This is a genomic window from Pseudomonas petroselini, assembly GCF_045037875.1.
Taxonomy (GTDB): Bacteria; Pseudomonadota; Gammaproteobacteria; order Pseudomonadales; family Pseudomonadaceae; genus Aquipseudomonas; species Aquipseudomonas petroselini.
Window position 1 is genome coordinate 3,854,004 of record NZ_CP173614.1, and the last position, 57,671, is coordinate 3,911,674.

General features: G+C 55.0%; 49 protein-coding genes and 8 pseudogenes (2 of these 57 cut by a window edge). 31 read left to right on the forward strand and 26 right to left on the reverse strand.

All coding sequences use genetic code 11. The features are described from left to right. Together ACI512_RS17670 and ACI512_RS17675 are read left to right on the forward strand one after the other, a co-directional pair. Window positions 1–336: the 3' portion of a TetR family transcriptional regulator gene (locus tag ACI512_RS17670; protein WP_074845716.1), read on the forward strand. The gene continues 252 nt to the left of window position 1, outside the view; the window shows 336 of its 588 coding nt (coding positions 253–588); its start codon lies beyond the left edge, outside the window; its stop codon occupies window positions 334–336. Between the two features lie 203 nt (window positions 337–539). Further along, window positions 540–803 (forward strand): LysR family transcriptional regulator, encoded by a 264-nt coding sequence (locus tag ACI512_RS17675; RefSeq protein WP_231807657.1) that lies wholly within the window; start codon window positions 540–542, stop codon window positions 801–803. 79 nt (window positions 804–882) lie between these two features. Here ACI512_RS17675 and ACI512_RS17680 read toward each other — a convergent pair. Further along, window positions 883–981 (reverse strand): annotated as a pseudogene (locus ACI512_RS17680) (transposase); the annotation flags it as partial. A gap of 538 nt (window positions 982–1,519) precedes the next feature. Between ACI512_RS17680 and ACI512_RS17685 the strand changes: the two are divergent. The 5 genes and pseudogenes from ACI512_RS17685 to ACI512_RS17705 all read left to right on the forward strand — a co-directional run bounded on the left by ACI512_RS17685 (window position 1,520) and on the right by ACI512_RS17705 (window position 5,654). Beyond that, the gene (locus tag ACI512_RS17685; RefSeq protein ID WP_259469312.1) at window positions 1,520–1,690 is read left to right on the forward strand and encodes an alcohol dehydrogenase catalytic domain-containing protein; all 171 of its coding nucleotides are present in this window, start codon (window positions 1,520–1,522) and stop codon (window positions 1,688–1,690) included. After that, entirely contained in the window at window positions 1,691–2,389 is a 699-nt protein-coding gene (locus ACI512_RS17690; protein WP_231807656.1) for a zinc-binding dehydrogenase, read from the forward strand. It abuts the gene before it with no gap. 935 nt (window positions 2,390–3,324) lie between these two features. Next, window positions 3,325–4,056: pseudogene (locus tag ACI512_RS17695) on the forward strand (PAS domain-containing protein); the annotation flags it as partial. 69 nt (window positions 4,057–4,125) lie between these two features. Next, a pseudogene (locus tag ACI512_RS17700) lies at window positions 4,126–4,314 on the forward strand (methyl-accepting chemotaxis protein); the annotation flags it as partial. Between the two features lie 224 nt (window positions 4,315–4,538). Continuing rightward, window positions 4,539–5,654 (forward strand): alcohol dehydrogenase catalytic domain-containing protein, encoded by a 1,116-nt coding sequence (locus tag ACI512_RS17705; RefSeq protein ID WP_074845453.1) that lies wholly within the window; start codon window positions 4,539–4,541, stop codon window positions 5,652–5,654. Window positions 5,655–5,693: 39 nt separating this feature from the next. Here the strand turns inward: ACI512_RS17705 and ACI512_RS17710 are convergent, their stop codons facing one another. Beyond that, window positions 5,694–6,368 (reverse strand): TetR/AcrR family transcriptional regulator, encoded by a 675-nt coding sequence (locus ACI512_RS17710; protein ID WP_074845450.1) that lies wholly within the window; start codon window positions 6,366–6,368, stop codon window positions 5,694–5,696. A gap of 353 nt (window positions 6,369–6,721) precedes the next feature. On the opposite strand from ACI512_RS17710, the gene ACI512_RS17715 reads away from it, so the two are divergent. From ACI512_RS17715 to ACI512_RS17735, 5 genes are all read left to right on the forward strand, one after another. Continuing rightward, the gene (locus ACI512_RS17715) at window positions 6,722–7,336 is read left to right on the forward strand and encodes a hypothetical protein (protein WP_139273482.1); all 615 of its coding nucleotides are present in this window, start codon (window positions 6,722–6,724) and stop codon (window positions 7,334–7,336) included. Further along, window positions 7,337–7,996, forward strand: a complete 660-nt coding sequence (gene nth / locus ACI512_RS17720) for an endonuclease III (protein WP_074845445.1) — start codon at window positions 7,337–7,339, stop codon at window positions 7,994–7,996. 54 nt (window positions 7,997–8,050) lie between these two features. Then, a complete protein-coding gene (locus ACI512_RS17725) occupies window positions 8,051–8,482 on the forward strand; it encodes a LexA family transcriptional regulator (protein WP_074845442.1) in 432 nt (143 codons plus the stop codon). Then, window positions 8,469–9,749 (forward strand): translesion error-prone DNA polymerase V subunit UmuC, encoded by a 1,281-nt coding sequence (umuC, locus tag ACI512_RS17730; protein ID WP_074845439.1) that lies wholly within the window; start codon window positions 8,469–8,471, stop codon window positions 9,747–9,749. Before ACI512_RS17725 ends, umuC begins: the two co-directional genes overlap by 14 nt. A gap of 187 nt (window positions 9,750–9,936) precedes the next feature. Further along, window positions 9,937–10,590 carry a hypothetical protein gene (locus ACI512_RS17735; protein ID WP_231807654.1) on the forward strand — a complete coding sequence of 218 codons (654 nt, stop codon included), beginning with the start codon at window positions 9,937–9,939 and terminating at the stop codon, window positions 10,588–10,590. A 505-nt stretch (window positions 10,591–11,095) separates the two neighbouring features. Here the strand turns inward: ACI512_RS17735 and ACI512_RS17740 are convergent. The 4 genes from ACI512_RS17740 to ACI512_RS17755 all read right to left on the reverse strand — a co-directional run bounded on the left by ACI512_RS17740 (window position 11,096) and on the right by ACI512_RS17755 (window position 14,886). Next, window positions 11,096–11,911, reverse strand: coding sequence for a zinc-binding dehydrogenase (locus ACI512_RS17740; RefSeq protein ID WP_146048281.1), 816 nt, complete (start codon window positions 11,909–11,911; stop codon window positions 11,096–11,098). A gap of 69 nt (window positions 11,912–11,980) precedes the next feature. Next, the gene (locus tag ACI512_RS17745) at window positions 11,981–12,850 is read right to left on the reverse strand and encodes an alpha/beta fold hydrolase (protein WP_074845431.1); all 870 of its coding nucleotides are present in this window, start codon (window positions 12,848–12,850) and stop codon (window positions 11,981–11,983) included. A gap of 100 nt (window positions 12,851–12,950) precedes the next feature. Next, window positions 12,951–13,733: an SDR family oxidoreductase gene (locus ACI512_RS17750; protein WP_231807653.1), complete on the reverse strand. Its 783-nt coding sequence runs from the start codon at window positions 13,731–13,733 to the stop codon at window positions 12,951–12,953. Between the two features lie 52 nt (window positions 13,734–13,785). Then, window positions 13,786–14,886, reverse strand: coding sequence for an alkene reductase (locus ACI512_RS17755; RefSeq protein ID WP_074845427.1), 1,101 nt, complete (start codon window positions 14,884–14,886; stop codon window positions 13,786–13,788). A gap of 154 nt (window positions 14,887–15,040) precedes the next feature. On the opposite strand from ACI512_RS17755, the gene ACI512_RS17760 reads away from it, so the two are divergent. The 3 genes and pseudogenes from ACI512_RS17760 (at window position 15,041) to ACI512_RS17770 (ending at window position 18,181) form a co-directional block, all read left to right on the forward strand. Further along, window positions 15,041–15,607, forward strand: coding sequence for a TetR/AcrR family transcriptional regulator (locus ACI512_RS17760; RefSeq protein ID WP_074845425.1), 567 nt, complete (start codon window positions 15,041–15,043; stop codon window positions 15,605–15,607). 523 nt (window positions 15,608–16,130) lie between these two features. Next, a pseudogene (locus tag ACI512_RS17765) lies at window positions 16,131–16,666 on the forward strand (transposase); the annotation flags it as partial. 442 nt (window positions 16,667–17,108) lie between these two features. Then, window positions 17,109–18,181, forward strand: a pseudogene (locus ACI512_RS17770) (IS630 family transposase). A 129-nt stretch (window positions 18,182–18,310) separates the two neighbouring features. Here ACI512_RS17770 and ACI512_RS17775 read toward each other — a convergent pair. The 12 genes and pseudogenes from ACI512_RS17775 to ACI512_RS17830 all read right to left on the reverse strand — a co-directional run bounded on the left by ACI512_RS17775 (window position 18,311) and on the right by ACI512_RS17830 (window position 29,696). Next, the gene (locus ACI512_RS17775; RefSeq protein WP_074845422.1) at window positions 18,311–19,492 is read right to left on the reverse strand and encodes an acetyl-CoA C-acetyltransferase; all 1,182 of its coding nucleotides are present in this window, start codon (window positions 19,490–19,492) and stop codon (window positions 18,311–18,313) included. Between the two features lie 69 nt (window positions 19,493–19,561). Then, window positions 19,562–20,473 (reverse strand): hypothetical protein, encoded by a 912-nt coding sequence (locus ACI512_RS17780; protein WP_074845419.1) that lies wholly within the window; start codon window positions 20,471–20,473, stop codon window positions 19,562–19,564. A 16-nt stretch (window positions 20,474–20,489) separates the two neighbouring features. Then, window positions 20,490–21,275: an HpcH/HpaI aldolase/citrate lyase family protein gene (locus ACI512_RS17785; RefSeq protein WP_074845416.1), complete on the reverse strand. Its 786-nt coding sequence runs from the start codon at window positions 21,273–21,275 to the stop codon at window positions 20,490–20,492. A 78-nt stretch (window positions 21,276–21,353) separates the two neighbouring features. After that, on the reverse strand, window positions 21,354–22,055 hold the full coding sequence (locus ACI512_RS17790; protein WP_103392412.1) for an alpha/beta fold hydrolase: 702 nt from the start codon (window positions 22,053–22,055) through the stop codon (window positions 21,354–21,356). Between the two features lie 68 nt (window positions 22,056–22,123). Then, a complete protein-coding gene (folD, locus tag ACI512_RS17795) occupies window positions 22,124–23,020 on the reverse strand; it encodes a bifunctional methylenetetrahydrofolate dehydrogenase/methenyltetrahydrofolate cyclohydrolase FolD (RefSeq protein WP_074845413.1) in 897 nt (298 codons plus the stop codon). 109 nt (window positions 23,021–23,129) lie between these two features. Further along, window positions 23,130–24,014, reverse strand: coding sequence for a formyltetrahydrofolate deformylase (purU, locus tag ACI512_RS17800; protein WP_074845410.1), 885 nt, complete (start codon window positions 24,012–24,014; stop codon window positions 23,130–23,132). Between the two features lie 65 nt (window positions 24,015–24,079). Then, window positions 24,080–25,411, reverse strand: a complete 1,332-nt coding sequence (locus ACI512_RS17805) for a glycine cleavage T C-terminal barrel domain-containing protein (protein ID WP_103392411.1) — start codon at window positions 25,409–25,411, stop codon at window positions 24,080–24,082. A 45-nt stretch (window positions 25,412–25,456) separates the two neighbouring features. Then, window positions 25,457–26,389 (reverse strand): 3-keto-5-aminohexanoate cleavage protein, encoded by a 933-nt coding sequence (locus tag ACI512_RS17810; RefSeq protein ID WP_103392464.1) that lies wholly within the window; start codon window positions 26,387–26,389, stop codon window positions 25,457–25,459. Window positions 26,390–26,473: 84 nt separating this feature from the next. Beyond that, window positions 26,474–27,481 (reverse strand): 3-carboxyethylcatechol 2,3-dioxygenase, encoded by a 1,008-nt coding sequence (gene mhpB, locus ACI512_RS17815; protein WP_103392410.1) that lies wholly within the window; start codon window positions 27,479–27,481, stop codon window positions 26,474–26,476. A 21-nt stretch (window positions 27,482–27,502) separates the two neighbouring features. Beyond that, entirely contained in the window at window positions 27,503–27,955 is a 453-nt protein-coding gene (locus ACI512_RS17820; RefSeq protein WP_231807651.1) for a hypothetical protein, read from the reverse strand. 319 nt (window positions 27,956–28,274) lie between these two features. Next, a pseudogene (locus ACI512_RS17825) lies at window positions 28,275–28,520 on the reverse strand (winged helix-turn-helix transcriptional regulator); the annotation flags it as partial. A gap of 37 nt (window positions 28,521–28,557) precedes the next feature. Then, window positions 28,558–29,696 (reverse strand): IS3 family transposase gene (locus ACI512_RS17830; protein WP_103392408.1). Its coding sequence is split into 2 segments (ribosomal slippage): window positions 28,558–29,444 and window positions 29,444–29,696, totalling 1,140 coding nucleotides; the frame shifts between segments, so codons are not numbered across the junction. Between the two features lie 43 nt (window positions 29,697–29,739). On the opposite strand from ACI512_RS17830, the gene ACI512_RS17835 reads away from it, so the two are divergent. After that, window positions 29,740–30,633, forward strand: coding sequence for an IS3 family transposase (locus ACI512_RS17835; RefSeq protein WP_341869909.1), 894 nt, complete (start codon window positions 29,740–29,742; stop codon window positions 30,631–30,633). 1 nt (window position 30,634) lies between these two features. Here ACI512_RS17835 and ACI512_RS17840 read toward each other — a convergent pair. After that, a pseudogene (locus tag ACI512_RS17840) lies at window positions 30,635–30,715 on the reverse strand (winged helix-turn-helix transcriptional regulator); the annotation flags it as partial. A gap of 319 nt (window positions 30,716–31,034) precedes the next feature. On the opposite strand from ACI512_RS17840, the gene ACI512_RS17845 reads away from it, so the two are divergent. Continuing rightward, window positions 31,035–31,322 carry a hypothetical protein gene (locus ACI512_RS17845; protein WP_074846602.1) on the forward strand — a complete coding sequence of 96 codons (288 nt, stop codon included), beginning with the start codon at window positions 31,035–31,037 and terminating at the stop codon, window positions 31,320–31,322. Between the two features lie 93 nt (window positions 31,323–31,415). On the opposite strand, the gene ACI512_RS17850 is transcribed toward ACI512_RS17845, so the two are convergent. After that, on the reverse strand, window positions 31,416–32,378 hold the full coding sequence (locus ACI512_RS17850) for an AraC family transcriptional regulator (protein WP_074843503.1): 963 nt from the start codon (window positions 32,376–32,378) through the stop codon (window positions 31,416–31,418). Between the two features lie 408 nt (window positions 32,379–32,786). On the opposite strand from ACI512_RS17850, the gene ACI512_RS17855 reads away from it, so the two are divergent. From ACI512_RS17855 to ACI512_RS17875, 5 genes and pseudogenes are all read left to right on the forward strand, one after another. Further along, window positions 32,787–33,938, forward strand: a complete 1,152-nt coding sequence (locus ACI512_RS17855) for an OmpP1/FadL family transporter (protein WP_074843502.1) — start codon at window positions 32,787–32,789, stop codon at window positions 33,936–33,938. 74 nt (window positions 33,939–34,012) lie between these two features. Further along, on the forward strand, window positions 34,013–36,097 hold the full coding sequence (locus ACI512_RS17860; RefSeq protein WP_175473272.1) for a 3-hydroxyacyl-CoA dehydrogenase NAD-binding domain-containing protein: 2,085 nt from the start codon (window positions 34,013–34,015) through the stop codon (window positions 36,095–36,097). Window positions 36,098–37,224: 1,127 nt separating this feature from the next. Next, complete coding sequence (locus tag ACI512_RS17865; RefSeq protein WP_375232845.1) at window positions 37,225–37,770, forward strand: methyl-accepting chemotaxis protein; 546 nt, start codon at window positions 37,225–37,227, stop codon at window positions 37,768–37,770. Between the two features lie 570 nt (window positions 37,771–38,340). Further along, window positions 38,341–38,651: pseudogene (locus tag ACI512_RS17870) on the forward strand (Arm DNA-binding domain-containing protein); the annotation flags it as partial. Between the two features lie 171 nt (window positions 38,652–38,822). After that, entirely contained in the window at window positions 38,823–39,227 is a 405-nt protein-coding gene (locus tag ACI512_RS17875) for a hypothetical protein (RefSeq protein WP_231807650.1), read from the forward strand. Between the two features lie 671 nt (window positions 39,228–39,898). Here ACI512_RS17875 and ACI512_RS17880 read toward each other — a convergent pair. After that, window positions 39,899–41,167 (reverse strand): tyrosine-type recombinase/integrase, encoded by a 1,269-nt coding sequence (locus ACI512_RS17880; RefSeq protein ID WP_405121231.1) that lies wholly within the window; start codon window positions 41,165–41,167, stop codon window positions 39,899–39,901. A 153-nt stretch (window positions 41,168–41,320) separates the two neighbouring features. Continuing rightward, entirely contained in the window at window positions 41,321–42,235 is a 915-nt protein-coding gene (locus ACI512_RS17885) for a LysR substrate-binding domain-containing protein (RefSeq protein WP_048726530.1), read from the reverse strand. Window positions 42,236–42,482: 247 nt separating this feature from the next. Here ACI512_RS17885 and ACI512_RS17890 point away from each other — a divergent pair, with 247 nt between their 5' ends. The 4 genes from ACI512_RS17890 to pgm all read left to right on the forward strand — a co-directional run bounded on the left by ACI512_RS17890 (window position 42,483) and on the right by pgm (window position 48,789). Next, window positions 42,483–43,505 (forward strand): zinc-dependent alcohol dehydrogenase family protein, encoded by a 1,023-nt coding sequence (locus ACI512_RS17890; protein ID WP_012724334.1) that lies wholly within the window; start codon window positions 42,483–42,485, stop codon window positions 43,503–43,505. 703 nt (window positions 43,506–44,208) lie between these two features. Further along, on the forward strand, window positions 44,209–45,633 hold the full coding sequence (locus ACI512_RS17895) for a hypothetical protein (protein WP_405121232.1): 1,425 nt from the start codon (window positions 44,209–44,211) through the stop codon (window positions 45,631–45,633). Continuing rightward, window positions 45,630–47,036 (forward strand): PLP-dependent aminotransferase family protein, encoded by a 1,407-nt coding sequence (locus ACI512_RS17900; RefSeq protein ID WP_236379922.1) that lies wholly within the window; start codon window positions 45,630–45,632, stop codon window positions 47,034–47,036. The genes ACI512_RS17895 and ACI512_RS17900 overlap by 4 nt, the downstream gene beginning before the upstream one ends. Window positions 47,037–47,142: 106 nt before the next feature. Next, window positions 47,143–48,789 carry a phosphoglucomutase (alpha-D-glucose-1,6-bisphosphate-dependent) gene (pgm, locus tag ACI512_RS17905; protein WP_405121233.1) on the forward strand — a complete coding sequence of 549 codons (1,647 nt, stop codon included), beginning with the start codon at window positions 47,143–47,145 and terminating at the stop codon, window positions 48,787–48,789. A 146-nt stretch (window positions 48,790–48,935) separates the two neighbouring features. Here the strand turns inward: pgm and ACI512_RS17910 are convergent, their stop codons facing one another. Then, window positions 48,936–49,631, reverse strand: a complete 696-nt coding sequence (locus ACI512_RS17910; protein ID WP_046036303.1) for a pirin family protein — start codon at window positions 49,629–49,631, stop codon at window positions 48,936–48,938. A gap of 219 nt (window positions 49,632–49,850) precedes the next feature. Between ACI512_RS17910 and ACI512_RS17915 the strand changes: the two genes are divergently transcribed. Next, window positions 49,851–52,298: a UvrD-helicase domain-containing protein gene (locus tag ACI512_RS17915; protein ID WP_405121234.1), complete on the forward strand. Its 2,448-nt coding sequence runs from the start codon at window positions 49,851–49,853 to the stop codon at window positions 52,296–52,298. A 75-nt stretch (window positions 52,299–52,373) separates the two neighbouring features. Here ACI512_RS17915 and ACI512_RS17920 read toward each other — a convergent pair whose 3' ends face one another. Together ACI512_RS17920 and ACI512_RS17925 are read right to left on the reverse strand one after the other, a co-directional pair. Continuing rightward, window positions 52,374–52,646, reverse strand: a complete 273-nt coding sequence (locus ACI512_RS17920) for a DUF1652 domain-containing protein (RefSeq protein WP_003217129.1) — start codon at window positions 52,644–52,646, stop codon at window positions 52,374–52,376. A gap of 112 nt (window positions 52,647–52,758) precedes the next feature. Then, complete coding sequence (locus ACI512_RS17925; protein ID WP_405121235.1) at window positions 52,759–52,908, reverse strand: hypothetical protein; 150 nt, start codon at window positions 52,906–52,908, stop codon at window positions 52,759–52,761. Between ACI512_RS17925 and ACI512_RS17930 the strand changes: the two genes are divergently transcribed. From ACI512_RS17930 to ACI512_RS17940, 3 genes are all read left to right on the forward strand, one after another. Further along, the gene (locus ACI512_RS17930; protein ID WP_093544398.1) at window positions 52,907–53,716 is read left to right on the forward strand and encodes an AraC family transcriptional regulator; all 810 of its coding nucleotides are present in this window, start codon (window positions 52,907–52,909) and stop codon (window positions 53,714–53,716) included. The genes ACI512_RS17925 and ACI512_RS17930 overlap by 2 nt on opposite strands. A 49-nt stretch (window positions 53,717–53,765) precedes the next feature. Further along, the gene (locus ACI512_RS17935) at window positions 53,766–55,172 is read left to right on the forward strand and encodes an NAD(P)/FAD-dependent oxidoreductase (RefSeq protein ID WP_405121236.1); all 1,407 of its coding nucleotides are present in this window, start codon (window positions 53,766–53,768) and stop codon (window positions 55,170–55,172) included. Between the two features lie 118 nt (window positions 55,173–55,290). Further along, a complete protein-coding gene (locus tag ACI512_RS17940; RefSeq protein ID WP_236380219.1) occupies window positions 55,291–56,370 on the forward strand; it encodes a polyamine ABC transporter substrate-binding protein in 1,080 nt (359 codons plus the stop codon). Window positions 56,371–56,670: 300 nt separating this feature from the next. Here ACI512_RS17940 and ACI512_RS17945 read toward each other — a convergent pair whose 3' ends face one another. Continuing rightward, window positions 56,671–57,456, reverse strand: coding sequence for a helix-turn-helix transcriptional regulator (locus ACI512_RS17945; RefSeq protein WP_012724324.1), 786 nt, complete (start codon window positions 57,454–57,456; stop codon window positions 56,671–56,673). A gap of 199 nt (window positions 57,457–57,655) precedes the next feature. On the opposite strand from ACI512_RS17945, the gene ACI512_RS17950 reads away from it, so the two are divergent. Beyond that, window positions 57,656–57,671, forward strand: partial view of an APC family permease gene (locus ACI512_RS17950; RefSeq protein WP_405121237.1) — the beginning only. It continues 1,349 nt past the right edge of the window; only the first 16 of its 1,365 coding nucleotides appear in the window; the start codon lies at window positions 57,656–57,658; its stop codon lies off the right edge, out of view.

Genomic DNA, 57,671 nt, shown 5'->3' on the forward strand with positions numbered 1-57,671 from the left:
TACGTGTCGAGGAGACACAGGGATGGACGTGCCGATGGATGCACCATGTCGGCCCTGTGTGGAGACGCGGCGCGACAGTCAGATGAATTGAAGAACGCCTTTGCCGATGGGATCGACCGCATGCTGCAAACGCTGGTTGGAAAGTATCCACCCGTCGAAGGCGCTGCCCCGGGCGAGACGAGAGCTAAGATGATCGACGTACTGGCTCATGCAGTCGGCGCGATCATGCTGTCGCGTGCGTGTCCGGATGATTCGCCGCTCGCCGATGAAATACTCGAGATTTGCCACGCCCGAATATCGGCTTCCTTGCCGGTATCGCCAGGTAGCGAGCAATAGTCTGGGAGACCTCAAGCGCGCCTGCCACACAGGCGCATCTGTAAGGAGCAAATAGCGTGACAGACCGTAGATCGAGGCTGGACACAAGGACATTCACAGCGCGGCTCGGCTCACTGTAGGGTCCATTTAGCGAGGCCTACTAGCTGGAGATTGCTTGTGGACCGCATCTTAGGCGGATAAATATGGATTCAAATGAACAACTATTGCTCAAAGCCGATTTGCAAAGCCTCATGACTTTCTTGGTCGTCTATCGCGAGCGCAACGTGAGCCGTGCAGCCGCTTGTCTGGGAGTCAAGCAACCGGCTGTCAGCAATACGTTGTCCAAACTGCGCAAGCGCTTCAACGATGAGCTGTTCATTCGCAATAACGCTTACTGCCCCACCGAAAAAGCCACCGCCATTGCGCAACTGCTTGAACCCGCATTTCTCAACCTTCGTGCGGCAATCCGCAAACTGCCCCTTGCATGAAACCTCAGCTCGATGTTGAGTGTGCCTCTGTTCGTCAGAAAAGTGGCGGGCACGAAAGCGGCGTCGTGCTCTAAGTTCAGACGTAGGTACGATGGGGTGTCTTCGCGCCCGGCGTTAGCATCTGCACCGGAGTCTCATCAGCGTGGATAACACCTTCGGCCAGCGTGGCATCGCGCAGCTTGATGAGCGTACAAAGTGAGTGTGCCTGCAGCCCGAATTCGACCCGGTACGAAGGCACCGACTTGCTCCTGGGCAAGTTTAGGTATGTTCAAGATGTCCTGACTTACCTCCTTGGTGGACAGGTATCCCTCCAGTGGTCGGGGCGGAGGGGCGGCTCGGCTCCACATATCTATGATCGCGTGGAGAATTCCGTCTGAGCCCAGATGCTCAAGGGCCATCTCCCACAGTTTTCCCCTCTTCGGGCGATATCTGGGCGTGCCATAGTCATTACGATTCTAACGAAATCAAGCTCTTTCCTGATGAAGAATTCTACCCAGCTCTTGGGGGGGGGGGGGCGAAGCTCACATAGCTGTGTTGGTCGCAGCGGACGGGGCGCTATTCTACGTCGGGCTGCAGGGTATTAGGTATTCAGACTCATAGTAGCATGCTGAATTTTGGCTCCTAGCTCCTCGCATATCACCGGCTTAGCAGCTTTATAGTTTGACAATCATTTCTAGTTGATCGCATAAATAGGCTCCCATTTCTTAGGTCGCATTTTGGGTCACGAAGGCATCGGCATCGTTGAAGAAATAGGCGATGCCGTAGGTAAATTCAAAAAAGGCGACAGGGTCATTATTTCCTGCGTGAGCCGGTGCGGCATTTGTGAGAACTGCCAAAAGCAGCTATACGCCCACTGTCGCAATGGAGGCGGCTGGATTATGGGCTAGATGATCGACGGCACTCAGGCTGAATTTGTACGCACTCCCTTTGCAGACAATTCGCTGTACCTCCTGCCAGAAGCCCTCAACGAAGATGTTGCCGTTTTACTTTCTGACGCCCTGCCAACCGCACATGAAATTGGTGTGCAATATGGCAATGTTCAGCCGGGCGATACCATCGCCGTCATTGGCGCCGGGCCCGTTGGCATGGGTTGTGTACTTACCGCCCAGTTGTATTCCCCTTCTAGCATCATCGTCATCGACATGGATGACAACCGTTTGGCCATGGCTCGCGAACTCGGCGCAACTCACACCATCAACTCCGCCCAGGAAGATGCTATCGCCCGTGTGCTAGAGATTACCGAGGGCCGCGGAGTGGATTGCGCGATTGAAGCTGTTGGCCTGGAAGCCACATGGAATATTTGCCAACACATCGTCAAAGAAGGTGGGCACATTGCCAATGTGGATGTGCATGGCAAGCCCGTGCAATTTGCGTTGGAGAAGCTCTGGATTAAGAATCTCACCATCACCACCAGCCTCGTTAACGCCAACACCACCAGCATGCTCCTCAAAACTTGCTGCTCCGGCAAACTACCGATGGAAAAGCTCGCCACTCATAGCTTTGGATTTTCCGAGCTGGGTAAGGCCTATGATGTGTTTAAACATGCCGCAGATGAAAAGGCCATGAAAGTCATGATTGACTTCTAAGAACTCCTCCGCGGCAAATCGGTGACTGTAGATCCAAGCCGCATTGCGTGCGGCGTTGAATCTAGACCTTGGCGAAACGTGTAGAGTCGTAGGTGGCACTGCATCGTGGAGTGCCAATGATCCGCGCGCGACAACGAACAAAGCTTCCGTGAATCAGCCAAGTGCCGTTCGGCCACCTAAGCCGGCGCGGCTGGTGTTCGAGGCCATCTTCTATGTGCTGCGCACCGGCCACTAGGAGCCGTCATCAATTGAGCATACGTCGTCGCGGTAGGGGACAGCATGTAATATGCCCCCCGGATGCAGAGCTGCCGCATACCGCCCCCGCCCTTGGTTTCAGCGCGTTCCTCGACAACTTTTGACACACCTGATCATTTAGGCCGTGAAAGATCAGCAGATGCCAAAATGGGTAATCTTGTGCTGCCGGCGCTGGCTGCAAGCGCCGATGAAGAGCGGGGTAGGTTTGCTTCAGGAGCGGGCCCGCGACACACCTCAACCTGACAGGTCTTAGGGTTTTGAGAACGGTCCCTACCAATCGTCTTAAATGTTCAGATTCATGCTGTTTTTACTCAAGGTTTTTGTCACCCCGACGATCTAGATGTCAAGGAGCCAAGGATGAGGGCTCTAAGCCATTTGAGTATTTCCATATGTCGAATCTGTTTTTTGGTCGCCGTGATCGCGCAGCGCTAAATCAGTTGATTTCATCCATCATGGAAGGGGGCGACCCACAAGTCTCAGGTTGCGCTGAAGCGCCGAGAATTATCGAAGCTTGGAAAGCCTTGAAGGATGACGAAACCAGAGTAGCGGCACACGTCTTGGCATTAGAGGCAGAACTTGAATCTGCGCGCTTGCTCTTGAGAGAGGCTTCTGAGAGTGCTGCTGCTCAAGAGGTTAGATTTGACCTTGTCAACCGGGCCTCTAGCGAAGGCTTGTGGGACATGGAGGTGATTGCTGGTGATCCGATAAACCCGAAAAATCGATTCTGGTGGTCACTACAATTCCGGAGTCTTTTGGGGTTTAACGACGAGCGCGATTTTCCAAACGTGCTGGCTAGCTGGGCTGATCGTTTGCATCCGGAAGATAAGCAAGCAACTCTGGACGCCTTTGCCAAACATTTGAATGATAAGTCAGGCCAGACGCCTTACAAGGTCAAAAATCGCTTAGCGATGAAAGACGGTACTTACCGATGGTTTCACGCTCAGGGTGAAACTTTGCGTGATGACCGGGGGGTGCCTATTCGCGTTGCAGGCTCTCTGCGTGATATTCATGAAGAGCTTGAGCGAGATCAGATGCATGACGTAATGATCACTCGGTTTGAGCTAGCGCGCGAGATGCTTTCTGATGGTCTTTGGGATATGGAGGTGATTGCAGGAGATCCTGTCAACCCCCGAAACCCCTTCTGGTGGTCGCCGCAATTCAGAAGATTACTGGGTTTCGATACTGTTGAAGAATTTCCGGATGTTCTTGACAGCTGGGCCTCGAGGTTGCACCCCGAGGACAAAGCGCAAAGCCTGAACGCCTTTGGCGCGCACCTAACTGACAGGACAGGGAAAACGCCCTTCGATATTGAGTACCGTTTGAAAATGAAAAGCGGCGAGTACCGCTGGTTCAGGGCCCGTGGTCAGACACGACGAGACCCGTCGGGTGCACCGCTGAGAGTTGTGGGTGCGCTGGTGGACGTTCACCTTCAACACGAGCAGGAAACGCTGCGCCATGCCCAGTCATTGCACCAACAGGAGCTGGAGGGCAACCTCGCGCATTTGGCCCAGATTGTTAGCACCATTCAGAGCATTGCCAGCCAGACAAATCTACTCGCCCTTAATGCTGCCATTGAAGCTGCCAGGGCTGGTGAAGCTGGCAGAGGATTTGCAGTCGTTGCGGATGAGGTGCGCAAGTTGGCGACCAGAACCACCGAGGCCACACAGCAGGCCGTGAGCATGATGGGTAAGTAGAGAGCCGTTGCCATCTCAATGCTGAATCGCGAAAGGCATTTTTCGTGGTGATTTAAACGATGCGCAGCTTCGAGAGAAAGCCTGAGACAGAAGATCTGTTGAACTCCTGACATCACCTGAGGCTCCATTAATGGTACGAGTAAGTACCTTTATTTCATGCAGTCTTTAAGCATGAGTCAGATGATGCACAGGAGCTTCACATGACACCCACTGAAATGCGTGCTGCTCGGCTGCATGACACCGGCAAGCCCTTGAAAATCGAACGCCTCCCGGTTCCAACTATTCGCCCCACTGAGGTGCTGGTGAAAGTCGAAGCCTGCGGGCTGGTGCAAAACCTGCAAAACGTGATCGCGGAATGGGACGAAGTGGCACCCGAGCTGCCGCTGCCGAAACTTCCCGCTATCTTTGGCTTGGACGCAACTGGCGTGATCGAATCGGTCGGGTCACAAGTGTATGGCTTCAAACCTGGAGACCGAGTCTACGTAAACCCGGGCCGGTACTGCGGCTCGTGCAGGGCCTGCCAAGCGGGGGAGCCGGTTTCGTGCGACAGCTTCGTTCTAAACGGCTACTTCGGCCTGGGCAAAAATGGCGCGCAGATGTTCGAGGATTATCCCTATGGTGGTCTGTGCGAATACATGCCGGCACCGCAGTACAGCCTTGTTCGACTGCCTGATGCAGTGGATTTCGAAACTGCAACTCGCTTGGGCTATCTGGGGACGGCATATCGCGGTTTGATCCGAGCCAATGCAGGCCCCGGCAAAACTCTTCTCATCAACGGCATCACAGGCACGCTGGGACTGGGCGCAGTGGCCGTGGCCCTGGCGCTTGGTGTGAAAAAAATCCTTGGCACGGCTCGAAACAAGGATTTTTTTCAAAAAGTTCAGGACATGGGGCCTGAAGGGAGAATCGAGATATTGGAGTCGGGATCAGAGCCTGTGAAAGAGTGGAGCCAGCGAGTAACTGATGGCCAAGGCGTCGACATCGTGCTGGATGCCTTGGCCCCTGGAGCGCCTGCCGAGCCGTTGGTGGAAGGTTTCAAAAGTCTGAATCGAGGCGGTCGGCTTGTCGACATTGGCGCTGTTCAGGGCGACGTCCCCCTAGACTTGTTCTGGGCGCTTTCCAACGACATTACCATCATTGGATCAAGCTGGTTCACAACGCAGCAGAGCCAAGCGATGGTGGACATGGCTGGCGCAGGACTGCTTGATCTGGGGTTCTATGAGCACAAGGTCTATCCCCTTGAGCAAGTGAACAAAGCTGTTGACGACACCAGCAGTCGCCACGGTGGATTCACAAACTACGTGATCAAGATGTAATGATTGCCCTGGTTGCCAGCCCCTTTATGGGGCTGGCAGCTAAATCGGATTGTCGAAAACTGATTGGCTGACATCCTTCGACAACATCCCGGCAACCTGAGCAACGTCTTTTGAGATTCGCTGGTTAAGAATCCCAAGATCGCCACCGAAAAACGCATGGAAGTAGAGAGGATGAAGTGCCAGCTCCACAAATCGTCTACCTATTTCCAAAGCAAGCTCAGCGCTCAAAGGCTCCTCACCGTTAGTCAACGCGTCCGCAATACTTTGAACACACGCCCCGAAGCCCAATCGAAACGCCTCTTTAGCGATTTCTGGGAAACGATCAGTTTCGGCCAAGGTAATGCGCATGATTGAAATGACGTAAGGGGTGAGTGTGGCTTGTGCCAAAGCTGTACCCACCTGCACTAATTTTTTTTCCAGGTTGCCTTCGGCAGGCCCTGTGTCCATGTCTTGAAGAAACGTCTCTACGCACTTGCGTACCACAGCTTCGAACAGCGCCTCCTTGGTTGCGTATCGGCTGTAAAGCGTGGTCTTGCCCACGTGAGCGTGCTCTGCGACTTGGTCAAGAGTGGCACGTCCGAATCCGTGCTCCAAAAAAATGGCTGTGGCTGCATCAAGAATTCTCCGTTCGACCTCACCCGCCTGGTCAGCGCGCGGACGACCTGGTCTTGGACGGGGCGAGGGAGGGGTTTTTTTGGCGCGATCCTGTTTCAAACCATCTGTCCGACTTAAGAAGTGAGTTGCACAGTGTGCCATTTACTGACGGCACTGGGTTGTTAAGGGGCTGACCGTTACCGATTAATCAGCGAATCACAAACGAAACGACGAAAGGAATCGGAGGTGCATGGCTTTTAATAGTACGATAGCGTACTATTAATTTGCCGGTAAGCATGCGCCCCTTATTCAGACGCGGCAGCAGCTTCACAAACGCGCTGAGGCTTGACCAGTCAGCGCTTGCAGCACTCGACTCGGATTGGAAGCTGAGCTGTATTGCAACGGCAAATGAAGGTCAAGACCGGCCTAATTTACGCGCGTGGATGATTTCTGCAATGACAGAGAGAGATCGTATGTCGACTTCGTTGTATCAACAGTGGTGTGTGGCCCGGCTGAACGCTCTGCGCTTGCTCAACCATAAGGTGACGGCTCAGGCCGAGGCACTAATGAGCGAAGACGGTAATATCCAAGCTGGCGTGCGCCTGGAGGCTGCGATCATCTTCCAGGTCTTCTGCCGACATCCACGAACCCTCGCTTCGCTGGTACGAGAACTGTCAGCGTCTGCAGATATTGGTCTCACGGGCGACTCCACTTGCTGCACGTCGGTTGCTGATCTCGCGTCCGCACAGGCTGACCAACAGCCAATTAGCTCTCTTTCAGGGCTGTGTGACCTTCGCGCAATGATTGCTTCCGCTCAGTTTTCTTACGACGAGCTGGGTAGCGCGGTCGGCGTTTTAGGGCTGTCCAACCGAAGGGACGATCTGCATTGGCTGCGCGACGAGTGTGCTGCTCACAATCGTCGCCTTGAAACGTTTGTCATCTCCTCCCAGGCGCAGCTTGTAGCGCCAATAGACCCTATTCAACAGTTTCCTTGTGAACCGGCAAAACCGCTGACACATCCATATGCCCCTGGGCAGATGGCTTACTTCCATGCTGCCGCCGACAAGTCTGTCCAGGAGGCCTGTTAGATGCTCGCAAAAAGTGAAATCTCATCTATCTACAAGTCTCTAAGTAACGCCTACCCGACGTTCGATCAGAGTGACGATGAATGGATGACCAATGGGCTGTCCAGTACGCCATTCCGAAGCATTGTCTCTGCTGCACTGTCGACCATGACGACTACCAAAAGAGTGGTGGCTGCGTGCGTGCCTCTTTACAAGAAGGTGTCGACGTTCGAGGAACTTCTGGCGCTGGATGATGAAGAGCTACGAAGCATCATAAAGCCTGTCGCGCACTACAACAAAAAGACCAAAAGCCTGAAGATGATGTGCAAGCAAATCATCGACAGACACGGCGGCAAGCTTCCAGACACAAAAGAGGAATTGCTTCAGCTGCAAGGTATTGGTCTCAAGTGCTCCAGTCTGATCATGAACTTCATCTTCGACACCCCATTAATTGCCGTCGATACGCACATCCATCGCCTGCTAAACCGTTTAGGGATTGTTGACACCACTTCAACGGATGTCACCACCAAGGTGATCAACGAAGTCACCCCTTCGCAATACAAAAAGCACGCTCACGAATGGCTAATTCAGCATGGGATGAAGGTCTGTGTTGCACGCAGCCCTCATTGCGATGACTGCATCATTTCCAGCCACTGCGCGCACTTTTCTGAACACTACGCTTAGTTCGGGCTGTGACGCTGGGTAACCTAGAACGCATAGAACCACTGGAGGTGCAGAATGAGTGTGACTGCTGTTGGTGCTTTGCTGGCGCAAGGGTTGCCCATCCCGGTTTTTTCCGCAACTGCCTCCGCTGGATTTCCATCTCCTGCTACTGATCACATTGAAAAACACATCTCACTCGACGAGCTTTTCAACATTCGTGCACCTCATGTTTTCCTGGTCAAGATTGACGGGGACAGCATGCAGAAAGCCGGGATTTTCAGCGGCGACTTTGTGATCGTTGATCGCAGCAGGGAAGCTGTTGACGGCGACATAGTCGTTGCGTCGCTCAACGCTGAGCCTGTTTGCAAGAGGCTCAGACTTGAAGGTCGACGGCTGAGTCTGGCGCCGGAGAACGACAGCTACGCCACGAGAACGCTATCCGATGAGGATGAATTGATGATCTGGGGTGTGGTGCAATACAGCGTGCGTGATCATGGCCGGAACTGACGAAATGTTCGCTTTAATCGACTGCAACAGCTTTTACGCGAGCTGCGAGAGAGTGTTCAGGCCGGATCTTGCCAAGGTGCCGATTGTTGTTTTGTCTAACAACGACGGTTGTGTGATCGCCCGTTCCTATGACGCTAAGCCCTTTGTCAAAATGGGCGCGCCTTACTTCCAAATCAAAGACTATCTCGATGAAGCCGGCATCGCGACGTTCAGCAGCAACTACACGTTGTACGGCGACCTCAGTGACCGTGTTATGACCATCATTGAGTCCATGGTGCCCAGGCTTGAGATCTACAGCATTGACGAAGCGTTCGCCGACCTCACCGGGATGCCTGGAGATCTATCTGAGTTAGGAATGAAAATTCAGAAAGCGGTAGGGCAGGGTACCGGCATTCCTGTGGGAGTTGGCATCGCCCCGACCAGAACGCTGGCCAAACTGGCTAACCACGTTGCCAAGCAGTACATGGAGAGGACAAAAGGCGTCGTCAATCTCTGCGACCCCAAGACCCTACAATGGGTGTTGCGCAAGAGTCCAGTGGGCGAGGTCTGGGGCGTAGGCAGAAAGCTTCGTACTCAACTTGAGGAAATGGGCATCCACACGGCACTCGACCTTTCAAAAGCTGACCCGAGGCTGCTCAGGAAAAAATTCAGCGTTGTGCTGGAAAAAACCGCTCGTGAACTTGGCGGAGTTTCTTGTCTCGACTCCCTGGAGGCAGACGCCGCAAAGCACGAAATCTGTTGCAGCCGAAGCTTCGGAGCGAGGCTGACGGAAGTTGAGCCGATAAAGGAAGCTGTTGCGACCTACGTTCAGCGCGCGGCGGAGAAGCTCAGGCTTCAGGATTCGCTATGCAAGACGATGAGAGTGAACATCAGAACCGGATTCTTTAACCCTAACGAGGTTAAATATTCCAATGGCGCGACTGTTGATCTCCCGTATCCCACCAACGACGTCAGGCTGTTGATTCGCTACGCGACCGAGGCTGTGGGGCGGATTTTCAGGCCGGGAATAAGGTTCAGTAAGGCAGAGGTGCATCTGTTGGATTTACGCAAATCCAACGAATTCACTGACGACTTGTTCAGTGAAGTACAGCCCTTGGCCACGTCAAAGGTCATGGGGGTTTTGGATGACATCAACCAGCGCTGGGGCAAAGGAACATTGCGGCCTGCAAGCGTGCCCACCGACCCGGAGTGGGCCATGAAAAGCGAGATGCGCAGCCAGAGATATACAACACAAATCAGTGAGCTGTGGACGGTTAAGTGCAATTAGGCCTGGCGACTCAGCAAGGGATGTCCAAAGATTTTTAACGTGAGTGTATAGGTTGAAAGACAGGCAAACGTACTACGTCGGATGGGATGTGGGGGGCTGGAATTGCGACAAGAATCCAGCAAGCCGAGATGCATTGGTGATTCTCGACTCAGCCAGAGAACTGGCCGGTGTTCCTTGGAGGGGTAATTTGCGCAACACCCTCAACGAGGCAACCAGCTCCGAGATGCTGGCCACCAAGATCCTTGAATTGTGCCAAGTGAAAATCGATCATGAAAATTCGTTCAGGTTGCTGTTCGCGATTGATACGCCGCTTGGATTCTCCAAGGCATTCGCTGACCTGATTGTTTCAAGAGTTGCTGCTGGTCAAATTCTTTCCTCATCAGCCAATCCTTATTTGCACAGAGAGACAGAGCGTTTTCTGTTCGATAGAGGTCTTTCGCCGTTGTCTCCCATCAAGGACATGATTGGGAGCCAGGCGACCAAGGGTATTCACTTTCTGGCCCTGTTCGCACCAGATATCGAGAGGTGCGGGCTCTGGACAGATGGCCGTTATATCCATGCCATTGAGGCTTACCCTTCCGCATGCAAACGATCAGCCTGCATTGGTGGGATGCGTCGGCCTTTCTACGAAGATTCTGGTGGCAGTGTCCCAATTGAAAAGCTCAAGGCCGGCCCTGAGTTTTATCACTTGGATCTGGAAGACGCACTGACATGTGCTTTGATAGGTTGGTCATTTCAAAATAAACCAGATTTACTCGCGCATCCGCCGCCAACCGTCGATCCTTCCGAAGGTTGGATTTTTGTGCCCCGTGATGGACTGAGAAGCCTGGAGTACGTCTAACTTTCTCTGCAGCTCTTGCGCCGTCCACATCGAAGAATTTGAGAGCTCGACGACGCGTTCTCAGTGAGCGCCCTGAGACGTTGATCATCCTCGGGCATCCGTGGTGGGTTTTGATGCTAGTCGTCCGACCAAGACACCTTCCCAGTACCGCCAAGGTAAGAACGTGTTGATGCCAGAGACAGAAGCTTTATGCGGTAGCTCTGCATGCAGGAGCGTGTGCTGCCGCCCCCCTACCGCGACCTCATTAGCCTAATTGACGACTGCGCCAAGTAGACGGTGCGCAAGACGTAGGAGATGGCCTCGAAACACCGTCGCACCGTTTTAAGTGGCCGAAAAACACTTAGCGGATGTACGGGAATTTTGTTCGTTGTCGCGCACACGAATTTAGTAGCTGTACATGATTCGGTACCACCTAGGGCTCGAAACGTTTCGCCACGGTCTAAAGCCAAAGCCGCGCAGAACGCGGCTAGGATCGATAGTTTACCTATTACCAACGGATACATTCCTAGAAGTCAATCATGACTTTCATGGCCTTTTCATCAGCGGCATGTTTAAACACATCATAGGCTTTGGGCAGCTCAGAAAATCCAAAGGTGTGAGTGGCGAGCTTTTCCATCGGTAGTTTGCCGGAGCAGCAAGTTTTGAGGAGCATGCTGGTGGTGTTGGCGTTTACGAGGCCGGTGGTGATGGTGAGATTCTTGATCCAGAGCTTCTCCAACGCAAATTGCACGGGCTTGCCATGCACACCCACATTGGCAATGTGCCCACCTTCTTTGACGACTTGTTGGCAAATATTCCAAGTGGCTTCCAGGCCAACAGCTTCAATCGCGCAATCCACTCCTCGGCCTTCGGTAATCTCCAAAACACGGGCGATGGCATCTTCATGGGCAGAGTTAATGGTGTGAGTTGCGCCAAGTTCGCGAGCCATGGCCAAACGGTTTTCATCCATGTCGATGACGATGATGCTGGAGGGGGAGTACAACTGAGCGGTGAGTACGCAACCCATGCCAACTGGCCCAGCACCAACGACGGCGATGGTATCGCCCGGTTGAACATTGCCATATTGCACGCCAATTTCATGTGCGGTTGGCAGGGCGTCGGAAAGTAAGACCGCACGAACCACAACGCCGGCCAAATCATTCCCCAATATCAAAGGAAAGGTGTAGGGGAGAATCTGTTTAAATTCTCCCGTTCTGATTTTCAAATCCAAAGGATTGATGCTTGCAGCGTGTATTTGAACAAGAACGTCGTTGCCGCCTACTTTTGGTTCAGGTAGCTCACCGCTGCTCTTGCCGTATCGGTTGATAAAAAAAGCTTTCATGGTTGGTCAACTCTTAGTGGCTGAGAGCGGGTGGGGAAGCTGGTGGCATCCGAGTGTGTTGAGGTGCTATCAAGTGTTTAGAAATGCCAATGTCGTGGGGACGAAGTCACCGTAGTTCTGAAAAATTCCGCCATGCCCAGCGTCCTCATAAATGATCAGTTGAGAATTGGGGATACGACGGGCCAGCTCAGTCGAGTTCGCAGTGGGCACCATGATGTCGCTGTCGCCGTTGGCAATAAGGGTTGGAACCTGTATGCGACTGAGATCTTGAGGCGCTTGGCGACCCCAAGCAGTTATTGCCCTCAGTTGTCGCATGAACGCTGATGAGGTGGGGCCTTTATCGCGTTCTTTTTTTCTCTCCGTCAGCCGTTTTAGAAAAGCGCGCGCCGCACTCTGACCGTCAGCCGATGGGGTGAAAAAAAGGTAAAACTTTGGATCGCGCATTGTCACTAGGCCCTTCAGCATCAACGGCCAAGCCACAGACCACACTTTGTCGATGCCCTGGCCACCAGCAGGCCCGGTTCCGGTCAAAATGAGTTTTCGCACAATCTCAGGCGCTTTTAGCGCAATGTCTTGCGCGACAAATCCACCGAGTGAGAAACCCAATAGATCGACTTTCTGGAATCCCAGAGTGCGTATAACCGCAATCGCGTCGTTTGCCATTTCGCTAACAGTTAAAGGTGCGGTTCCACCAGAGCCGCCGATTCCGCGATAGTCAATGGCAATGACTCGTTGCCTCTGAGCCAGACCGTCAACGATTCGAGGATCGAAGTTATCCAGGACGGCGCCCCAATGGTTCAATAGAACGAGCGGCGATCCGTCTCTCGGGCCCAAGTCCCGGTAGGCAAATGTTGTTCCTTCTACATTGACCCACAGGTTGGCGGATTGGACGAACAGCCCCTGCGGCCCAGGATGATTATTTGTGGATTGAGCGGTCATTTGCGCACCGTATCCGTTTGAGGTACAGATTGGAACAATGTGCAGCTAACGCTCTGCCTGTAGGGCACTGTGTGAGCGTTTGCTGCATCACGGTCACGCCTTATTTTTTATAGCGCTTGGCAACTTCGGCTTGGCGGATATCTGCCAACAAACCCTGGCGGGCAGTCTGTAGAACATCCCAGTGGGCCTCGTCTTGTACAGGGGGTATTGTCACTGGTTCTCGGCGATCTAAACCTACCAGCGCGGCATCAACTAGGTCTCCGACTTCCATTATTTCGCTAATGGCATTGATGTCGTAGCCTCCGCGCTCCCAGATTTCGGTACGGGTCGCGGCTGGCAGTACGGCCTGGATATACACGCCTTTGGGGGCGAGTTCGAGGCTCAAGCCTTGTGAGAGAAAAAGCACAAACGCCTTGGTTGCGCCGTAGACCGACATTCCATATTCCGGTGCCAGTCCTACGACCGAGCCAATATTGACAATCGCTCCACTGCCAGCGTGTGACAGGCGAGGGGCTATGGCGCTGGTGAGTCGTACTAGCGCAGTCGTGTTGAGTGCGACTAGGTTGGCAACGCTGTCAGTGGATTGCTCAGTGAAGCTACCGGATAGAGCGGCGCCCGCGTTGTTCACAAGAATGCTGATACTGGCGTCGTCGCGAAGGCGAGTTTCGACAGTCGTCAAATCGGAAGTTTGAGTCAGGTCAGCCTGGATCACGTCAACGGTAACACCGTGTTGCTCGCGCAGACGGGAAGCCAAAGCGTCCAAGCGGTGTTTGTCGCGGGCGACCAGCACCAGGTTGTGCCCGCGTCCTGCGAAACGCTCCGCGTAGGTTGCACCGATTCCGGTGGAGGCGCCGGTAATCAAAACGGTTCCAGGGATGCTCATAATAGGATGCTCTTTAATTGATGTCGGTTAACGATTCAGTCGCGATTACTGCTCAGCCTTGCTTGGAACTGGATTCGGCAAGTGTCGGGTAGTCGATGTAGCCAGTCGCACCGCCGCCATAGATAGTCGCCGGGTCGAATGCGGACAACTTAGCGCCGGTCTTGAGCCGCTCTACCAGATCAGGGTTGCCAATGAACGGACGACCGAAGGCGATCAAATCCGCTTTGTCATCGTTGAGTTGGGAGCTCGCGAGATTCAGGTCATAGCCGTTGTTGGCGATGTAGGTGTTTTTGAAGCGATGGCGCAGGGAGCCAAAATCAAAAGGCGCGACTTCGCGCGGCCCGCCAGTTGCACCCTCTACCACGTGGATGTAAACCAGGCCCAAGGCATCGAGCTGGTCAACGACGTAGTCAAATTGTGGTTGCGGGTCACTGCTTGAAATACCGTTGGCTGGTGACACTGGAGAAAGACGAATACCTGTTCTGTCGGCACCAATTTCTTCTACTACAGCGGCAGCGACTTCGAGCAGCAAGCGAGCACGGTTTTCAATGGATCCACCATAGGCATCTGTGCGCACGTTGGAGCCGTCTTTGAGGAATTGATCCAGCAAATAACCGTTTGCACCATGGATCTCTACGCCATCAAAACCAGCTGCAATCGCATTTGCCGCTGCAACCCGAAAGTCATTCACGATCCCTGGCAGTTCGCTGGCATCAAGGGCTCGGGGTTCGGAGGCGTCCTCGAAGCTGTTGTTGACGAAAACCTTCGTCGCGGCTCCCAGGGAAGAGGGCGCCACTGGCGCGGAGCCATTGGGCTGAAGGTCAACGTGGGAAACGCGCCCTACGTGCCAAAGCTGCATGAAGATGTGCCCGCCTTTCGCGTGAACGGCTTGGGTGACTGCGCGCCATCCTTCTATCTGCTCCTGCGTGTAAATCCCTGGCGTGTCCTGATACCCCTGACCTTGCTGCGAGATTTGAGTGGCCTCGGAAATCAGGAGGCCGGCAGAGGCCCTCTGGCCGTAATAGATCGCAGCAAGTTCACTTGGGACGAAACCCGATCCTGCGCGGTTTCTCGTGAGCGGTGCCATCACGACTCTGTTGGAGAGTGTCACTGAGCCGAGCGCATATGGCTCAAACAAGGTCTTATCGTTCATGTGGACTCCATAGATATTGGTGAGTGGGGCTAGCTGTCTACCTGCGCGGCAATGATTTTATGATGTCGATCATGCTCAAAGATGTCAACAGCTTTGATTGCGATCGACATCATTGTATAGTCAGCCCATGGTTTTGAGATATTCAGGGGGCGAGATGAAGATCACTAAGGCGCAATCAATCGCCAACCGGGCTCATATCGTGGAAACGGCTTCCGAGCTGTTCCGTGAGCGTGGTTACGACGGCGTTGGGATAGCGGAGCTGATGGCGACCGCCGGATTCACGCAGGGAGGCTTCTACAAACACTTTGGCTCGAAGGCTGATTTGATGGCCGAGGCAGCCGAAAACAGTCTTTCAAAATCTCTGACGGGTACCAGCGACATCGACGTTCCTGGATTTGTGAGTCTGTACGTGTCGAGGTCTCACAGAGACGGCAGGGGCGATGGTTGCACGATGGCAGCTCTGTGCGGGGACGCTGCTCGTCAGTCAGATGAGTTTAAGACAACCTTTGCCGGTGGCGTCGAAAACATGATTGCTGCGCTCGAGGAAAAGCACACCGCAGGGTCGACTGTGACTAAGAAGGAGGCTCGAGCAAAAATGATCAATCTGTTGGCACATTCCATCGGTGCGGTCATGTTGTCTAGGGCTTGTCCGGATGACTCCTTGCTTGCGGATGAAATACTAGAAACCTGCCGTGCGGAGCTTTTGAGATCATCGCTTTAGGGGGGAGAGAACACTCTGAGCAGAGATCTGGGTGCCACTCTCTGAAGAGGGGGTGATCACAGATATTTCTAATGTCGGTCTAATCAGCAGCGTCTTGTTGATTTACGAATTAGCACGGCCGGGCGATTTAATCGAGATGCTTCACGTGTCATTCTCGTCGACGTGCCAGAGTAAAAAATTCCGGAATGTTGAGCAAGGCTGGAGGCTGCGCCTCTACTGCGTGCGTGGAGCGAGTTCCGCGGGTAACTACGCTTTCAATTATCGACACCAACGCTACGCCATGCGCTTTGGCGTATTTTGCTGTGGCTTGGTTCACGCCAGACATACGCATTCAGGCGGCAGGCCATTATCGCTGCTTAGCTTCGAACCAACTCAGAGGAGTCTGTAATGACCAGAGTATTGGTTTTAGGTCGAAGTGATATTGTGGTTTGGTGAAAGCTGTTCTCTTGGGCAGTGAACGAGCCCCATGAAAGACAGGACACCGTTCCCCCTTAAGATAAGGGATAGGCAAACGGGTATGTTTATGACTAACAGCAATGATAAGGGTGGCGAGCTACTCGGCCAGGAGCGCCGGTGCCGCTGGAGCACCGACCAGAAGCTGGCCATGGTCCGCGAGAGCCTTGAACCGGGACAAAGCGTGTCCGTGGTGGCCCGACGCAACGGCATCAACGCCAACCAGCTGTTCCAGTGGCGCAAGCTGTACCAGGACGGAAGCTTGTCGGCGGTCAGTGCTGGCGAAGCCGTCGTACCTGCGTCGGAACTGACCGATGCGCTCAAGCAGATCCGCGAATTGCAGCGGATGCTGGACAAGAAGACAATGGAAGCCGAAGTTCTAAAAGAGGTCGTGGAGATTGCCCGGTCGCGAAAATGGATTGCGCACTCACCCTTGTTGGCGGGGTACGACCAGTGAAACTGGTCAGCGAATGTCTCGGCGTGTCGCGCTCGCAATTAACGGTTCGGATCAAGCAATCGGCATCACCCAAAGTGCGGCGACGTCGGCTCGTGAACGATACGGAACTGGTCACTGAAATTAAGCAGCAGGTCAGCGAGTTACCGAGCTGTATGAGGCCTCGATTGACTATGGAGCCCATCCGAACCAATTGTCGATAATGAGTCATTTCGAGCCGATTGGGCCGCTAGGAGATGATCAGTTCGGTTTCTCGCTCACCGGCGTCCAAGGTCACGACAGCTGGCAAGTCAACCGTGAGCTCTTAGTCTGCGTTGAAACGGGGCAGGCCGTTGCTTTTTTGATCGCGGCTTCGATCCCTGGTCATCGCTCTACTCAGCGAGCGCCTGCAAGATTTCGATGACTGGATGGCGACCAAAAACCAAATGGCCGAGTCGCTCAGTGGTGATCCAATTGAGCATACCGGGCCCATGTATTCCTCTGTACGTCCGCCACGCCCCGAAGCGTCGCTCAGCTAGTGTGGTGTTTCACAAGTACCAATGAAAAATTGGTCTATGCTCATCTGAAACTGACTCGTGAGAGCTGAGCGTTTCTATGGGCCGACCAGCGACTGTCATCGTTTTATCCGAAGCCGAAAAAGCAGAGCTTCTACGCCGGGTTAACCAGTGTAAAGGCGCACAGGATGCCTGTGTTCGCGCCGAAATTATCCTGGCGTGCGCAGAGGGAGAGTCTGGAATCTCCATTGCTTAGCGCCTCAACGTCAGCAAAGACGTGTTCTCGCGGTGGCGGACGCGCTTTTCGAAATGGGGATTGATTGGCCTGAACGATGAACATCGTTCGGGCCGCCCGCGGCAATCAGTGATGAAGAAGCGCAGAAGGTGGTTGATCACGTTCTGAAGAGCAAACCCACAGACGCCAGCCATTGGAGTACCCGGCAGATGAGTCGGGAAACAGGAATATCTCCGGCTAGCGTGATGCGTATCTGGCATGCCTTCTCGATCAAGCCTCACTTGGGAAAAACCTTCAAGCTTTCTACCGATCCACTTTTTGTCGACAAAGTGCAGGACATTGTGGGCCTTTACTTGAACCCACCTGAAAGAGCACTGGTGTTATGTGTTGATGAGAAAAGCAAGGTCCAGGCGCTGAACCGCACGCAACCTGGACTGCCTTTAGCGCCTGGAAATCCTGCGACGCGTACGCACGATTACAAGCGTCACGGAGCGACGTCGCTGTTTGCTGCTCTGGACGTGGCAACAGGCGAAGTCATTGGCCGGTTATATCGCCAGCATCGCAGTGTTGAATTTCTGTCGTTTCTCAAATAGGTTGATGCCTCAGTACCGGCCGATGTGCCGATTCATCTGATTATGGATAACTACGCAACGCACAGGACCGATAAGGTCAAGGCGTGGCTGGCCGCACGCCCTCGTTACTGTATCCATTTCACCCCCACGTCTGCCTCATGGATGAATCTGGTGCAGCGTTTTTTCTCAACGCTGAGCGAGAAATGGATCAAGCGCCAGGCTCATGTCAGCGGAAAGGATCTGGAAGCCTCAATCGAGCACTACCTTGAAATCTACAACCAGAATCCGAAGCCATTTTGCGGGCACAAAAAAACGGACGAGATCCTGGGTTCCGTAGCGCGTGAAGCAAAAGCATTAGGCAAGTAATTTCATGCGTTACTTGTGAAACATCACACTAGTGCATCCCTGGATGGTGATCAACGGGCCAAGCTAGTTGGTTGCATCGAGCTTGAGTGTCGATATCACCGGATCCATATCGTATTGATAGCCAGTAAGTTATTTTCGCTCAAGCGCTAACGCAACACCTTGGCCACCACCGATACACAACGTAGCTAGGCCCTTGTGGACATCCCGGCGAATCATTTCATGAAGCAAAGTGACTAGCACTCGACAGCCTGATGCTCCAATGGGATGACCAATTGCGATGGCTCCCCCGTTGACATTAACTTTGTTGGAGTCCCACTCAAGCTCTTTGCCAACCGATAAAGCTTGTGCGGCGAAGGCTTCATTTGCTTCGATCAGGTCGAGCTCTGTCAGGTCCCAACCGGCTTTTTTCAGGCAGCGGCGGGTGGCGCTCACTGGGCCAATCCCCATGATGGCGGGGTCAACCCCGGCATTGGCATAGGCAGCGATATGCGATAGCACTGGCAGACCTAATTGGTTGGCTTTAGCTGCACTCATCAGCATTACAGCAGCGGCGCCGTCATTGAGGCTCGACGCGTTGCCGGCAGTGACGCTGCCATTTTTCTTGAATGCTGCGTTAAGCTTACTCAATGTTTCAGAAGTGGTGCCTGCACGTGGTTGCTCATCGGTGTCGAATGCAATCGGTTCGCCCTTTTTCTGCGGGATCATGATAGGGGTGATTTCCCCTTTAAACCGCCCGGCTTCAATTGCCGCGCAGGCCTTGTTCTGGGAGTCGGCTGCGAAAGCGTCCTGCTCGGCTCGACTTATATCGTACTTTTCCGCGAGGTTCTCGGCAGTGATGCCCATGTGGTAGTCGTTGAAGGCGTCCCACAGGCCATCAGTGATCATGCTGTCGAGCATTGACGCGTGGCCCATACGTAGGCCGCTACGAGCGCCAGGCATCACATATGCCGCTTGACTCATGTTCTCCATGCCGCCAGCAATGATTACATCAGCGTCGCCACAGCGAATAGCTTGTGCGCCCAAGTGCAGTGCCTTGAGGCCGGAACCGCATACCTTGTTGAGCGTCATCGCGGGAACAGCCACTGGTAAGCCGGCTTTAAGCGCGGCCTGACGCGCGGGGTTTTGCCCGGCCCCTGCGGTTAGCACGTGGCCCATGATGACTTCATCGACATTGGCGGGATCCAGTTTGGTCTGCTCGAGCAGGTGGCGTATGACTGTCGCACCAAGCTCAACGGCGGGCGTGAGTGCCAGGCTGCCTTGAAAGCTGCCAACGGCGGTGCGGGTAGCCGCGACTATCACGACGTCATGCATGTGTTATCTCCTCAGTATTGTGCTTCGTGGCGGCGGCTGAAATTCGGGTACCTACCGGAATAGGCCGATTTACACGGGAGTTATCTTCGCCGGGAGCGGGTACTCATCAGCGTTCAGCACCCAGCCCTCCTTCAAGGAAAAATCGACCCTAGGTGGAGAGAAAATATCAATCAGTTGATTAGTCCCTTCATCCATTCCTCGCGATGTATGAATCGCCGGAGGCGGAATAACCGCAAGGGACGGAGAGGCACAGAGTTCGTGATCATCGGCGCGCCAGGTGCTCAAGTCTGAGTTCCAAGGCCAGCGCACGTGGTGGGTAAAAGATCCCTCCAAGGCGAGTGAGCCCTGCTCAAAGTCGTCGTGGTGATGCGGCGATAATTTTGCCGTGTCCCGTGGCCCTATCTGGGCGGGAAGGACATTAATCATGAACGTCGAACAGCGCCAGATACGACCGAATCTTCCAGGGTCGTCAGCCACATCAAGACTGTACTGTCGTACCTTCAGCCCCGTTGGCGGCTGTGGCCATTCCTCAAACCTAGGGATGTTTGCATGCTGGGTTTTGTAGGCTTCAGAGTTCTCGCAGAGATCGCAGACATCTTGATTTCGAGTCGTAATCATCATCGTGAGGCTGCCTCCACCTTCCAAACGGATCGAACTGGAGCCAGCCGGAATGAATGCTATGGAACCACCTCTTACCTGAGTCTGAATGCCTTCCCATGTGACTACGAAGGAAACGTTGGGATCCAAGGCGAGAATCGCATATTCGTCGACTTGATCTGATCGCTGGATAACCGCCCCAGGTTTTGCAACGACATGTCCCACAGCAAAGTTTTGGCCACGTGCGTACCAAATCTCTACCCGGTCGTCGGACACAGATGGCGGTGTCGCGTAGAAACGAGCGTATTGAGCAGGATAGGACTCAGCTGCTTGTGATTGACCATATGCTGCGAGACTGGCTCTGGGGTCGTTAGACTGGCTCATAATGGCTCCTCAACGGTTAATTGATGATGGCGGACGTGGAGTTTGTGAACGCACTAAGCGCCTCAGCTGCACCCGTACGGAGGAATCCCTGGTCGGACGAGATAACGAATGCTCCAACACCCAGAGCATGAAAACTCTTCGCCTCTTGGGGTGTTGAGGCGAGAAGGAGTACCGTCTTCCCAACGCGTTTTGCTGCGTGTATCACCCTGTTTGTTGCATCCTGAACCACTGGTGCGCCAGACTCCCGATCATTAAGAGCTACCGCCATGTCTCCGCGCCCTATGAACACAGCGTCAAGCCCCTCTACGCTGAGAATGTCATCGATATTCGCTACCGCGCTCGGGTCTTCGATCATTCCGACCACGACAACCTCATCATCAGCTTGGTCAACGTGCTGCCATATTGATTTACGCCCATACCCGCCTGCTCGAGGAGAATTGGAAAACCCCCGGCCCTCGCTATAGCGGCTTTGAGCGACTAGCGCTTTTGCTTTAGCGACGGAGTCGATGTGGGGGGCAATTACCCCGGATGCACCACAGTCGAGTGGTGAAAGAATGTGACTTGCAGACGCTTCGGCAACCCTGACCAACGCAGCAATGCCGCTTGCCTTTGCTGCCAGCAAAAGGTGATCAATTGTCCCCTTATCAAAGGGCGCGTGTTCCGCATCAACAATCACGAAGTCGAAGCCTAAATCGCCCAATATTTCAATTGCCTGAGGCGATGGCGACTTGATGAAAGTACCGAACAATGGACGACCACTATTCTTGAGTAGGTGCCGGAAGCTTGCTGTTGTGGTGTTCATAGGCTTTGCCTTAAATTCTCGTCTGTATATCCCGAGACAGTTGATCAGCGACGACAGGACGGCGCAGGTTACTGAGAGCTAGGATGTGGTCAGAAAACGAAGGGCGGCCTCCGCAAAGACCTTGTTCTCAGGTAGGTGTAGATGGTCGACACCAGCCAGGATTTTTACTGTTGAGTTTGAAAGTGAGTCAGCGAGTTCATCCACCGGGTATGCAACCGTATCTGCATCTCCGGATACGAGAAGCACGGGGCAATCCACTGCTTGCAGCCGCTCAGCCGTTAAAACAGGGTTGGGCTCGCGTCGAAGGCATGCAGCGATAGCGAGGGGATCGTTTCCCGCAGCAACCCCATACCGGGCGAGCATTTTCGCTACAGGCGGGGAGTCCTCTGGAATCCCATCTTCTAAGCACTTGGCAACGACGGCACCAAGAGCTTCGGGCGCGAATACGTTCCCGCCCAGCCCTCCTAGGACAAGCGCTGAGAATAGACCTGGCTGTCTTGCTTCTATCTCTAGCAACACTTTGCAGCCTAGGGAGTATCCGATCCCAAAAAGCTCCTGGTCGTCCGGCAATTGGGCTATGGCTTCACTAGCGAGATCAGCATACCGAGCAGGATCATGAGGGCGAGGAGCACTTCCGTGTCCAAGCAGGTCGATTCCAACTGGATCAAATCCAGCGGTACGAAGCAGGTCAAACCATCCGTTGGCGTTCCACACAGATTGGGCAGACCCGCCCCACCCGTGGATGAGTACAACAGATTTTCGATCTATCGATTTAGGCATGGATCGTGTGCTCCAAAAGATCAATGGGGCCAGATGGAAGCCTGTCGCTCATCGCTGGCCACGTGTAGTTAGTGAGAAGCAGCGTCCCACCCTTCAGTGCCAATGCCGCGACCTATACCAGCGCGACGCTCAGCTGACCGTAAGGTGTTTTCGATCAGCATGGTGACCGTCATCGGGCCCACTCCACCTGGAACTGGAGTAACCCACGACGCTCGCTGCTGCACTGATGCAAAATCGACGTCGCCAACAATCCGCCCGTCAGGCAGTTTGTTTATGCCTACGTCTATGACGATTGCATCGCGCTTGACCAACTGGCCGGTGATGAGGCCAGGTACTCCAGCCGCAACGATGAGGATATCTGCCAAAATAGTGTATTGAGCAAGATCGCGGGTTTTTGCGTGGCAAACCGTCACAGTCGCTTCTTTTTGCAAGAGCATGAGCGCCATGGGTTTACCAACAATATTCGAAGCTCCCACAACGACGACATTTTTACCGGCTACATCAATTCCAGTTGTGTCCAAAAGCAGCTGTACACCATATGGAGTGCAAGGCGGAAATATGCTATTTCCTACAACTAGGCTGCCGACATTGTAGAGGTGAAAGCCATCAACATCCTTATCAACTGCGATTGATTCCAGGATCTTTCGCATATCGATATGGGATGGTAACGGTAGCTGAACAAGAATGCCGTGGACTGCTTCATCTTCATTAAGCTTTGCGATGATTTCGAGCAGCTCTTCTTCGCTCGTCTCAGGGGGCAGCAGATGAGGGAATGACTTAAGGCCGCAATCATCACATGCGTTAATCTTGTTTCTCACGTAAACCCGAGATGCGGCATTGTCCCCTAGGAGAATTACAGCCAATCCAGGGCGAACTCCCTGATCAATCAGCTTGGAGACCCGAGCTCTGAAAGCTATTCGCAGTTTCGACGACAGTGCTTTGCCATCGATAATTTTGGCAGTCATTTTGTTCTCCGGCACAGCGGGCAGGCGGAATCTGTGTCTATAAAAAAAATACCGCGATCAGCTCGTCGTTAATTCGAACAGGACGACGTCGCGGTATTTGCAGTCTGGTCTAGCTGCCTTGGAACACTATCGTCTTGTTTCCATCGACGAAAACGCGGCGTTCAATGTGGCATTTCACAGCTGCTGCGAGCGCCATGCACTCGTTATCGCGACCTACCCGAACCAGCTCTTGCGGTTTGAAACTGTGATCAACTCGCGTGACGACTTGATCGATGATCGGCCCTTCATCAAGGTCAGAAGTAACGTAGTGCGCTGTTGCACCGATTTGCTTTACCCCGCGCTCGAAAGCTTGATGGTAAGGCATAGCTCCTTTGAAACCTGGCAAGAAAGAGTGGTGAATATTGATACACTTGCCAGCTAACTCAGCAGTCAGTTCATTGGAAAGGATTTGCATATACCGAGCCAAAATAACCAATTCTGACTGCGTCTCAGCAACAATCTCAACAAGGCGTGCCTCCTGCTGAGCCTTATTGTCTTTATTCACTGGAAGATGGACGAAGCGAATGCCTTCTCGTTCAGCCATCGGACGCAGTTCTTGGTGGTTCGATACTACTGCGGTGATCTCCATGTTGAGATCACCTTTTCGGCGACGGTACAGCAGGTCGTCAAGGCAATGGTCGAACTTCGATACCATGATCACAGTTTTCACTGGAAGGCTCGGATCAAAGAAATTCCACGACATATCCAGCTGCTGGGCGATATCTACGAAACCGTCTTTGAGCTCTTCAAGCTTCGGCGCAGCGGCTTCAGGCTTAAACACAGCACGCATAAAAAAGCGTTCAGTGGACTCATCATCGAACTGCTCCAATGAACAGATGTAGCAGTCGTTTTCCGCAAGGTATGAGGTGACTGCTGCCACAATGCCTTTAGTCGCTTTGCAAGTGGCATTCAAAATATAAGTCTTTTCATTTTTTGGCTTATCTGGCGCAGCCATGATAATTCTCCACACGCATGATCAATAGTACGTAACGCTTACTCAAACACTTTGGTGCACTTACGTTACAGCTTAGTCAGGTCAGCTCGGCGGGTGTCCTGCTTGTACGGAGCACGTGCTACAGTGGCACGAAGTTTGATCTGAGGTGTGCCTGGGTCTCCCCACAACACTTCAACTTCAGTACCTGGTTCAGCGTAAGCGACATCGATGAAGCTAAGCGCGAGAACTTTCCGGAAGTAGAGGCTATAACCAGGGTGAGTGGCGTGACCCACGGTCTTCCCGTCTTTGAGGATGAGATCAGTCCAAGCCATCTGATGCGGGATGTCTGGGTATTCAAACTGACGGTAGACTTCACCATCGCTGAAGAGGGACGCGTGGACAGCCTTGACGTCTTCACTATTAAACTCAAGGGTCACCACCTTGCGGCGAGGAGTCTCCAGTTCGACCTCAAGAGCTTGACGACCAATAAAGTCATGATCGAAAGCGATATTTTTGCCCCAGCCCATTTCAACCGGACTGCGGTACAAGTCAGTCAGATCTTCACCATCCCAACTGCCGGTGAATGCGCCTGAGAAGTTGAATCGCAGAACCGTCTCAAATGGGGTGCCTCGCCATGCGTCCGGCAGATTTTTATCGTCCGCCATGAAATCTAAGTAAGCCTGTCGGCTTACGTCGGAGAGCGCGTTGTAGAAATGCATGCTCCCAGTCGGGTAGCACGCTTCAAGATGGTTGATCATCAGGTTTCTGGCACCTAAGCGGCGCATTCCGAACTCAGGGGCCAGTTCCATGACCGTCGCAATCAACTGATCTCGCTCGGTGATTGGGCCCTGCAATTCAAAACCGATTTCACCGGCCATGCCTTGGCGCAGAAAGGTAACGTCCAGGTTTTTAACCTTACACTTCTTTGTGTACATGAACTTGACGTCTCTCAAGCTTTCGCCAGCCAGCTTTTCGCAAAGCCCCAGTGCGTTTGGCCCGGAGATCTGCATTTTATAGCTGACAGGGAAACTTGCTTCAGCGTTGTAGCCCTTCGATTTGAGGTGGTAGTACACCCACTGAGGGGTACCGCATTGATACTCAAAATCGTCTTCCGCGTGCCGGAATAGCACACCTTCTGAAATGACCTTTCCTTCTTCATTGCATTGAATGCAATGTTTAGCCCGGTTAAGGGGCATACTATCGAAGCTGTTGGTCGAGAGGTCGGTAAACAGCTTTAGTGCGTCTGGACCCTTGATTCGAATCTGAGGGACGAACGACCAGTCCCCCATGTAGCAAGTGGTTTTCCAGGACATTTGTTCGTCCATCCAGCCCGTGTACTCAGGAGTATTACCTGTAGTGGTGGATGCATAATGAGGCACGACAGAAGCAAAGGCGCGGTAGTCTGAGGCTTTAGCCATGATCGGTAACTCCGGTTAATCTTATTTTAATGTGGTTTTTTTGAACTAGAACGCGACTGAATTCCGGCCTTTCAATTGAAGCATTTGTCGCGCTTCTTCAGGCGTTGCAACTTCGAGCGATAATGCCTCGATGATGGTACGAACTCTTTTCACTTGTGCTGCACTGGATGTGGCCAATTGGCCAGGAGATTCCCAAAGAGAGTCTTCTAGTCCGACACGAACATTCCCTCCAATAGATGCAGAGATCGCCGCGATTGGCATCTGACCCCGTCCTGCCCCTAGAACCGACCAAACATAGTCTTTTCCAAACAGTCGATCTGCTGTTCGACGCATTTGCAAGATATCTTCCGGGTGTCCGCCGATGCCTCCGCGAAGTCCGAATACTGACTGAATGAACAATGGTGGCTTCAGCAGTCCGCGCTCCAAAAAATGTGCTGCGGTATATAGGTGACCAATGTCATAGCATTCAATTTCGAATCGGGTTTGATTCTCGCTGCAGGATTGAAGAATGTAAGCGATGTCCTTGAATGTATTTTTGAAAACTCGGTCATCGCTTCCGGCAAGATACGGCTGTTCCCAATCGTGCTTAAAATCCTTGAAGCGTCCTAGCATTTCATAGAGCCCAAAATTCATTGAGCCCATGTTGAGGGATGCGATTTCAGGCTTTAGCTGTAACGCAGGTTGCAGACGCTCTTCTACTGTCATCGTGGGTGAGCCGCCTGTTGTGATGTTGATGATCACATCAGACTTTTCTTTGATTTCAGGTACGAACTCGCGAAACAACCCCACGTCCTGCGAGGGCCGTCCATCTGACGGATCGCGTGCATGCAAATGCACGATTGCAGCGCCTGCGTCAGCAGCCTCCAGTGCTGCAGTCGCAATTTCAGCCGATGTCACGGGAAGGTACGGTGACATCGACGGAGTATGAATTGAGCCCGTTACAGCACACGTGATAATTACTTTATTTTTCATGCTCATCCCCTGGTTTAACTTGGTCGCAACCAAGCTGAGGTCACATGCAGTCCTGAATCAAAAGCCTAGGATCTGCCAAGTTGATCAGGATTAAATTGATGATGGGTCGCTGTGCACAATCCCGGCGCCGACGGCAAAGGTCGTTTCTCCTGAATAGAAGTCGACTTTAAAATCGGAGCGCTCATCGCACGCTTGTGCGGCGGCAGCTGCAGCAATCCAAAGGCGCACTTCCGATCCGCCATAACCAGCAGCGTCCAGAACCTCGGTGTCTGTCCAGTTATCGAACTCGGCGAGGTTGCCATTAGCCAACGTTGAGAGAAATTTCTTGTCCCACTCTTCATTTATCCATGGGGCTTGGAATGTACCCTCCACCAGATCGCGGCTGAGCTTGTCCATCCCGACTACAACGTCATTACGCCATTTTTCGCGGGTGATTGGGCCTTTATCTCCGCCGTGCACAAGGTAGTCTCGAACCTCCAGGTTTGGGGCTGTGTGGTACTGCGGGAACACAAAATCAGTCTGGTGCGAAAGCCCACCGGTACCCAGAAACGCTATGCGTTTGTTGAGTGTTTTTGCGAAGCGTCCAATTTCCTCGCCCAGTAAACGGCAGCGGCGCAGGGTAGGTCGAGGATCTGCGATGGTATTGATATTGATAGGAAGAACAGGACGGGCGTTCAGCTCACCCATGAAATAGTGCAATGGATTAGAAAATCCGTGATCGACCTCCATTGCGTATGAGGTCGTGATATCAAATTCATGCTCGTTAAGGTGCTCTGTCAAAGCTGTTGCGACGTCCATAGGGACGTCTAGTGGGCCAGGCCATCCGCCACAGTCGTCCAAAGCCTCGGCAGCGTGTATTACCACGAACTGGGGCATCAGTTTTAGGTGGATGCCGTCCATATGGTTGCCACCAAAGATGATCACCAGTTCAGGATCGAAGGCCTTGAATTCCTCGACGCGTTTCTCGTAGCTCGACCAGAACTCCTCGTTTGCCTTGACCCCCAAAGACTCTTGAATTTTGGTGAGTGGAACGTGAGGTACACAGGCGAGGAAACCAGCCGACGCGTTATTCCGAGTTGAATTGTTGTTATTAGGCATGAAGAAGTTTTCCTGGAAGATTTAGGATTGCTGAGCGAACTTGGCTGCAGCCGCGCCCACGAATACGGGTTTGATTACTCGGCTCTCAAAGAGCCACTCGCCAGCGGATGTCAGCACCAAAATATCCTCGACATCTGCAATGGTTGAAGGAACGTCAGAAGGGAGGGGGAGAGCGCCGGTGCCAGCAAACACCATGACAAGGGATTTCACCCGCAACCGTTTGCCGCTCTCTGCCACAGGAGCGAAGCCGCTGGAAAAGTGTCGAGTGATTCGGCCAGATTCTTCATTCGCAAGAGAGCGCTCTGCGAAAAAACGCTCAATTTGATCTTGTCCGGTCAGTTCCAGCGAACCCAGCTGCAGCCGACCGCTAGGGACGAACAAGTTCTGGACGACCTGATCTGCAGTTCCATCCGCGCATGCCCAGTAGGCTTGGTTGAGTTGAAGCGAAAGGAGATAAATCTCATGAGAGATCATGTTGGCCTCTGAAGCGACTAACGCAGTAGGAGCTTTGCCCCTCTGCTTATTCTTGTAGAGACATCAACCGAAAGGTGTCTGTCGTTATGAGTTCAGGTTGACTCATAGTCACAAGAGATGCGCGCCTATAGAGGACATCCTATTAGGAGCCTAGAGACCAAGTGAGGTGATGTTCGAATCGACAGGATGCAAAGGGACGGGGCACAAGGGAGGCGTTTCTGCGATGGCCTGTTACGAGACAGGAGTGATGGATATCGGAAGCACGCTGATTGATTCCGGCTCGCTAGGAATGAGGAATATCACTCCTCCATGCCGGATATCAGGCATGATTTTCGGGCGAAGATGTTCGAGCCTCCCGACGTCGAGTCATGATCTCCGGAAGGTTACTCTCGATCCAGTCAACCATCACTGCCAGGTGCAGTGCGGCCTCATGATCTAGCGGCGTCAGGCTGTATTCCACATGTGGCGGCACAACGGGTAGCGACTTTCGATTGATGAATCCATCAAGCTCGAGTGCTTGGAGCGTTTGCGAGAGCATCTTCTCGCTTACTCCCCCTATCTTGCGTGATCTGGTCAACCGATTCCGGACACGGTTATAGGAGCTAGGCCGCCAGTCTTTCCTGATCGACTGGCGTGCGGTATTCGTTGTAGCTGTGGAGCCTGACCTGGTTGTAGTGGTGGATGACATAACGCAGCACATCCACCCTGGCATCCTCTTCCTTTTGATAACCTTTTTTCGGTATCCATTCCGACTTCAGACTGCCGAAGAAACGCTCCACCGGAGCATCCCAGCAGTTTCCGCGCCGGCTCATGCTCTGCTTCATACCCAGAGACTCAAGTTTGGTGCGGAACATTTCGCTGCTGTACTGACACCCCTGATCGGAGTGGAACATGACCTGTTGCGGTCGCCCTCTAGCCTCATAAGCCAGCGCTAGAGCCTTGCACGTCAAGGCTGAGTCAGGGCTGGTGGAAATCGCCCAGCCCACTATTCGTAGGGCATACAGATCGAGAACAACCGCCAGATACACCCAATGTGTTCCGGCCCAGATATACGTTACATCCCCGCACCAGACCTGATTGGGCTCTGCGACTTTGAACTGACGCTTCAACAGGTTCTCTGCAAACCTGGACTGCACCACGCTGTGCCGATAAGGCCTGGGCCGACGCTGATGGCTGAATAGCCCGGCCTCAGACATCAGGCGGCGTGCGAGAAACCGCCCCACTGGCTGACTTTGCGCCTTGAGGGCTTTTGACAAGCCTCGCGCCCCCATGGAGCCACGACTTTGAGCATGCAGCTGGATCGCCAACTCCTTGAGCTGATCTCTGGCGGGATCAACCAGATCCCGTCGTTTCAGATAGTCGTAGTACCGGCTGCGATTGACTCCAAACACGCTGCATAAGCTGGCCACGGGGAAGTGGTCAATCAATTTCTCGATCAGGGCTATCGATCGAGGGAATCGGACATCAAGAGAGCGGTAGCCTTTTTTAGGATTTCCTTCTCCATTTCAAGCTTGCGGATCTTGGCGTGCAGAGCCTGGATCTGCTGCTGTTCAGAGGTAATGGCCTTCGCTGTTTCTGGCGTTGATCCGCCGCGTTCTTGTCTCAACTGTTCAACCCAACGACGCAATGCTGTGGGGCCAACCCCCATCGCTGCGCAGGCCTGGGCAGTTGAATAATTGGCATCAAGAACAAGCTGTGCAGCTTCAAGCCTGAACTCGGGAGAAAAATGACGCTTGGACATCGGACACCTCATCGTTGAGCGGTAGGGTACCGCTCCTTTAGGGGTGTCCGGAATCATTAGGCCAGATCAAGCGCATGCGCTGATTGATCAACTCAGTGCCCGTGAATCGGTTGAATTGCTGTGCGAAGCCTTTGACGTGCCGCGCTCGTGCTACTACAGCCATGGTCTCAGACGGCGAACTCCAGACGTTGAACGGGTTCGGTTGCGCAGTCGGGTCAACGAGCTGTTTACACAAAGTCGAAGCGCTGCCGGCAGCCGCAGTATCGTGTCGATGATGCAGGAAGATGGCGAGCAGATCGGCCGTTTCAAGGTACGCGGCCTGATGCGGGAGCTGGGATTGATCAGCAAGCAACCGGGCTCGCATGCTTATAAAAAAGCGACGGTGGAGCGACCCGACATTCCGAATATTTTGAATCGAGAGTTCAATGTTCCTGCGCCCAATCAGATGTGGTCCGGCGACATTACTTACATCTGGGCAAAAGGGAAATGGCATTACCTGGCTGTGGTCATGGACCTTTTTGCACGTCGGGTAGTGGGCTGGGCATTGTCGAGCAAACCGGATACGGATCTGGTGATCAAGGCGCTGGATATGGCCTATGAGCAACGCGGCAAGCCTCAAGGCCTGCTGTTTCACTCGGATCAGGGGTCGCAATACGGCAGCCGCCAGTTTCGCCAACGGCTCTGGCGGTATCGCATGCGCCAAAGCATGAGTCGCCGGGGTAATTGCTACGACAATTCGCCGATGGAGCGAGTATTCCGGAGCCTAAAAACCGAGTGGATACCGACCGTGGGCTGCATGACGGCCCAGGAAGCTCAGCGAGACATCAGTCATTATCTGATGCATCACTACAACTGGATTCGGCCACACCAGTTCAATAACAGACTGCCACCAGCTCAGTCCGAAAAAAGACTTAACGTCGTGTCCGGGATCAGTTGACCACTACACGTCGTAGCTCGCTGAAGCGGTGCATTCCGCCTAAAAGTATCACTAGAACCAGCACACCCCAGCGACTCGTCATGTATTTGAGCACCTCGCGAGATGGACAGAGACCCGAGCAAGGCTGAAGGGTTAATCGATCTCGGTGTTGATTCTCTACGACAAGCGGACTACAACGAACCTGATACTGTTATCCACTTTCGAACTAAATTGGCGTTGATGCCGTGCCGCAGGGCTACGCTGGCCGTAGACACGCCAGGTTGCAGACTTCTTGGACGACTTGGGCTTTAAAGGGTTTGGGATAGGAAGTTCTTTGGCGCATGGTAATCCTGACAATAAGGGTGATGGTGTCCACGTATTTTTAGGTGGAGAACATCGCCCTTATCGCTGGGATCGGATAGGTGACTTCGCTGAACGCTTACGGCGATAGTAGCTACACCTTATCCGAACTGGCTTTCATGATTAGCCAAAAAGCGGGAAAGCAAGTGATTTATCAGAACATGCCACAGTCCGAGTTTGAAGCTGTGTTGGTTAGCATAAGCTTGCCAGCTGGCCTAGCAGCGCTGCTCGCTGACTCGGATGCTGCGGCGGCAAAAGGCGCGCTACACGATGACAGCGCAACGTTGAGCGCGTTGATTGAGCGACCGACTATCCCTGTACTTGAATCGTTAACGGGAATCATCCTATAGGGTTGCTCAAGCCTAACGCACTGCCCTCTCCAGGATGACCATCCCAGCTTCCCTCGGGGAGTGGCAAAGCTCGTACGTGCACCAACCCCTCCGTTATCCCTGGCGGAGGGACGTACGGTATTGAGAAGGCGTGGTGTTGAAAGCCGATTTGAACAGCCGGGCAAAGTGACTTTGGTCGACGAAACCGACTGCCCAAGCAATGTCGCTGATGGATACGATGGCTTGTGAAGGTGTCGCTAGCAACTGGGCAGCTTTATTCAAGCGTGTCTGGAGCAGCAAGCCGCTGTACGTCTCGTTGTAACCCGCCAGCACTCGGTGTAAGTGACGAGTGCTGATCCCAAGACTAGCCGCAATGGTGATCGGGGAAAGGGTGGGATTCGGGTAGTATTCAAGGATGAAACGTCGGATTCGAGTAGCCAACTCTGAGTTGTGTTTTTCGGGCGTTTTGACGTTTGCGACCAGGGCGCACATTGCGCCAAATTGGTCGGCAAGAACAAATCTTGGCAGCGGAGCGGTTTCCAACCCGGCGTCAGCGAATGCTGTCAGCAGCCCCTGTAGTGGAAGCGACCAAGTACCTCCTACGCCGAGCGGCTTGCCTACCAGTGCGTTAGGATCCGGTACCCATTTCCGTAACCAATCCTCTGGCATGTGAGCGGTCAAGCAAATGCTACCGTCAGGAAAGTCGAGAGAGTAAGGCTTCTGATCCGAAAGCAGCACGAACGCGCCGGCGGGAACCTCGGAAATCTCTCCGCAATGGGAGACCTGTATGCGGCCTTTCCTAGCGTAGAGCAACTCAAAAAACGGCCTCTGATCCCGATTCGCCATTTCTATCGAACGAGAGGTTTTTTGCGAATCGCACTCTAGAAAATTAAGGTCAATGGGGCCGAGCCCATAGCGTGTCCAGGACGCTCGGAATGTATCCGGCAGCGAGCTCTCCACTGACATCTCAGCTATCTCTGCAGAGACCACTGCCTTGAAGGCATTCAGCGGCGCCGAATTTTCCACATCAGAGGTAGACCAGCGTCTATCTCGAGCTTCACTAGGAGTGATAACCATGATTGGCCTCCCTCGCTGCGTATGCGTCGAAACGCTCAAATCGAGCGGTTGTTTAGCATTTCAGGAGTCGATTTTGTTCTTATAGTTTACGCCTGGTGACGCCACCTAGGGATGACCGAAAAGTGGTGTCGAAGGGTTTGGCAGGCATGTGCATAAATTCACTCTATCTCAGGACTGGATGGCGGACAACACCTAGTATTTTCGGAGCTTCCATGTCCTTGAGATCCTATTCCAAGGTCACCTCCGTGCGCGCGTGACCTTGCGGAGTCTGGCAGTCTGACCTCAGCTCAGTGGTGCTGAATGCCACAACCAGATCCGCATTAGAGCTTCGTGAATCGAAGGTCTTTGTCGATCAAGACGCATCCCTGAGCTACGCGCTTCTATCAATAAAAATAATGAGAATAAGTCGTGAATAAATTCCTCGTCCTTGCAGGTGTAGTGCTCTCGTCTCAAATTCCTAGTATTTGCCTCGCGGCGAATGGAACCCAGCTGACCGGCTATGGGGCCAAAGCAGCGGGAATGGCAGGTGCTAGCGTCGCGTTTCCACAAGATGCTATTGCTGCAGCTAACAACCCTGCCGGCATGGCTGAAGTAGGTAGTCGAGTGGATGGGGATTTCCAGATCCTGTACGTCGACACTGAAACTGAGTTTCTTAACAGTGAGAACAAGCATAGCGGGAAGCGTTATGCACCGATCCCGGAGTTCGGGGTGAACTATCAGGTCAATGATAGACTTTCACTAGGATTCTCTACGGCGGCCAGCGGGGTGTTGTTCCGTTATGATGACGAACTTATCCCTAATCCAAACGTTGACAGGGCCAAAGGCGCATTCATGCAAGTGATTGGCCTTCCAACTATTGCTTATAAGATAACAGACCAGCTTTCCCTTGGGTTTTCACTTGCGTTGGCAGCACAACGACTTGAAATACAGGGAATTCCTTTGCCGGATGGTAGTGCAAGTAATCCAGCTCACGGCGCTGAATATTCTTACGGGGCGAGTTGGAGAGTCGGAGCGCTCTGGAAGGCCAAGCCGTGGCTGTCTGTAGGGGCTATGTACGCCAGTAAAATCAAGATGAGCAACTACAACTCTTATGAGGATGACTTGCTCTCAACAACCGGTGGTTCTATTGATATACCGGAACAGTATGCTCTGGGGGTGGCGGTCAAGCCAATTGATAACTTGACGGTTGCGCTTGACTGGCAGCACATCTCTTGGCAGAACAGCGACACATACCATGAAACGTTTGGTTGGCGATCACAAGATATCTTCAGGCTTGGCGCATCGTACGTGCTTTCTCCCGAATGGACGGTTCGGGCTGGTTACAGCACTACTCGTAAACAATTTCCCACAGACTACACGTTACAAAACACTTTATTAGTCGGTATAAATCCGAAAGCTGCGACCTTCGGCGTGACTCGAGACTTCAGAGAGAATGGAGAGCTGACGCTCGGGTATGAGTATGACCTCAGCACAAGCTCAAAAGGCTCTGGAGTGAGTGAGGGTACGAAAATCCGTACCAATATGGGTTTCGTAACTGTTGGTTACGGTTGGAAGTTTTAGATTGTCCATAAGTTCTTAACAATAATTGCTGTTGCTCCTAGTTTGAGGAATATTGAATGTACTCTGGAATTACCATGAGCCTTTTTTGGCTGCCCGAAGAGTTTGTTGAGTGGCGCCTGGACATGCCTGGCCCGGTTAATATTCTAAACGAGCAAGCCATACGCGAATGGGGAGAGGCGTTGGATGTCCTCGAAGATACTACGGGCATCAGAGGGGTGATCTTTACCAGCGGAAAAAACAGCTTTATTGCTGGGGCCGACATCAAAGGTTTTCCCTCCTTATTTTCCGGAAGCGAGAATTATGTTGAGCGATGGGCTGCCCACTGCCAAGAGCTTTGCAACAGGATAGAGTCGTTACCTTTTCCTTCCGTGGCCGCTATAGATCGCTTTGCGTTGGGTGGTGGATTAGAATTTGCGCTAAGTGCAGATTACAGAGTCATTTCGCATGGTGCTCGTTTGGCATTGCCTGAGGTGACACTTGGTCTCTGTCCTGGATGGGGAGGTTCGGTGCGTCTTTCCCGCTTGATGGGGCTTGATGCGGCGATCACCTATATCGTCGAAGGTAAGACTATTGATTCAGATACCGCAGTATCTCGCTGTTTAGTCGACTTGGCAGTAAAGCCTGAAGACCTGCTGAATGAGTCAATGGCGCTGTTGAAATCTAGGGCTCGATCACCTCAACTCTGGCAGGGCAGGAGGGAGCTGAAGCGAGCGCCCATCCAGGTGCACTCAGTCAAACAAAAGGACGTAAAAGCAACTACCCACGAAAACGCTTATCGTGCACCGGCGGAAATCCTTCACCTGGTTTCTACGAGTGCTTCTGAGCCTTTCGACAAGGCCCTAAAGGCTGAACGAGAGCTCTTTGCCAGGCTAGCGAAAAGCTCGGATGCTCGAAACCTTGTGGGCTTGTTCATCGCAGAGCAAGCGCTGAAGAAGCGAAATTCTAGTAGCGTTGCTTCAATGCCCAAAGCGGATGTGGGAGGCGTAATAGGCGCAGGAGTCATGGGTGGGGGCATCGCCTACCAAATGGCAATTAGCGGTATGAAAGTCATTCTAAAAGACATAGCGCAACCAGCATTGGATCTGGGCGTAAATACTATAAATACCTATTTATCAAAGCAGGTTAAACGTGGAAAGATCACGTCATCCGAGGCTGAGGTCGCGTGCGCTAACGTAAGTACGACACTGGCTGATGAGCCAGTGTCTGATTGCCAAATTCTGGTAGAAGCCGTCGCAGAGAGATTTGGTATAAAAAGCTCTGTGTTGTCAGCGCTTGAAAAGAGGCTCCCTGCCGGTGCCATTCTGTCCTCCAATACCTCCACAATTTCCATAAGTGACCTGGCTCAGACTCTTTCACGTCCTGAACACTTTTGTGGGATTCATTTCTTCAACCCTGTTCCGGCCATGCCTCTTGTAGAGGTCGTGCGAGGCGAGAAGACGTCGGACGAGACAATCACCCGAGCTGTCGCATTTGCTGCTGCGATTGGGAAAACACCCATTGTTGTTAATGATGGGGCTGGATTCTATGTGAATCGTATCTTGTTCCCTTATTTTAACGCATTTAATCTTTTGCTAAATGCTGGTGTAGGGTTCCTTCGGATAGATGCGGTTATGGAGCGCTTCGGTTGGCCTATGGGGCCGGCAGCGTTGGCTGATGTCATCGGGCTGGATATTTTGGTACATGCGGACGGCGTCCTGCAGCAAGCTTTCCCAGACCGGATGCGCCACCAAGTTCCAGTCATTGCCGAAAAGCTACTAGGTGAAGGCTTTCTTGGCAAAAAAAATGGGTCAGGATTTTATGATTACTCTGGTCTTCTTGATGCCAGTCGAAAAAAAACCTCGATAAGAGCTGAGGTTTACGCTACTGGCTCGATTGCAGAGCATGAAATCTCCGATCAGGAAATCGTAGATCGGTTGATGATTCCGATGTGTCTGGAGGCTGCCCGTTGCCTTGCGGATAATACAATTCACAGTGCTGAAGATGGGAATCTTGCAGCTGTAATGGGCTTGGGGTTTCCGCGATTTCGGGGAGGGCCGCTCAGCTATATTGAAACAGTCGGTGTTGATGCCTTTGTGAGGTCTGCGTCGTTATTAGAAAATCTGGGCCCACTCTACGAGGGGGACTTTATATTGACAACTTTTATGAGCGCGGATAGTTAGTTTCTGTCTCAATGGGCGAAAGTCGTCATTGGTTACCTGTGATGTCTCCTAAAGCCTGAGATTCAATGTTTTATGTTGGTTGTTTTCTGTCGTCCATAGAGGGTTCTGCCGTGCTTGGTCTACGTAGACTTATAGAAGACATGAAGGTTCAGTATAAGCTGGCATTAGGCTTCTCTATTGCCATAGTGATTGGGCTTGGGGTAACTGTTTCTGGCTTCTTAGGAACCTACAAATTGTCTGCACTGATTCACGAGAACTGGGAGGTTGTAGCGCTAGAGCGGAAGCTCCTATCTCAAAATCTCAGATTTCACGAACAATTTCCTCAGGCTAATATCAATGCGGCGGAAATATTGCTTCGTGAGCAATACTCTTATTCGACTGAGCACGAAGATATCGTCACATCAACTGAGGAGGAATTATTAAAAACTAAATCTAAGCTCGCTGATATCGACAAGACTCTCGAATCCACGAGTTCGGGCGCATCAGTGAACCCGAGTAATCGTCTCACTGTTGGCGAGATTTCAGCGAACGCCATAAAAAGCGCGGGATTAACGCTCTCCTGGTTGTCGACGAAGATCAATGCGGAACAGCAGAAAACAATTTCTATCGTTTACTGGTTCTTAATATCCGCCTCCGTTCTGGCAATGGTAGGTAGCGCTTTCGCAGTGATCGTCATATCACGACAGCTTGTCCCTCAAATTAAAACTACAGCATCCGTTGCGGAAAGCATTGCAGCAGGTGATTTACGGGAAACAACCCGTTCAGATCGACGTGACGAGATCGGCCAACTACAGCGTGCTACTCATTCCATGTGCTCGGGCCTTCGAGATTTGGTTGGTCGCATAGGTGAAAGCGCAACACACCTAAGTAGCGCATCCAAAGAACTGCTCGAGGATGGCAGTGAATCTCAGATCAATATAGATCAGCAACGAGCACAGGTTGAGCAGGTCGCAGTAGCTATTAATCAGTTGGTGTTCACCGTGCAAGAGATCGCCCGGAACACAGAGATCGCAGCAGTTTCAGCCGCGAATTCCGATGCGAAAGCGCGGAACGGGGAGGCCCTGGTTCGTGATACCGTAGCTCAGATTGAACATCTTGGGGAGGAGATGGATGAGCTTGGCTCAGCAATGGAAAGGCTTCGGCAGGACGGAGCCAAGATCGGTCAGATCGTAGACGTCATCAATTCCATCGCAACCCAGACGAACCTATTGGCGCTTAACGCGGCGATTGAAGCGGCACGAGCTGGGGAGCAGGGCAGGGGATTCGCCGTGGTTGCAGATGAAGTTAGGGCTTTGGCGATGCGAACCCAGCAGTCGACCACAGAAATTGAAGGTCTCGTAGATGCACTCCAGCAAGGTAGCTCAGCTGCCTCCTCACTCGTTTTACAGGGGAACGACCGCACTCGTGAAATCGTCACCAAGGCCAAGGACGTTAGGTCTCTCTTGTTGGAGTTCGGTGAGTCTATTGCTGGAATACAAGAGATGAATCAGCAAATTGCTGCAGCTGCGGAACAGCAAGGTGCTGCTGTAGGGGAGATAAATCAAAATATCCAACACGTCAGGTCATTGGCAGACGCATCTGCGACAACGGCAGAGCGAAACACAAAATCGATTCGAAATTTAGCGAAATTGGGCTCTGAGTTGACTGCATCCGTGAGTCGCTTTCGGCTTTAGCAAAATGCAGGTGTGAATCGCCCCGGATTCTCTAGACACCTTGCAGGCTCATTGCGTAACGCTTTTCAAACTCTACCGGTGACAGCTGATTTTTGAAAGTGGTGGAGAATGAACAATTAAAGTCGAAGCTCAAGAGTGATTTCGAGCAGAATACATGTCTAGCGAACCTAGATCTGTCTTTTCGGTGTGGACCTGTCACCCTATTGATCCTGACACCGCGGGCTTGATAAGCGTTCGTCCGATTGGCTAGGGGCAGAATCCAATAGCGGTGCTAGAAATCACGTCTTCTTTGCCCCTAATACCCCCAAAAAAATCCAGAATCGAGTCTTTTCCTGCTTCGGCAAGAAAATAATCCCCTTAGATTTCAATGGGTCGGACGCCAGATGCGAGTCTAGTTTCCCGCTCCATATTGCTCAAGCAAACGCCACGAAAATCCATCGATAGCCAGCGTTTTTGAGGCCAGAATTGAGGCCAAGGAGTACGGGTGGCGCCGGTTCCGGGTTGATGCTGGGGTTGGTTCGGGATGACCAGCAGCATCGAGCCTAAGTCTCACGACTTAGGCGTTTGATGATGAAACTCTCTGATATGGCCGTTCGGCAAGCCAAGGCCGCCGAGAAAACCTACAGCATCCCCGAAACTGACGGTCTAGGCTTGGTGGTCACACCCGCGGGTGGCAAATCGTGACATCTGCGCTACTACTGGCTCGGCAAGCCAAAGCGGATCTCCTTGCGTGATGAAGCCGGACACTCCTCGCGAAAGGTATCAATCCTCATGGTGACCGTAAATATAAGCGACACGCTGCGGCTGTAAACAACATCCTGGCAAGTGAGCTGGCAAGTAAGCTTGGCTGTTCGCACGACAGGCCGTCGGTATCCGACGGCCTGAAAACAAAGGCGCTATCTATGTCGAAGCATTTGCTGTTGGGCTGGACCCGTTCCTTGTGCGTGCTTGCTGCTTTGAGCGGCGCGGCCACCATGGCAGTTGCTGCCCAGCCTTAAGAAATCGCCACGGCGGCATCGGACACGCAATCGGTCTCCTTGGTAGGCGGCAAGTTGAAGTTCGTGCTGAAAGGCGTCGAGGCCCGTACCTTGAACAGCGAGAACGGCGGCACGATGTACTTCGATCCGAAAAGCGAGCGGGCCATCATCGTTACCGAAGGTCCGGCTCCGACTGCGGGCACCATCCCGGACGCTGCGTTTCGCCTTGCCGTTGATACCTTGAAGGAAAAGCAGCAGGCCGCGTCACCCAACTTTCGCATGACTAGCGAGAAGACCATACAGGTGAACGGCTTGAAGATGTACCGCCTGGACGGCACCGACGATTTCAACGGGCTGAAACTACTGATGGCCTCGTTGATGACGATGAACGATCAGAAGATCACCGTCATCGAAGTGATGTCCAGCGTAAACCACCCGGCCGGCCATACCGCTGCGTTGAAGAACATTCTGGGCAAGTAAACCGCAGGTTTCCGGATAGTAGGCTGTCGGCTCCCGACGGTCTGTCCATCACAAGGAGCCCGCATGATCTCGTGCGCAAAGCTTGCCCAACTCGGTGTCGTGCTCCCCGACCCGCCCGCGCCGCGACTATGCACCCGACCTGGTGCACCGCGGCGTGGTCTACGTCAGTGGCCAGCTGTTGCGCGAAGGCAATCTCACGATCACCGGTCCGGTGACATCCGCCACCTCACAAGACGACCTCAAGCGTGCCGGCCGTGGATGCTTCGCGCACGGAGCACGATCAATCAAGCCCTTGGGGTGGAAAATGTGGAGGCACAGGGGTAGGCTTACGCGCCATGGGTTTAGCGCATTATAAAACTCAATAAATAGCTTTGCCTGCACGCGATGATGGATTTCTGGTTCTAAAGGGAAACTCCACGATTTGGCCGCGGCACGATTGCGCCATAGCTTCGATGCGAAGCTAGATTCTAAACTGCGGACAGCCCCCTGGTACTTCTTGTTGAGTTGGCGCAGTGTGTGATGAATAGGGTGCTTATCCAAGGTCACTACATTCACTATTACGATCGGCAAAGCATTTGATTCCTTCACATTGAAAGACTCCTTAGTCAGACGATATGAGTTGACGCATGCCTCGTTTCCCACTCCATCTCCTAATTCCCTGCGCTGCATCCTCAATCTGAGGTCACGTGCGCAGCGTTTTGCCGTAACTGGTCTAAGTAGTTCGCCCATTGTTGGGCCGCCTCCCGGCGTTGCACTAGTAATTGCGCGCGGGCATACACAGCCCCCAACGCACCTGGCATCCGGTGGGATAAGGACAATTCGAGCACGATTGGATCTATACCCAAATGCTCATGCGCAATGGTCCTGTAGGTCGCGCGAAAGCCGTGAGCTGTGATGTCGTACTCCGGCCAGATGCGCTGAAAGGACTTGAGCATGGAGGTCGGGTTTATGGGACGTCCCGGATAGACCGGCGAGACGAACACCCAGCCTTTGTCTTCTTCATCCACCAAGCGAGTTTTATGTAGTTCGCGTAACAGAACCAAGGCTTGCTCAGGCAACGGCACGATGTGTTTGCTCTTGTCCAGGTGCTTGGTCTTGCTCACCACATAACGCCAATCGGCGCCGACCAAGTCGACATCTTCCCAGCGCATCTGCACCAGTTCGCCTGGTCGGACCGGCAACATGACCAGCAGGCGCATGGCGGTGGCCACGCTGCCGTCGCTGCAGTCATCAAGGCGTAGAAGAAACCTGCCCAGGTCGGATGGCCTTTCGATCGCCGGGTTGCTGGTCACGATGTGGCGAATCTTCAATTCCTCGATGTTACTGAGCGCCACATTGCGCTCCACCCAGCCGCGACCTTCGGCAAAGCCCAGGACGGCACGGATGATGGTGCGCACGCGCCGGGCCATGGCCATGGTGCGCCGGCGGCGCAACTCGGTGATGATCGTAGTGATATGCTCCAGCTTGATCTCGCTGATCGGTTTTTTGCCAATGGCAGGCAAGATGTGGTTGTTCAGCGCTCCGGTAAATCCCGAGATGGATTTTGTCACCAATTCGGCAGACTTGAATGCCAACCATTGTTTGGCTACGTACTCAAATGTGCGCTCCTCGCTGAGGAGCTGCGCCTCGATCTTGGCCGTCTTGGCCTTGAGCGGAGCGATGTGGTTAGCCACGTCGCGGCGTGCGCCGCGGGCAATGTCGCGCGCCTCCTTGAGACCAATGTCGGGGTAAGCGCCGATGGAGAAGCGGTTTTCCTTGCCATGCAGGCGATACTTCAATCGCCAAACCTTGGAAGGGGGTTTGCCAACCTTGCTCGACGCCCTTACTTCCAAGTAGAGCCCAGGGACTTCGCCATCGGCGTGTTTGCCGGGTTCGGTCAGTGAGCGGATAAAGGCATCGCTGAGTTTTCGTCTGAAAACAACCCCATTGTCTGGGGGCATCGGTGGGGGCATCCTTTTTAAGGAACCGAAATTTGCCCCCAATTATGCCCCCATGACTCGTAGAATCCATTGGATTTAGACAGGCGGCAGTGGACTAAAAATCTCAATAAGTAGTTGTGATAAAAGGACTTTATGGAATCCAGTGGAATTCCATTACAGGCTATCGGGGTCCCCAAAAAACATCTGAATCCGCGACCGCAACCACCGCTCTCCCGGATCATTATCCTGCGAGCCACGCCACGCCATGTGCAGCTCAAAGCTGCGCACCGGTAACGGCGGATCTTCCGCCCGCAACCCGCCCGCCGAGGTCAATGCTTCGGCCGCGTAGTCCGGCACTGTCGCCAGGATGTCCGTGCCCGCCAGCAACGTGCCGAGGCCGTTGAACTGTGGCACGGCCAACACCACATGGCGTTTACGGTCGAGTTTTTCCAGCTCCTCATCAATGAAGCCGCTCAGGTCGCCGGCAAAGGACACCAGCGCGTGAGGGCGGGCGCAGAAGTCGTCCAGGCTCAGAGGGCCCGGCACGCTGTCGGCGCGCAGCAGTTTCGGCAGGCTGCGACGCAGGACTTTGCGTTTGGCGTTGGCCGGCAGGTCGGCGGTGTAGCTGACGCCGATGGAGATTTCGCCGGAGGCCAGCAGGCCGGGCATCAAGATGTAGTTCACGCGGCGTACCACCAACACGATGCCGGGGGCCTCGGCGCGCAGGCGCTTGAGCAGTTGCGGCAGCAGGGCGAATTCGACGTCGTCGGACAGGCCGATGCGGAATACCGCGGTGCTGGTGGCGGGGTCGAATTCGGCGGCGCGACTCACTGCGGTGGAAATTGAGTCCAGGGCCGGGGAGAGCAGGGCGAAGATTTCTACCGCTCGGGCTGATGGCTCCATGCTGCGCCCCGTGCGCACGAACAGGGGGTCATCAAACAGCCCGCGCAGGCGTGACAAGGCTGCGCTGATCGCCGGCTGGCCGAGGAACAACTTCTCGGCAGCACGGGTCACACTGCGCTCGTGCATCAAGGTTTCGAATACGATCAAGAGGTTAAGGTCGACACGACGCAGGTCGTTACGGTTCATCTTGTGTCCTGGAAGAGTCAGCAAACTTGACGAGAGCGGCCGTATAGGAAGAATGACCGGCATGAATCTTACGGGCAAAGACTGTTACTCTGCACAAGAAAATTGAGTTTTCTTACAAGAGCTGAGGTCTATTCCTCAGTTGCGGAATCAATGACAAGCATGTCGACTATTAATGGCGACCGGTGGTCTTACCCGGAAAGCCCAGATAGAGTTCATGGCATTAGAGGTTACTTTGACGAGGTTTGCGATGTCCCGCACGATCCGTTTTCACAAGTTTGGTCCGGCCGAGGTGCTCAAATGCGAAGAGCATGCAGCCGCGCAGCCCGCACCGGGCGAAGTGCAGGTGCGTGTCGAAGCGATTGGCATCAGCTGGTATGACATTCTGTGGCGCCAGAACCTGGCGTCTTCCCATGCACGCTTGCCGTCCGGCCTTGGCCATGAGATGGCCGGGGTTGTGGTCGCCTTAGGCGATGGCGTGGATGACTTGGCGGTGGGCGATAAGGTGGCCAGTTTTCCGGCCGAGAGCCCTAATGATTATCCGGTGTATGGCGAACAAATCGTCCTGCCCCGTTCGGCCCTGACCCGTTATCCGGATGTCCTGAGCCCTATCGAAGCCAGCGTGCATTACACGCCGCTGTTGATCGCCTACTTTGCCTACGTGGACCTGGCACGCGTCAAACCGGGGCAATTTGCGCTGGTGACTGACGCCAGCCACTGCGCCGGCCCGTCCTTTGTGCAACTGGGCAAGGCCTTGGGGGTACGGGTGATTGCCGCCACTAAGGACAGCGCGGAGCGTGAGTACCTGCTGTCCCTCGGTGCCGAAAAGGTCATTGTTACCGAAGAGCAGGACCTGCTGATGCAAATCAACAAGTTCACCGATAACCGTGGCGTAGACGTGGTGTTCGACGGTTTGGGCGGCCCGCAAATGTCGTTGCTCGGCGACGTATTGGCACCCCGTGGCAGCCTGGTACTTTATGGCCTGCAGGGCGGTAACCAGACACCGTTCCCGGCGTGTGCGGCGTTCCAGAAGAACATTCAGTTCTTTGTGCACTGCATCGGTAACTTCACCGGCAAACCTGAACTGGGCATTATCCAGGACCAGGTGGCCTTGCAGCGAGCCCTGCGGGATATAAATCAACTGACCGCCGACCGCGTGCTGGTGCCACTGAAAACCACCGTATTTCCTTTCAATCAGTTCGTCGAAGCGCACCGTTACATGGATGAATGCCCGTGCCGCGAACGTGTCGCGTTGCAGGTCGAAGCTGTTTAGTGTGTAGGAATGTTCTCTAACAAACACTGCTTGCCCCTGGCACATGGGGCAAATGCGCCATTTGGCAGGGCTTAACCTGCATAGCCCATCAGGTGCCTGCCCGGCACGCTAACCCCTGAATCGTGACTTTTTAGCTGACGCCGCCCTGAATTCCAGCGCGGCGTCTTCGTGTGCGCGTAGTTAATGTGTGGCCCGTTATTCATCTGCACTGCTTTTCGTCCAACTTCTGTATCTATTAATCATTATTCCAACACTGATAATTGCGCCTTCACTTTCATCTCAAGGACTGAGCAATGATTGATTATCTGACACTACTGTCGCGAGTACCTGTAACTAATTGCGCGTCAGGCGCGCGACCACAAGGAAACAGGTGGGCGCCTGAAAAGTATCAATCCAATAAGTGGGAAAGTTGGTTGAGTTACAGGTCGGACGTTTCTTTTAATAATTGGTTAACGGTGTGTAAGCGCTTGTCGGAAAGCTCCTAGGAGTGCAAGCGAATTCATTTGACCCCAGTAAATCCGGTGGCTTACGCGCTTGCAGGCCTTGGGTGCTGCCCGAGGATACCTGTGTCGCTTTGTTGCGCAGTGCTAGTGTCTAGTCATCGGCGTACAAGGTTGTGCGCAAATTTCTTACACACGCAATAGGTCGAGCAAACACGCTCAGCGGTTGCTTGAAACCAATATTTCAACTCAGGTAGTCAGCAATGAGCACTATTCACGAGCAGGCCATGAATTATGTTTACCAACAAGTGCTGCAGCGTTTGATCGGGCACTTCGCTCGCGTAGAACGAACGGCACTCCAGTTGTTGGTCCAACGTATCGTTGTGGCAGCGGGAGGCATGGAGCAAGTGGGGGACTACAAGGTGTTGATTGCCCATGGTGGCGGCGCCGTCAGCAGCTATACGTTAGCGCTGTTACGTGCTGCACAGTTGACCATTGCTGGCAGAGCACCCCGGACCTTTCAGTTGCGCGTTGCAACATTGCGACACGCAGGCATGACCGAAGGGACGCTCAACGGCCTCAATCAGGGCTATGGCCGCCTGTTTCTACACGATGATCCAAGGGTTGAGCTACTCATGGTGGAAAACCAGGAAGTATTGCCCTTCAACCCTCTGCGAAGCGCCTCTACGGTTGGGCGCGAAACCAGCCAACGCAATAGGTTGATGGTCGGCCACATGAGCTCAGGTGACTGTCGCACGACCCTGTGCAGTGATACTTACCTTGCCCTGGGGGATTTCTACCAGCGCGTCACCACGTGGAGCGGCGGCGTGCACGCGGTGGTCAGCGGTGACTCCCCGCGCAAGCAAGGTCAGTATCTTGCCTGGCTCAAGGGCATGGCAGCCGGCGCGGGTGTCGCCATGCCGGAGACCTGGCCATCGTCGCTCACAGGTTTATTTGCACGCATGGACGAGTTGAGTGTCGGTTACTACCGCGATGTGTATGGCGAGCACTATGCGGCAAGTGACAACCCCAGCAAGTCCGGTCACCGTCACTTGGCCTATATTGGCATTGCGGATTTGCTCAGCGACGCAGACCTTTCATCCTCGTCCATGCTCTCCGAGTTCATGGCCTTTACCCCTGATCCGCTGGGGTTTCATTTCAGTCATCCGAACTATTCCAACCCCCTGTTGATGGCCCATTTGCGTGGGTTGCAGGCCCAATCCCTGCGAGACCTGGATTATGAGGCCGGCGTTCAGGGCTTTATCCAGCAGGCGACCCACTACCTGCGCCGCATGCACGTGCCCGAAACGTTGCTCATCGAAGCGGGCAGCCGTGAAGGGCGCGTCCTAGCGAGCACGTACGCCCAGCAGTTCTTTGGCCTGGACGAAACTCAATTGATTTGCCTGCTGTTCTCGCCGTTTATTCATCATGGAGAGCGGCTGGAAGGCTACTTGCGTCAATGCCATCCGGGCATGCTGGTGGCCCTGCCTGAACTGCACAAGGTCCTGCAGGGCAAGCCGTCCGCCGATATGCTGCAACAGTGGGTCACCGACACCAGCGGCTTACCAATGCCAATGCTGCAGCACCTTTACCGCAAGCGTCCATCGGTTACCGCGAGTGGCAAATTGCACGATGCTGGCGCAGTGTCCGGCGACAGCGCGCAGGCCTGTCAATTGTCCGGGCGATGACACTGCACGGCGAACGGCAGGCGGATTTCGCGTATCAGGCGGTTTACCGCTACCTGATCAACTTGATCAACGAAGTCAGCACCGATACTCGGGTAAAACTGCCATCCCTGCGGCAATTGGCCGGGCGCCTGAACGTATCGATCTCGACGATCCAGTACGCCTACGCATTGCTGGAGAAGGAGGGTAGGGTGTATTCGGTAGCCAAGTCGGGTTACTACGCCTGGCCTCTCTCGGCAAACTCACTGACGTGGGCCGGTGGCGATCTGCTTGACCGGCTCTATGCCGCGGCACGGCGTCCGGGCATGGTGGTGCTCAGCGGGGATGAGCCCGCGCTGCTGGCCTCTTTGGATGGAACCCTGTTGCGCCTGGAGCGGGAGTTGGTGCGCCACTACCCGGCCCAGGCGCAACCCTGGTCCCAGCCGTGTGGCGTATGGGAGCTGCGTGCGGCACTGGCGGCACGCTACACCTCGTCACCCACGCGCTGCTGGCATGCCGATGACGTATACCTGGGGGCCGATCTGCGCGGTGTCCTGGACATCCTTATCGACGTACTGGGCCTGAGGGGGACTACGGTGATTGTGGAATCCCCCTGCGACTGGCTGATCCTGCGCCTGCTCCAGGATGCCGGGGTGCGCATTATCGAATTGCCCTGGACGCCGGAAGGGTGCCTGGATCTGGTGACCCTTGAGCAACTGCTGTGCGATGAGTCGGTGCATCTGGTATTGCTATCGTCCGTGGTCAGCCTGCCCTCTGGGGTCGCCCTCTCTGACCGCGACCGCGTGGCGGTCGCGCAACTGCTCGATCAGTACGGTTGCTGGCTACTGGAAAACGATACCTTTGGCGAGCTGGGTTTCAAGGAGCCGCAGGCGGCGTTACGCGAGCTGGTGAACCCTGAGCGACTGGTGGTGTTTTCCTCTTTCGAGAAAATACTCGGCTCGGAAGCCCCCTATGGCTACCTGCTGTCCCGGCGCATGAGCAGCGAACTGCAGCGCCAGTTCCTGTTGCGTTCCTTTCGCTTATCGTCGATCCGCCAGCGCGCGATTGCCCGCCTTTATCAAAGCGGACGAGTCGACCAGCACCTGCGCGAACTGCGCTTGCAATTACGCGAGCAGGCGGAGGAAATGAGCCAGCGCCTCGACCGGCACCTGGGGGATCAAGTGGCGTACCGCGTGCCGGCCGCCGGGGCGGTGTTCTGGCTGGCTTCCACACGGACGGTAGACATGCGCCATGTGTTCCAGCAATTGCTCACCCAGCAGGTGGTGATTGCCCCTGGCGAGCTGTTCAGCGTCAGCGGCCTGCACCAGCAGAATTTGCGCTTGAGCAACACCTTTCATGGGCAACCCAACTTGGATATCGCTCTGACCGCCATCAGTGAGGCGCTGCGTCAGGCCCAGATTGGATGATTGTGCGAAGTTTCTCTGCCTGCTATAGGATCGATACCGTCGCGCAGCAGTCCAACTCTCAGTAAACTGCCATTTTTTTCCGAATCCTTCTTTCCGAGGTTTATGCATGACAATCAGTCCTTTTGCGGGCAAACCGGCGCCAGCCCAGTTGCTGGTGGATATCCCGCGACTGGTTACGGCCTACTACACCGGCCAGCCTGATGCAGCAATCTCCACCCAGCGCGTGGCGTTCGGTACGTCCGGCCACCGTGGCAGCTCGTTCGAGCTGAGCTTCAACGAGTGGCACGTGCTGGCTATCAGTCAAGCCATCTGCCTGTATCGTGAAGCCCAGGGCATCAACGGCCCGCTGTTTGTTGGCCTGGACACCCACGCACTGTCGACGCCTGCCGGCGCCAGCGCCCTGGAAGTGTTGGCCGCCAATGGCGTGCACGTGATGCTGGCGGAGGGCGATGAGTACACGCCGACCCCGGCGATTTCCCACGCCATCATCTGTTACAACCGTGGCCGCACCAGCGGCCTGGCCGACGGCATCGTCATCACGCCGTCGCACAACCCGCCGCAGAGTGGCGGCTACAAGTACAACCCGCCCAATGGCGGCCCGGCCGACACCCACGTCACTAAATGGATCGAAGCCAAGGCCAATGAACTGCTGGCCAACAAACTGGCCGGGGTCAAACGCATGACCCACGCCCAGGCACTCAAGGCCGACACCACCCATCGCCATGACTACCTCAATAGCTACGTGGCTGACTTGGTCAATGTGATCGACATGGACGCCATCCGCAGCGCAGACCTGCGCCTGGGCGTGGATCCGCTGGGCGGAGCAGGGGTGCGCTACTGGTCGGCGATCGCCGAGCACTACCGCCTGAACCTGGATGTCGTGAACACCGAAGTCGACGCCACGTTCCGCTTCATGAGCGTCGACTGGGACGGCCAGATCCGCATGGACCCGTCTTCCAGCTACGCCATGCAAGGTCTGATCGGCCTCAAGGAACGTTTCGACGTGGCATTCGCCTGCGACCCGGACCACGATCGTCACGGCATCGTTACCCCGTCCGGCGGCCTGTTGGCACCGAACAACTACCTGGCCGTGTCCATCGACTACCTGTTCCAGAACCGTCCTGACTGGCGCGCTGATGCAGCCGTGGGCAAGACCGTGGTCAGCAGCGGCCTGATCGATCGGGTGGCGGCGCGTATTGGCCGTCGCCTGTACGAAGTGCCGGTCGGCTTCAAGTGGTTTGCCGATGGCCTGTTTGAAGGTTCGCTGGGCTTTGGCGGCGAAGAAAGCGCCGGCGCGTCGTTCCTGCGCAAGGACGGCACGGTCTGGAGCACTGACAAGGACGGCCTGATCCCGGCGCTGCTGGCCGCGGAAATGACCTCGCGCAAAGGCCAGGACCCCAGCCAGATCTACCGTGGCCTGACCGATGCCCTGGGCGAACCGTTCGCGATCCGTGTCGACGCCAAGGCCACCCCGGCGCAGAAAGCGTTGCTGGGCAAGCTGTCACCGGACCAAGTGACCTCCACCCAGTTGGCCGGGGAAAGCATCCAGCAGATACTCAGCCACGCGCCGGGCAACAACCAGGCAATCGGCGGGTTGAAGGTGATGACCGAAAACGGCTGGTTTGCCGCACGGCCGTCGGGGACCGAGGATATCTACAAGATCTACGCCGAGAGCTTCATTGGCGAAGATCACCTCAAGCAGTTGGTGGAAGAGGCGCAGGTGCTGGTAGACGGCGCTATCAGCGCTCACTGAAAACCCGCTGTATACAATGGGGGGGCGGTTTTTTGTGGCGAGGGAGCTTGCTCCCGCTCGACAGCGCAGTTGGAGTCGGCTTTTGGGGGCGCTTCGCACCCCAGCGGGAGCAAGCTCCCTCGCCACAAAAGCCGGCCCCTATAAGGTCAGGCCAAGTCGACTAGGACAATCTCGCTGTCTTCAATCGCCGTCACCCGCAACACCTGCTCATCCTCCACCGCAACACCGTCTCGAGCTTGTGCACGCAAGCCATTGACTTCAATCACACCGGTCGCCGGCACCAGATACGCACGGCGCCCGCTGTCCAGCCGGTATTCGGCACTTTCCCCCGCTTTCAGGTTCGCTGCCACCAAGCGTGCATCCGCACGAATGCGCAAGCTCTCGCTGTCACCGGCCTTGCCGCTGGCCAGGGTCACAAAACCTTCGCGGTCGCCTTTCGGAAACGGCTTGGCGCCCCAGGCAGGCGGGAGCCCGGCTTCGTTTGGAATGATCCAGATCTGGAAGATCTTGGTCGGCGCCGCTTCCAGGTTGTACTCACTGTGGGCGATCCCCGTGCCTGCGCTCATCACCTGCACATCACCGGCCTCGGTGCGGCCTTTATTGCCGAGGTTGTCGGCGTGGCTGATCGCACCTTCACGTACGTAGGTGATGATCTCCATATCGCGGTGAGCGTGCTGCGGGAAACCGGTGCCGGGGGCGATGATGTCGTCGTTCCAGACCCGCAGGTTGCCCCAGTGCATGCGCTTGGGGTCGTGGTATTCGGCGAATGAGAAATGGTGATGGGCGTCAAGCCAGCCATGATGGGCGCCGCCCAAGGATGTGAAAGGTCGAAGTTCAAGCATGATCGTCTCCTGTTGATGGCGCCTATGATCCGGCAGGTCATGATCGATAAAAAGCGTAAAAAATGCCTGATTCCTATCAGTGGATTAGATTGGTTGATGGCGTTTTGACTTTCAGTTCATCGCCTAACTGCATGACAGCAAAGCAATTGGCTGGAACTGAGCGTCGATTCCGGCGACCATGGCGCACTCGTAAAAACTCAGCTCATCGCAGGAGTCCGTGTGTCGCAACAAAAGCCTGATCTTCCTCCCGAACTGCGCCCCCTGGCCGAGATGCCTCTGTTCAAACGCCTGGCCGCGCGCCTGTTCGGCCATGGCCTGACCCGTTTGCGCGCCCAGCACCGGTTTTCCTGGTTGCACGGGCAGGCTGACGGTTTTCGCAGCGGGCACGAGGCGGGCGTAGAGTACGGCTATCGCGAAGGCAAGGCCGACGGCCTCGAGGAGGGCCGGCAGGTTCTGCTGATCCGTGACTTCCGCCCGGATGAGCACCGTGCGCCGGGGGTGGATGACAGCCTGTTCGATGATTGGCGCCTGCCCCTCACCGCCGAGCTGAAAAAGCGCATCAAGGCTGACGTCTCGCGATTGCTACCGGCCCACGCCCAGCCAAGCACGGCGCAATGGAAGATGATTTTCAGCGATACGCCCTCTACATCCGTGATTGCCGGAGCCGGTGCGGGTAAGTCGACGTCGTTGGTGCTGCGTATTTTGCTGCTGACCCATTACCTGGGCTTTGAGCTGAGCTCGATGACGGTGGTGACCTTTACCCGTGAGTCACGCAAAGACTTCATCAGCAAGCTCATGCAGATTTTCAGTGTGTGGGGCCAACCCATTGATATGAAAGAAGCGCAGGGCGTGGTGCGTACCTTTCACTCGCGCATCCTGCCCATGGTGCGTAGCCTGCCGGGCTTTGAGCGTCTGCAAGCGTTCGAGAACCTGAACACCGGTTTTGAAGACGCTGACAGCAACCCGTTCGACCTGCGCATCAACGAAGCCCAGCGCCAACAAATGAATGCCTGCTATCACCGGCTGCACGGGCAGCACACGCGCTTTCGTGAGCTGATTGCGCCGCTGGCGCGCCATGGCCTGCAGCTCAAGGAGCTGGAGCGCGATCACCCCGATGTGCAAAAACGGGTGGCGGTGACGGAGCTGGCGGCCAAGCGCGACGAAGAGCTCTGCGATGTGATCGAAGACTTGTGGTTTCGTGCGGGCGCCTGGCCGATCAAGGGCATTGAGCCCAATCGCCGGCCCCTGGAGATCAATGGCGCGCAGTTTCACTGCCATGGCTATATTCCCGAACTGGACGCCTGGGTGGTGCTGGGCTTCGATTCACGGGAAAACGCCCAGCTCAACCGGCCCAACTCAAAACTGTCTGTACGGGCAGAATGGGCGGTTAAGCGCACATTGTTTCAAGCTTTCTGTCGTAAGCCATTGATATGGCTTGATAGTTACGAATCTTCGAAGCGGCTTTTGAGCAGCCTGGCTGGGGATGCCACTGCCGGGCCAGGCTTTGATTACAAGGTCAAAGGCGAGTTGGCCTCGGCGCCGTTGCTGGACAGTTTTGTAATGGCAGCCGGGTTTATCGAAAACCTGGGGCTGGATGTGCCCACGGCAGTTGGGCAGATGAGCTTCGCCAAGGATGACCCGGACCGCTATTTCTTCGAAGCCCTGAGCATCTTCTGGAAAGCCTTGGAAGATCACCTGCTCGACCAATCGCCGCCGATCATGACGTATAACCGCATGTTTTCGCTGTTCGGCGAAAATACCCCGGAAAATCTCAAGCTGCTCAGCGATCCACTGTTGCGGCCGCTGTCGCACCTGATGATTGATGAATTCCAGGACGTTTCGCCGCAGATCGTCTCATGGCTACGCGCCAGCCTGCGTGAGATCCGCAGCCGTGGCCCGGCCATGCACGTCGGTCGCGGCGCCCAGCGCTCGTCGCTGCTGTGCGTGGGGGATGACTGGCAGTCGATCTACGGTTGGCGCGGGAGTTCGCCCAAATACTTCATGGCGTTCAATCAGGAATTTCCGTCACCCGCCACCACCCGCGTGATGTTGGGTGAGAACTACCGCAGCCATCAGCACATCATCGATGCCGCCGAGCATATCGTGCGGGCCGCACCGGCTATTCCTGGCAAGAAGGCCAAGGCCAGTGGGGCGCCCAAGGCTCTGGTGCCGGTCAAGGTACTGGAGCGGGACGATGCGGCATTGGGATGGCAGTTGGCGGAGCATTACCAACGCGGCGAATCAGTATTAATGCTTTATCGAAAAAGCAGCGATAAGTTACTGATTCAAGAACATATTCAGTCTGTAGTTAATCTGGATTCTAGCTTGCCTCCAGCGGCGCGCAGGCTCAAGCAACTGACCTATCACAGTGCCAAGGGCCTGCAGGCTGACGCGGTGTTTTTGCTCGGGGATTGCCAGCACGTGACCAGTTCGCCCTACAAGAACCAGGTGTACCGCATGGCTGGCCTGGGCAAGGACGGCGACAGCGAGCCGTATGACACGGCGCAAAAGGACGAAGTGCTGCGCCTGGCCTACGTGGGCATTACCCGCGCGGTGAGCCATTGCTATTGGTATGTGGAAAAGCCCGAAGGCCAGGCGGTGAACGTGCCCAAGGCGTCGGAGCGCGTGGATGGCCGGAAAGCCTTCTTCGATGATCAACGCGGCTAGCGAGTGAATGGCATTCAACTCTGGGAGAGGGCTTGCCCCTCCCAGAGGGGATATGTGTTGTTTGAACGATTGAATTCAGGCCCGCAATGACAGCGGCGGTACAAACGACTCCAGCTCATCCTCCACCGCTTCGATAATCCGCTCTACGTCAGCCGCGTTCATCACCGTGGCGCAGGGGATGCCCGCGATGGCAATCAGCGTCTCGCCACTGGCGCGGTCGAACAGGCGGGCGATCATACTGCCAGGCGCGTCCATGCTGGCTTCAAAACCCATCGGATGAAAATGCCAGCGCATCAGCTGGCAGGCGTTGGGGAACGTCACTTTGTTCATGTTGCCCACCTTGTTCATTGAGCGCTTCCTTTAGCTCGCCGCAGGGGGCCATGACCTTCACTGGTCGTGGCATCGAAGAACTTAAAAATAGCATTCGTTCGAGACCGGAACGTGAATTTTTTGACCCCGTTCAGCGGTTGTTTCCACCTGGGTTGATGTGGGTCATGATCTGCGCAAATTTTGGCAAAAGGCCATCATCCTTGAGGGGCCAGTGGCCATTGAAGGCTTCGGCAAAATTCGGCAATCTCCAAGGTCGTTTAACCGCCTTCGAGCCTTCCATGCCACACATCGCCCCAGACGATGACTCCCAGCAATCCCAAGCCACACGTGAGTTGGTACTGCGCCACCACCTGTGTTGGCGCCATCGGGACTTGGAGGGCGTGATGTCCTACTACCACCCGGACATTCAGTACCACGACTTTTTCCAGAACCGTGTCGTCGGTTCCGCCGAATTGCGCGACTACCTGCAAGCCAGCATGCCCCGCGAGGCCGATGAGGCGATCGAGCACACCGACCGCATCCGCGCCGACGGCGATACCGCGTTCATCCAGTACCGCATTACCTTGCGCGGCGGCCAGGGCCTGGTGTCGTTCCGTACCAGCGAGGCCATCACCGTGCGCGACGGGTTGATCTGGCGGGTCAACGAATACGCCTCCCTGGTGCATGAGCAGCCGGCCCAGGCTGCGCGGCCTTCGGTCAGCCGCCTGGGCCTGTCGCCCCAGCAATTGGGGCACATGGCCAATGACCTGCAGCAGTATTTCGAACACAAGCAACCCTACCTGGACCCTGAATTGGATCTGCAGCGGGTTGCCAAGGAGTGTGGCTACAGCCGCAATCAGATTTCCTACTTGCTGAATCAGGTACTGGGACAAAGCTTCTATCGCTATGTGAACCAGGCAAGGCTCCAGCATTTGCTGGCCGCATTGGACAGGGCTACTGCGCCGATCAAGGTTGACGACCTGGCGTTTGCCGCCGGCTTCAACTCGCTGTCGGCGTTCTACAGCGCCTTCCGCCAGCACACAGGCCAATCGCCCAAGGCCTACGTCAAACAAATTTCCCTGCGTGCACGCGCGCAAGACAGTCCTTAACGCCGCGCTCTAGGATCGCCCCTATCGAAACGAGGTAGGGGAACCTGGCATGCCGGCATGGCGCACTATCAGTTTATGGATGGACCAGCTGGACGACCCGCTGCACGCGCGGCCCGCCCTGGAGCATGACCTGGACGTCGACGTGGCCATTATCGGCGCCGGTTACACCGGGCTGTGGACCGCTTACTACCTGAAACGCCAGGCCCCCGAGCTGAAAATCGCCATCATCGAAGCGCAGACTGCCGGTTTCGGCGCCTCCGGCCGCAACGGTGGCTGGCTGATGGGCAACCTGCTGGGTGAGGACCGCTTGCTCGCCGGCTTGAACCCTGAACGACGGCGCGCCTCGTTTGACCTGTTGCACGCCATCCCTGACGAAGTCGCTCAAGTGCTGGCGCGTGAAGGCATCGACTGCGATTACCGCAAGGGCGGTGTCCTGTACTGCGCGGCGCGTTACCCCGAGCAGGAAGGCAGCCTGCGCCGCTATCTGGACACACTCTACGCTCAGGGCCTGACCGAAGCCGACTACCGCTGGCTCGGCCCGCAGCAACTGGCCGAACAGGTCCGCATCGCCAAGCCCTACGGCGGCATTTATGCGCCCCACGTCGCGACCATCAACCCGGCCAAGCTGGTGCGCGGCCTGGCGCGGGTGGTTGAGCGCATGGGCGTGACCCTTTACGAAAACAGCCCGGTCACCCACTGGCAGTCCGGCAGCCTGCGCACCGCCAAGGCCAGTGTCCGGGCCGCCTGGGTGGTGCCGGCGGTGGAGGGCTACGCCAACACCTTGCCACTGCTGGGTCGCTACCAACTGCCGGTGCAAAGCCTGATCGTCGCCACGGAGCCCTTGCCGGCCAGTACCTGGGATGAGATCGGCCTGAGCCACGGCCAGGCCTTTGGCGAAAGCAGTCGCCAGGTCACCTACGGCCAGCGCACGGCGGACAACCGCCTGGTGTTCGGTGCGCGCGGCGGCTACCAGTTCGCCGGGAAACTGCGCCACAACTTCGACTTGACCGACAGCGAGGTGGAACTGCGTCGCTACCTGTTCGGTGAGCTTTTCCCCCAGCTCAAGAACATGCGGATTACCCATTCCTGGGGCGGCAACCTCGGCATGTCGCGCCAGTTCCGTCCGCACATGCTCTGCGATCACAAGACCGGCATTGCGCTGTCCGGGGGGTATGGCGGGGAGGGCGTCGGCGCCACCCACCTGGGCGGCCGCACCCTGGCCGACCTGATCCTGGGCCACGACACCCCGCTGGTTCACCAGCCCTGGGTGATTCGCGAACGCGGCCTGGATGCGCTCAAACCCTGGGAGCCCGAGCCCTGCCGCTGGCTGGGCTACAACGCGATCATTCGCAGTTTTGTCCATGAAGACCAAGTGTTGGCCGACCCGACTACCGCCCCTTGGCGCCGCAAGCTGGCGACCGGCGTGGCCGGGTTCATGGAAGGCTTCATGCACTAAGACCGGCATCTGGGACATCCAAGAGGCCGTGCGCAACACCTACGTATTGATTCTGTAACGCTTTGATCCTTGATCGCCTGCCATAAAAACAGCCCTAAAACCGCCAGGAAATCGAACCATGAAAGCCATTGCCCTGTTGCCCTTGATGTTGCTGGCCTCTGTCAGTCAGGCCGCCGAGACGGTGAAAATCTACAACTGGTCGGACTACATTGCACCGGACACCACCCAGAACTTCCAGAAAGAAACCGGCATCGGTTTCACCTACGACGTGTACGACAGCAATGAAACCCTCGACGGCAAGTTGATGACCGGTAAATCCGGCTACGACGTGGTCTTCCCGTCGAACCATTTCATGGCCCGGCAGATCCAGGGCGGCGCATTGAAGAAGCTCGACAAGCGCCAGTTACCCAACTGGAAGAACCTCAACCCGGTGCTGCTCAAAGCCCTGGAGAACAATGATCCTGGCAATGCCCATGGCTTCCCGTACCTGTGGGGCAGCACCGGCATTGGCTACAACATCGACAAGGTCAAGGCGGTACTGGGCGACAACGCGCCTGTCGATTCCTGGGACTTGATCTTCAAGCCCGAGAACATGGCCAAGCTGCAGAAGTGCGGGGTGGCGATTCTGGATAACGGCCCCGAACTGTTACCGGCCGCACTCAACTACCTGGGTTTGCCGCACCACAGCAAAAAGGCTGAGGATTATAAGAAGGCGCAAGACCTGCTGATGAACGTGCGACCCTACGTGGCGTACTTCCACTCCTCGAAATACACCGCAGACCTGGCCAACGGCGACATCTGCGTGGCGGTCGGCTTCTCCGGCGACATCCTGCAGGCTGAAAGCCGTGCCAAGGAAGCCAAGAATGGCGTGAACATCGGCTACAACATTCCCAAGGAAGGCGCCGCGATCTGGTTCGACATGGTGGCCATGCCTGCCGACGCGCCTAATGAGAAAGCCGGCTATGCGTTCATGAACTACCTGCTGCGCCCGGAAGTGATGGCCGACATCACCAACTACGTGCACTACGCCAACGGCAACCAGGCCGCCGACAGCCTGGTAGACCCGGCGATCAAGGCCGACACCAAGATCTACCCAAGCCCCGAGATGATGGGCAAGCTATTCGCACTGGAAGCCATGCCCCTGAATATCGACCGCGTGCGCACGCGGGTGTGGAACACCATTCGCACCGGCCGCTGAGGCCTGGTGTAAACGGACCGCTGTTGGGATGAGCCCGCTTGTTATGGTGAACGGGCTTGTTGTGGTGAGCCCGTTTGGTGTGGTGAACCGGCTTGTTGTGGTGAGCGGGCTTCGTGTGGTGAGCGGGCTTGCCCCGCGCTGGGCTGCGAAGCAGCCCCAATAAGATCACCGCGGTTATCCTAATGGATCGCGGCGCCTGGCCTTGGGGCCGCTTCGCGCCCCAGCGCGGGGCAAGCCCGCTCACCACAACAAGCCCACTCACCACACTAAGCCCGTTCGACCTACCGGCCCACAAACAGGTTAGGGATTCTCCAGATCATGCCCCAACGACTGGATAAACAACGAAAACAGCTCCGGCTGTGACGAGATATCCAGCTTCGCGTACAAGTGGCGACGGTGCACTTTCACGGTGTCCGGCGAGATATTCAGGCGTTCGGCCATGGCCTTGGACGAGAACCCGCGCAACACCAGGCGGGCGATTTCCAGTTCGCGGTCCGAGAGCACGCCACAGCCGAACTGGCTCAATGCATCCCTGATCTGGCTGTCCATCGCCGGCGCTCGCTGGGTGCTTTGCTGCCAGTGCTGTTGCATCAGCGGCAATACCCAGGCGGCCATGGTTGTCATCAGCCCGGTCTCTTCAACACTGAAGCGCCGCTGCCTGCCCAATGACAGCGACAACGTCCCCGCGCCGGGCAATTGCAGAATCAATTGCACCTCGTCCTCCAGCACGTTGTCGTGGAAGTAATTGAGGAAGTACTCACTCTGGCGGAAATGATCCGGCGCCACTTCCTCCAGGCGGTACACGCCGCTGGCGTAACCCTCGCGACACGCCTGGAAAAACGGGTCGAGCAGATACAAGCCATTGAGGTACACCAGCATCGACGCCGGTTTGCTGCTGGGTTGGGCGTCGTATTCTTCCAGGGCCTGGGGCGGTCCTTCCAGGGGGTAGAAGATCGCCAGGGCGTTATCGAAAGGCAGGCACTGGTGCAACAGCAGCACCAGCTGTTTCCAGAAACGCTCGGTGCCGATGTGCGCGACGGTGCGGCCCAGGCCGGCATGCATCCCAACCTCCCGAAACAGGCTCATGTGACAGGCTCCCGCCAGCAAAAGATCGGGCAAGGGTTCGACTTTTGCCGGGTGGCGTCAAGGGGAGTACGCCAATAGGGGAATTGGCGGGCATAGGCCCAATGTTTATCTTCGCCATCATTGAGCGGGAAACATATCCCGTGACTTTCAGACTTTTCGTATCTGCCTCACACCAAGAACAACGAAAGAGGATAACGATATGAGCACTTCCCCCA

Bases quoted from the DNA above. Each gene is read 5' to 3' on its own strand.
- ACI512_RS17690 (WP_231807656.1), top strand. From the start codon at position 1,691: ATGATCGACGGCACTCAGGCTGAATTTGTACGCACTCCCTTTGCAGAC.
- ACI512_RS17705 (WP_074845453.1), top strand. From the start codon at position 4,539: ATGACACCCACTGAAATGCGTGCTGCTCGGCTGCATGACACCGGCAAG.
- ACI512_RS17715 (WP_139273482.1), top strand. From the start codon at position 6,722: ATGTCGACTTCGTTGTATCAACAGTGGTGTGTGGCCCGGCTGAACGCT.
- nth (WP_074845445.1), top strand. From the start codon at position 7,337: ATGCTCGCAAAAAGTGAAATCTCATCTATCTACAAGTCTCTAAGTAAC.
- ACI512_RS17725 (WP_074845442.1), top strand. From the start codon at position 8,051: ATGAGTGTGACTGCTGTTGGTGCTTTGCTGGCGCAAGGGTTGCCCATC.
- umuC (WP_074845439.1), top strand. From the start codon at position 8,469: ATGGCCGGAACTGACGAAATGTTCGCTTTAATCGACTGCAACAGCTTT.
- ACI512_RS17740 (WP_146048281.1), bottom strand. From the start codon at position 11,911: ATGAAAGCTTTTTTTATCAACCGATACGGCAAGAGCAGCGGTGAGCTA.
- ACI512_RS17745 (WP_074845431.1), bottom strand. From the start codon at position 12,850: ATGACCGCTCAATCCACAAATAATCATCCTGGGCCGCAGGGGCTGTTC.
- ACI512_RS17750 (WP_231807653.1), bottom strand. From the start codon at position 13,733: ATGAGCATCCCTGGAACCGTTTTGATTACCGGCGCCTCCACCGGAATC.
- ACI512_RS17755 (WP_074845427.1), bottom strand. From the start codon at position 14,886: ATGAACGATAAGACCTTGTTTGAGCCATATGCGCTCGGCTCAGTGACA.
- ACI512_RS17760 (WP_074845425.1), top strand. From the start codon at position 15,041: ATGAAGATCACTAAGGCGCAATCAATCGCCAACCGGGCTCATATCGTG.
- ACI512_RS17775 (WP_074845422.1), bottom strand. From the start codon at position 19,492: ATGCATGACGTCGTGATAGTCGCGGCTACCCGCACCGCCGTTGGCAGC.
- ACI512_RS17780 (WP_074845419.1), bottom strand. From the start codon at position 20,473: ATGAGCCAGTCTAACGACCCCAGAGCCAGTCTCGCAGCATATGGTCAA.
- ACI512_RS17785 (WP_074845416.1), bottom strand. From the start codon at position 21,275: ATGAACACCACAACAGCAAGCTTCCGGCACCTACTCAAGAATAGTGGT.
- ACI512_RS17790 (WP_103392412.1), bottom strand. From the start codon at position 22,055: ATGCCTAAATCGATAGATCGAAAATCTGTTGTACTCATCCACGGGTGG.
- folD (WP_074845413.1), bottom strand. From the start codon at position 23,020: ATGACTGCCAAAATTATCGATGGCAAAGCACTGTCGTCGAAACTGCGA.
- purU (WP_074845410.1), bottom strand. From the start codon at position 24,014: ATGGCTGCGCCAGATAAGCCAAAAAATGAAAAGACTTATATTTTGAAT.
- ACI512_RS17805 (WP_103392411.1), bottom strand. From the start codon at position 25,411: ATGGCTAAAGCCTCAGACTACCGCGCCTTTGCTTCTGTCGTGCCTCAT.
- ACI512_RS17810 (WP_103392464.1), bottom strand. From the start codon at position 26,389: ATGAGCATGAAAAATAAAGTAATTATCACGTGTGCTGTAACGGGCTCA.
- mhpB (WP_103392410.1), bottom strand. From the start codon at position 27,481: ATGCCTAATAACAACAATTCAACTCGGAATAACGCGTCGGCTGGTTTC.
- ACI512_RS17820 (WP_231807651.1), bottom strand. From the start codon at position 27,955: ATGATCTCTCATGAGATTTATCTCCTTTCGCTTCAACTCAACCAAGCC.
- ACI512_RS17850 (WP_074843503.1), bottom strand. From the start codon at position 32,378: ATGGTTATCACTCCTAGTGAAGCTCGAGATAGACGCTGGTCTACCTCT.
- ACI512_RS17860 (WP_175473272.1), top strand. From the start codon at position 34,013: ATGAGCCTTTTTTGGCTGCCCGAAGAGTTTGTTGAGTGGCGCCTGGAC.
- ACI512_RS17865 (WP_375232845.1), top strand. From the start codon at position 37,225: ATGGAAAGGCTTCGGCAGGACGGAGCCAAGATCGGTCAGATCGTAGAC.
- ACI512_RS17880 (WP_405121231.1), bottom strand. From the start codon at position 41,167: ATGCCCCCAGACAATGGGGTTGTTTTCAGACGAAAACTCAGCGATGCC.
- ACI512_RS17885 (WP_048726530.1), bottom strand. From the start codon at position 42,235: ATGAACCGTAACGACCTGCGTCGTGTCGACCTTAACCTCTTGATCGTA.
- ACI512_RS17890 (WP_012724334.1), top strand. From the start codon at position 42,483: ATGTCCCGCACGATCCGTTTTCACAAGTTTGGTCCGGCCGAGGTGCTC.
- ACI512_RS17895 (WP_405121232.1), top strand. From the start codon at position 44,209: ATGAGCACTATTCACGAGCAGGCCATGAATTATGTTTACCAACAAGTG.
- ACI512_RS17900 (WP_236379922.1), top strand. From the start codon at position 45,630: ATGACACTGCACGGCGAACGGCAGGCGGATTTCGCGTATCAGGCGGTT.
- pgm (WP_405121233.1), top strand. From the start codon at position 47,143: ATGACAATCAGTCCTTTTGCGGGCAAACCGGCGCCAGCCCAGTTGCTG.
- ACI512_RS17910 (WP_046036303.1), bottom strand. From the start codon at position 49,631: ATGCTTGAACTTCGACCTTTCACATCCTTGGGCGGCGCCCATCATGGC.
- ACI512_RS17920 (WP_003217129.1), bottom strand. From the start codon at position 52,646: ATGAACAAGGTGGGCAACATGAACAAAGTGACGTTCCCCAACGCCTGC.
- ACI512_RS17930 (WP_093544398.1), top strand. From the start codon at position 52,907: ATGCCACACATCGCCCCAGACGATGACTCCCAGCAATCCCAAGCCACA.
- ACI512_RS17925 (WP_405121235.1), bottom strand. From the start codon at position 52,908: ATGGAAGGCTCGAAGGCGGTTAAACGACCTTGGAGATTGCCGAATTTT.
- ACI512_RS17935 (WP_405121236.1), top strand. From the start codon at position 53,766: ATGCCGGCATGGCGCACTATCAGTTTATGGATGGACCAGCTGGACGAC.
- ACI512_RS17940 (WP_236380219.1), top strand. From the start codon at position 55,291: ATGAAAGCCATTGCCCTGTTGCCCTTGATGTTGCTGGCCTCTGTCAGT.
- ACI512_RS17945 (WP_012724324.1), bottom strand. From the start codon at position 57,456: ATGAGCCTGTTTCGGGAGGTTGGGATGCATGCCGGCCTGGGCCGCACC.